Genomic DNA, 42,259 nt, shown 5'->3' with positions numbered 1-42,259 from the left:
CGGCGTCGGCTGGGCCGGCGGGTACGGCCAGCATGCCCGCGACCAGCGCGAGGACGCACAACCGGGACTTCCACAGGTTCATCGGGTGGCTCCTGAGGGGTTAGCGGCTCCTCATCGTGTTCCCACAAGGAGTCACACCCGTCAACAGATAAACAATCTTGGAACGATCCAAGTTTAGGAAACTTTCCTAACTCTCGCGGTGGGGGTTGCCGCGATACATCCGATGTGCAAACGGATGTGGACAGATATTTGCCGGAGATGTATGGGTGAAGCAGGCATGAGATCGGACCTGTGCTCGCCGCCGTTCGACAGGAGGACAAGATCATGCCGCTCAGAAACCGACATCGTGCGGTCGCTCTCGTCGCGACGGGATTACTGCTCATCCCGCCCGTCCCCGCGGCCGTGGCCCTCACCGCCACCCTGTACGAGGCGGAGGACGCGACGATCTCACAAGGGACGGTCGACTCCGACCATGCCGGGTACACCGGGACCGGGTTCGTCAACTACGACAACGCCGTGGGCTCGTCCGTGGAGTTCCAGGTCAATGCCGTGGGGAGTGGGGCGCATGCCCTGGTCTTCCGCTTCGCCAACGGCACGACCACCGACCGGTCGATGACCATCACGGTCAACGGCGTCGCCGTGTCCCAGTCGTTTCCCGGCACCGGCGCCTGGACGACTTGGCGGACCGCGACCGTCCGGGCCTCGCTCGACGCCGGCACGAACACTGTACGGGCCGCCGCCGCCACCGCAGCGGGCGGGCCGAACCTCGACTCGCTGACAGTGGACGACGACGCCCCGACCATTGACTGGTCCCGCGCCGTGGTCGACTCGACCATGGCCAGGTACACGCCGGGCACGCTGGGCGGCTGGAGCTACACCCGCGGCCTGTACCTTTGGGCCCAATACCTGGTGTGGCGGCGCACCGGCGAACCTCGCTACCTGAGCTACATCAAGGACTGGGCCGACCGGTTCGTGGACACCTCCGGCGGCATCTCCCAGAGCTTCAACAATCTGGACAGCATGCAGGCGGGCAACGTCCTGCTGGCCCTGTACCGGGAGACCGGCCAGGCCCGTTACCGGACCGCCGCCGCCAAGATCAGAACCAGGTTGAACACCTACCCGCGCACCTCCGACGGCGGCTGGTGGCACTCGACCTCCGACTCACGTCAGGGACAGCTCTGGGGCGACGGCGTGTACATGGTCGACCCGTTCCTGGCCAGATACGGATCCTGGGTCGAGGCCGACTCCTTCACCGGCGCGGAACCGGCCAGGCAGCTCGAGGTGTACTGGAGTCACCTGCGTCGAACGGACGGGACGGCGGCCGGACTGCTGTACCACGCCTACGACGAGCCCGGCGGCCTGACCGCGCCGTGGGTCAAACCGTCGATCGGCAACACGAACGGCGTCTCCTGGTGCCGGGCGATGGGCTGGTTCGGCATGGCCGTCGTCGACGTGCTGGACCTCGTCCCGGCCACCCATCCGCGCCGGGCGGCGCTCGTCGGCATCCTGCGCGACCTGGTCCCGGCCTACGCTCGCTGGCAGGATCCGGCGACCGGTCGCTGGTGGCAGGTGGTCACCGAGCCGTCGAACGCCGCCAACTGGACCGAGACGTCCTGCTCGGCGATGTACACGTACACGATCTCCAAGTCGGTCGAACGCGGGTACGTGGACGCCTCCTACCAGGTCAACGCCGACCGCGGATACCAGGGTGTGCTGGCCACGCTGTCGGTGGGCGGCGACGGCCGGACCAACATCGCGGACATCAGCGAGGGGACCAACGCGAGCGACTCCCTGAGCTATTACTTCGGCCGGGCCAGGCCGGTCAACGACTTCCACGGGCTGGGCGCGTTCCTCATCATGAACGAACAGGTGCGCCGCTGAGGACGCGTCGATCCGCAACGGATCGGCTCTGAGTAGCTTTCGAGCGCCTGTGCGGTGTCAAACGCCGATGCTGTTGCTGAGCTGGGCATTTGCAAGGCGGTCAGGCTACTCTGTGGTACTCGCTGATCAGTCCGGTGACAGTCCCTCGATGGTGGATTCGGGTGGTCATGTCGATCACTTCGCTGGGGTCGTGCGTCGGCGGGCGGAGCGAACGGCTCTGATGCGGGCGATGCTGGTTGAAATGGCGTTCATAGGCGGCCAGAACTGTACGCAGGTGCCGTTCACCATAGATGATCAGGTGGTCGAGGCATTCGCGTCGAAGTGTGCCGACGACTCGCTCGGCGAACGCGTTCGCCCGTGGCGAGCGCGGCGGAATCTTCAGGACGCGCACGTCCGCGCCGATGAGCACCTCGTCGAATGCTCTGCCGAACTTGCCGTCCCTGTCCCGGATCAGGAACCGGAACCTGTCGGCTCGCTCGCCCAGTCCCATCAGCAGATTGCGTGCCTGCTGCGCCGTCCAGGCGCCGGTTGGATTTGCCGTGGCACCGAGGATGTGCACGCGCCGTGTTTCGATCTCCATGACGAACAACACGTGCAGGCGCTTGAGGAACACCGTATCGACGTGGAGAAAGTCGCATGCCAGGATGCCGGAGGCTTGAGAGATGAGGAACTGGCGCCAGGTCGGTGAAGTCCGGCGCGGCGCGGGCCCCAATCCCGCCGCCGCCAGGATCCGGCGGACCGTCCCCTCTCCCACCCTGTAGCCAAGAGCGAGGAGCTCACCCTGGATGCGCCGATGTCACCAGCGTGGATTCTCCTGAGCCAATCGGACGATCAGATCGCGGATCTCTTCAGCGATCGGGGGCCGGCCCTGTTTGGCGGGGTAGGTCCACTTCTTCGTGACCAGCCTGCGATGCCAGGCCAGCAGCGTGCCGGGCGTTACGCTGCGATGCGGTCGAAGACGAGCGGGTAACAGCCCTCTTTGGAGGCACTGCCCCGTGCGAGCAGCACCAGCCAGCCGAACACCCTGACCACCAGCAGATACAGAAGGCGAAACAGCACGAGAGGCAAGCCTAGAAGACCAGGTCAGACCCGCTGCAGTCAGTTCTGGCACCGGACAGGGGTGACCGCGCATCCGACTGGGGCGTGGACGGTGCAGCAGGCCCGCAACTTGGTCATGGATCTGGGGAGCGCATCGCCAGGCCACGATTCTTGATCCATGACCGGGCCCCGCTCTTCACCGTCGCCCTTCGGGAGGTTTTCACAGCCAATGGGCTGCGGACCATCACCACACTGCCGCAGACGCCGAGGATGAACGCAATTTGCGAGCGGGCCATCGGCACCCTGCGCCGCGAACTCCTGGGCCGGACGCTGATCCTCAGCGAACGCCATCTGGCCCTCGTGCTCCGCGAGTACCTGAACCACTACAAGGGGCACCGGCCGCACCAGTCCCGGCGCCAACGGCCGCCAGACACCGCAACGCAGTCCGCCCGCGACGTAACCGAACTCAATGGCCTGCGATCCATCCGCCGAAGGCTCGTCGTCGCAGGCGTGATGAGCGAATACCACCACGCCGCTTAATCACAGCTCAGCCCACGAAACTTAATATTCGAGCGGCACACCTCGCGATGGTCGCAGTCGCTGCCCTGATCATGCAGCAAAACTCCAGCTCACAGTACGAAACCGTACTTCCGAGCGGATGCCGTGCTGATGGTGCGGTTCTTCCCGGACGAAAGCGTGCCGTCGGGTGCCGTGAGTTCCAAGGCGCCAACGCGCACAAAGTCACATACGGGACAGCAGTTCAGCCTTCCGTCGTGACCTGTTCGATCATGGGAGCTTGTACGGCGGCCAGCACGGCGGCGGCGAAGGGCAGCGAGTGATGCGTGGCTCCCCAGCCAATGCCGAACACCACGGAGGCGGGATCGTTGTTGGGGTTGGAGAGGGCCTGGTGCCCACGGATGCGCAGCCGCAATGACCCGCGAGCGTCCTCCAGTGCATTCCACTCGACGCCCTCGATCTCGGTGATCGGGTAACGCCGGTCACCTGCCGTGTACTTGGCCGGGGAAGCTCCGGACGCGAACCAGGTGAAGGTGACAGCCTGCCCGTCGAAGGCGGCCTCACCGTCCCATGCCTTGAAACGACGCGGCACCGAAGGACCGGCGATCAGGAACCGCTCAGCCGGACCGCGCTGGGACAGGGCCGCGCGCACCTCGTTGGCATACTGGTCGGCCAGCGTCTTCGTGGCGGCGGGCAGCACCAGCCGGTACGGATCGAGCGACTCCTGGAGCTGCCCCGTTGCCGCGGACATGACCGGATCGGCTCCCTCCCGGGGAACCACCCGCAACACCACCCTGCCGCGTGCACCAGGCTCCAGCATGACATCGGCCAGCGCGTCGTACGGCACGAACCGCTCTCCGAGCTCCATGCTCAGTTTCGACGCCTTACCCGGCTCAGGCGTGATGCGCAGCCCACCGTCCTCGAACTCCCACGCGCAACCTCGCCCCTTCAGTACGTCACCCATGCAAACAAGGATAGGTGCCCGAACACTGGTGGCTACGCAGACGGGCGACCACCGCGACGAGCCGGCCGGCCCTGCGCACGTCGCCGGCCACCACGTTCGGCGACGACGACTACGGCGACTTCTGCCGGCGCACTCTGGAGGAGCAGGAAGCGGTCGACCTGTCCAGGTCGCGGCGCTTCGAGCAATGGCATTCGCCGGTGAGGGTCTCCATGGCGGTCGACCGTGACCGCAGCATGGTGACGCACGGCCACCCCCTCCCATGTCGGTCGCCGAGATGATCGGTTCTGCGGCTGCCGAGAACTCCATCCATGCAGTTCAAGCCGCATATGAGTGGTCCGTGAAGGCTGCAGCCGAGGCTGTCTGCCAAATTTCCGACCTGATGTGAGAGACGATGGCCTGTCGTGGTCGGCAGGATGGCCGCGGGCGTGCTCGGTGCGTGCTCGTGCGCCCCGTAGCGTGCCGTCAGAACCCGGAACTGGTCGCCGTGGCGCCGGCGGGTGAGGCGGCCGTGAGAAGCGTGCTCGCTGAAACCGCCGCCATGGAAAGGGTGAGGGTTCGGCGGAATGCCTGCATGTGAGCCCCCTTCGGAGACAGTGAATTTCCTCACTTATGGTAATCGTTCGACTACTCTCGATCCAAGGCTCTGTCCGTAGGCTATGGCCGACGCCTCGCCCGGCGGCTTCACAGCCCTGATCCGCATCGCCGTGGCTCGCTGGGTCGCATGCGCGGACAGGGTGGCTCTCGATCTTGTGGTGGCCCCGAATGCCGGGGCGGCCGCGGGCGGGGAGGGGCGGGCGCCGGTCAGTGCGGGATGGTGTCCCGGTGAGTGGCCAGCCACGCGTCGAACGTCTGCAGTCGCGGATTGAGTTCACGCAGCAGGTCGAAGTCGATGAGCTCGGCGATGTCGGGGGCGGCCGCGATCAGGTACTGGAGCATGTTGCCGACCTCGCCCGCGCCCGGGAACCCCGCGGCCCGGATCATGTCGGGGCTGACCGCCTGGTACGTGACGGGCTCCCCGAGCGCCAGGCTCAGCGCGGCGGCGTACTGCGCGCCGGTGAGCACGGCCCCGGCGACGCTCACCCGCCTGCCGGCCATCCCGTTCCCCTGGCGGAAGATCCCCAGCGCGGTCCTGCCGACGTCCTCCGCGGCCTGCGCGGCCACCCCCGCCTCGCCGAACCCGAGCGGCAGCACCAGCGCGCCCGTCTCGTCACGCCGGGGCGCGAACATGTCCCGGAAGGCCTCGTAGTAGACGTTGGCCTGCAGGAAGGTGGTGGGCACGCCCGACTCCAGGAAGAACCGGTCGGCCTCGGCCTTGCCGTCGGCGTGCGGCACCTTGTACGTGCCCTCGAAGCTCGGCGTCCCGTCGTCCGGACGGAAGTAGCCGCGGGTGTCGGACAACGTGGACCAGACGAAATGCCGGACGCCGGCCTCCCGGCCCGCCCGCGCGGCGTTGCCGGCCTGCTCCCGCTCCTTGATGGTCGCGGGCCGTGCTCGCTCCTCCTCGGGCGTGCGCGACTCCCAGAAGTTGGTCACCACGAAGGCACCGTGGGCGCCGTCGAACGCCCTGCGCAGGCTGCCCGCGTCGTCGAGATCGGCCCCCACGACCTCGGCCCCCAGAGCGGCCAGCTCCTTGGCCCGCGCCGAACCCGGGTCCCGGGTCAGGGCCCGCGCGGCGAACCGCTCACTGCGGTCGTCGAGGATCGCGCGGACCAGCCCTCCTCCTTGCGCTCCGGTCGCGCCCACCACGGCGATGATCTGCTGCTCGCTCACAGAAACGGCCCCCTCATGTGCTCAGGTTGATGTATCAACCAGGCCACCATACAGCGCCAGGTTGATACGTCAAGCAACCGGTAGAGTGAGTGTCATGGGATGGGAGCAGGACCTCGGCGAGGCCGACCGGATGTGGCGCACGTACATCGAAATGGCCAAGCACCTCGGCTCACACCTGCAGCAGCACCTGCAGCGCGAGTGCGACCTGTCCGCGGCCGACTTCGAGGTCCTGGTCCGGCTCACGGAGTCGGAGCGGCGGGAGATGCCCGTCGCCGAGGTGGCCGCCGCGACCCAGTGGGAGAAGAGCCGCCTGTCCCACCAGCTCACCCGGATGGCGCAGCGCGGGCTGGTCGAGCGGGTGGACACCGACGACCGTCGCTATCCCGACGTGCGGCTCACCGACAAGGGCTACGCGGCGATCGACAAGGCCGTCCCCGAGCACACCGAGCTGGTGCACGCCCTGTTCATCGACGTGCTGGGCCCCGAGCGGCTGGCCGGTTTCGCGCAGGCATGCGCCGACGTGCTCCGCGCGCTCGACGAGCACCGGGAGCGGGACTGCTCGTTGTGATCACGCTCCCGCGCCGGGGCATGGCGAGAAACGAAGATGCCGGGCCTTCGCCGGGGCGCGCGTACGGCATTGCGGGGCCGTTTCCGCGGCCCGGCGAAGGGGGTCGTCATGGGTCGTGATCTGGTGTGGTGATCGGCAGGCGCGATGCCGCCGGTGGAACGCCGCCGGCGGTCAGCTTGCGATGGCTTTCCAGTTCCAGGTGAGCCCGTAGGACGCGCTGAGCGCCAGCAGACCCGGGCCGACAGCGCCGAGGTTGAGGAAGCGGCCCTGCGCGTCGTACTGGCCCACCGCCGTCAGTTGCGAGGCGTGCCTGTCGGCCGGCGGGGTGCAGAACATGTAGCCGCCGTCATTGGGACGGAATTCGTTCAGCGTGAGCAGGTTGCCGTCGCCGACCGCGGGGTTGGTGGCCGTCGAATTGACATACAGTCCCTTGTGGACCAGGTAATAGCAGTAATAATCCTCGGTCTTGTCGGCGTATATGGGCATGAATTCTTCTTCGGAATCGTCGCTGTCGGGTTCGAGCGCCACCGGCGTGCCCGGTTCCGGATCGGAGTCCTGTACGGTCATGGCCGATCCCGCGCCGGTGACGATCTCATCGACGTCCAGCGCCTCGTTCTCGGCGTCCTGGAGGAACCAGCGTTGGTCGGGATCGAATTCGTCGGCGAGGTCACGACCCACCAGTTCTTCGCCGTCAGCGCGATCCAGGGCGGTCAACGCCTGGCCGGTGGCCTTGTTCAGCAATATCCAGGTGCCGTCTCCCATGTCGAGCAATCGCCACAGCTGGGAGTCGCCCTCGTCGGAGCCCTGGAGAATCACCGGCGCGTCGCCGAGTCCGGATTCCTGGCCCAGATAGGTACGCGTGAGGCTGTGCAGGACGCGATAGTGTCCCGGGTCGTCACCGGCGGCCAGGAACCGGAAATTGTGCGCGCTCTGCTCGGACCGGGCGAACGTCTTGGTCTTGAGGCGACTGCTGCCGGGCTGCGTCCCCGCACCCGAAGGGTAGGGGGAGCGGGTGCTGGAGGCGCTTCTGAGATTCTGCGTCGTTCGCGGAACGGCCTTCGCCTGCCGCGCCGGTCGGGACGTCGTGCACCGCTGGTCCTCGGTGAGATAGGAGAAGTCGTATTCGACGGGAAGGTGGTCCGACATTTCGAAGTCGGTCATCGGCGTCCCGAACCCGTACCCCCTGTAGAGCGCCGGGGTGACGCCGTTCCGGGTGACGGCGTAGTCGATGGTGCGTCCCGTGACGGGCCGGGTGGGCCCGCTCGAGGGCAGTACGTCGAACTGACGGGAGTCGTCGCCGAGGGCGGTCAACAATCCTGTCTGCCCATAAGCCTCCATATTGAAGTCGCCGAGAACCACCCAGGGCAGCGGTTGCCCGTTCGGGCCGGCGGTCTGCATATGACTCCTGATGTTCCTCAGCATCGTGACGTTGTCCGTGCCGCCTGCTGCGGCCCCGTGCCAGGTGAAGTAGACGACCCCGCAATAGTTGACGCCGAGCGCGGGACGGGACTTGCCCTCGTGAACGCCGTTCCGGGTCGCTCCGGGGACGACGAATATCTCGTCCCCCTGGACACTTCTCCGCGTCCAGACGGCCAGATTGATCTTCTCCGGGTTGCCGGAACCGGTGTCGACGTTCGTGTTCAGCCAGTAGAGGTAACCTCCGCCGCGGCCTCCACTGGTTCGGCTGAGCCAGATCTCCTCGACGGGAGGCGCGTTCGTGCTGCCGTCGCGCATCCTTTTGACGTAGTCGGTCTGCGCGATCGGGTGTTTGCCCCAATAGTGCCGGTCGGCGGGATAGCCGGTCTCCTGCAGGGCCAGGATGTCGTTCTCCCTGGGAGGACTCTCCCGGGTGTGCAAAGCGGGCAGCGCGGTCGCGTACCTGTCGCCCTGTTGTTGCGAGGACGCGCCGGCCATGTTCCAGGTGGCCGCCTTGATCTCGACGAGCTTCGGGTCGCGTGGGGGGAGTTCGCCGCCGGTGTCGCGGAGGAACAGCGAGTGCCGGTGTCCCACGTCGAGGGCGGCCACTCCGTTGCCCTGATAGTTCAGGGTCTCCCGTCCGGTCCAGTCCGTGATCGCCTGCCCGTTCTGGCTCAGGGGCAGGAACGCGCGTGGGTCGGAGCCGTCCGATCCGAACTGGAAGGCGGTGCCGGCCTGGGCGCCGTACGGCCGGTACGGCTCGAACGGCCCGCCGGCGGTGGTCTGCTTGCTCAGCGTGTTGTCATAGAAGACGTTCTGCGGTCCGGAGGAGCCGGCCCACTTGCCCGCCTTGGGCCCGGCCGCCCACCAGATCGGATACCAGGTGCCCGCGTCGATCTCGCCGCCCTCGCCACCGCAGTTGGCGGAGCAACTGGCCGAGCGGTGCTCGTAGGGGACTCGCACCGTGTTCTGCTCGAACAGGTTGTCGTGCTCCCAGCCGCCGTGCAGGTTCAGGTCGGAGTCGAGGTCGTTGCGGAAGGCGACGTTGCCGCCCGCCGACCACTGGAAGGTGAAGTGGCGCAGGTCGCGGCTGAGGTTGTGCGCCCACAACGAGTCCCACACGCGGCTGCCACGCAGGTAGCCGTTGCCGCCCTTGCCCTTGTTCCAGGCGCCCTCGAAGCTGTTGCGCTCGATCTGCAGGTTGCGCGCCACCTCGGTGACGATCGGGTGTGAGCCGGTCATCGTGGCCTTGAGCCCGCGCGCCCAGCTGTTCGCCGCCCACTTGAACACGATGCCGTGCATGGCGTACTCGGGCGCCAGGTTGCCGTAGTTGTGCACGGCCTGCTCGGGAGTGAGCGAGTACGTCTCCTGGCCGCCGATCTTCGGCAGGCCGTTCATGTCCTGGGTGAAGGAGAAGTCCTCGAACCCGACGCCCTCGACCACCTTCAGCGGCGTGACCTTGCTGGCGTACGGGCCGCCGCCGTTCAGCGGTTCGGAGCCGTCCGATTCGGAATTCACCGGGAGGTCCCACCTCAGCGGCCGGTCCAGCGTGATCGTCTTGGCCGTGGCGTCCATGCGGCTGAGCCGGAACATCTCCTGCCGCATGTGGAGCGCCTCGATCATGCTCTGATCGGTGATGCCCTGCTGCGCGTAGAACTTCCTGCTGTTGGCCGCGCCTACCCAGACATAGCCGCCGCGCCTGAACTTGGTCATGTCGGCCTTCGCGTCCAGCCGCACGACCGTGCCTCCCGATCGTGCCGAGAAGCCCGGGTCATCGGCCGCGGCGGCCACCCTGAAGCCGGAGGCCCAGTGCTGGTTGACGCTGCCCTCGTAGAGGTCCTTGCGCATGGGCAGGCTGGAGGCCAGCTCCCAGTCGTCCTTGTACCGGGTCGCCACCTCCCGGGTCTGCACCCGGAACATGCCACGCCCGGGCCAGATCCAGCCACCGTTGCCGATGTCGGGGGCGGTGCCGGCAATCATGCTCTCCTGGTCCCACCGGCCGTTGATCACCTGGTCGTAGCGGGTCTGGAGGCCGGGCCTGAACACCAGCCGGGTGCCGCCGTCGCCGGAGCCCTTGCCCCGTACGATCAGAAAGCTGGCATCTACGTAGATCTGCCGGGTGATGTCGATCCGGCCTGCCGGTAGCTCGATGAGCGAGAGCCGGTTGAAGTTGGCGTTCGGCGAGCAGTCGCTCTTGATGTGGTCGATCGCCTTCTGCAGTCCGGCGGTGTCGTCGGTCCCGTCGTCCGCCGTCACCCCGTAGGAGGAGGCGAGCTCTCCCGGCGAGATACGGCAGGAGGCGTCGTCGGTCAGATCCGTATCGCCCTCAGGCAGTTCCTGGCCGCCTCGGTACCCGGCGCGTGACCAGTCCGGCAGACCGGCCGGCGGGGCTGTGCGGTTGGTGTGACTCAGGTCAGGGCCGAACGCTCCAGGCCCGGCCCACGGCGGGTCCTCCGCCGTGGCAGGTGCGGTCACGGACGTCGGGGAGGCGGACGCCCCCCACGCCGCCGAGGTGATGCCCGGCGACGACAACGAGAGCAGCAGGACGCACACCATGGCCGCCGCTGGTCGGACCATTCTCACGTGATCTCTCCGAGAAGGACGCGGACGCCGGGATCCGGCGTCGGTGACGATGACGTCGTCCGGCTGAGCGTTCGCCGGCTTCACCACTGCGGGGCCGACGGCGTGGGCATCGCCGCGAAGTCGTAGACCTTCTTCCACAGCACGCCGCTCTTACCGCCGGCCGAACCGTTGATGACGTAGTAGAGATCGGTACCGGCCACCACGGCCAGCGGGGTTCTGCCGGGTGAGAGCGCGAAGCTGTTCTCCTCGTAGTAGCCGCTCCACCCGCCGTCGCGCGAGATCATGTAACTGCCGATGGTGTTGTCACGGTCCTCGGTGATGGTGATGACGCCGTAGCCGCTTCGGGAGAGCGCGACGGACGGGCCGTTCCTCGTGTAGCCCGGGGTGCCTGTCGCATAGACCCGGAACGGATTCGTCCAGTTGCCGGTCCCGTACCGCTGCCGCGACATGTACACGTAGTTGTCGGTGCCCGTGAAGGCGAGCACGACCTGGTTCCAGGGAGCGGGGTCGGCGCTGGTGCCCACCTGGGCGGCCAGTCCCGGCGCGTCCTTGCTCCGCGCGCCCGGCACGACGCTGGGCGAGCTGTAGGTGCCGGTGTCGCCGTTGTAGTACATCGTCCAGATGTCGTCGGTGGACTGGCTGTTCCAGGCGAGCATGAAGGAGTTGCCGGGGAGCGCGGCAGCCGCCACGGGCTCGGTGTCGGTGGTGCGCGTGTCGTTGGGGATCCTGGTCCAGCTGGGCAGGGTGGCGGGTAGCTGGTAGCTCGGGCTGAGCTGGACGCGGTGCTGGTAGACGTGGCCCTCGGTGCCGGTGTGGAAGATCCGGAAGTTGCCGCGGCCCCCGTCATCGGTCCATATCACCCGCGGAGGCGTCCATGTCTGCGCGTTGGGCAGCGAGTACGCGGGCCCGTTGTTCAACGAGATCCAGATGGAGTCGTTGTCCGCGCCGCGCCAGGCGTGCAGGATGTTGCCGCGGTCGTCGCGCGCCTCTCCCGGAGTGGACCTGCTGGTGATCTGACCGCCGGCGTAGGTCACCGGCTGCCAGTCGGACCCCTCACCGGGGAAGCCCCAGGAGCTGATCGAGGCGCCGCCGTCGTCGGCCGAGGCCGGCGCCGTCATTCCACCGGCGGAGGCGATCAGCGACACGGCCGCGATGAGCAACCTCTTCTTGACGAACATCTCTTCTCCCGCATCGTCTCTCGAATCGACGACCATCGCGCCGTTGGCCCGGCGGTGACTCATGGACCGTCGTTACAGAGACAAAGTGCGGGCGGCCGCTCGTGACATGACGCTCGTCACATCACCATCCCGCTCCCGGACGAAGGCGGGCCGCGGATCCTCAGGCCGTGAGCGCCGCGCCTTCGAGCAGCGTGGTGCGGATCTGCTTGCGTGACGAGATGCCGAGCTTCGCGAAGACCTTGCGCAGGTGCCATTCGACGGTGTGCGGGCTGATGAAGAGCTGAGCGCCGATCTCGGGGTTCGTCAGCCCGTCGCCGGCCAGGCGCGCTATCTGCGCCTCCTGGGCGGTGAGAGTCGCGCGTGCCTCGACGGTGCGCTTGCGTACCGTCTCACCGGTGGCCTGGAGCTCGCGCCGGGCGCGTTCCGCGAACGCCTCGGCCCCCATGTCGCCGAGCAGCTCGTATGCGATGCCCAACTGCTCGCGTGCGTCGAGGCGGCGGTTCTCCCGGCGCAGCCACTCGCCGTAGAGCAGCCGGGTGCGGGCGAGCGTCGTCCGGACCTCGGTGCGGCCGAGCCGCTCGATCGCCTCGCGGTAGAGAACGTCGGCGTCCGCTCCGTCGCTCACCTGGGCCCGTACGCACGCCGAGGTCCCGAGGGCCCAGTCGGTGCCGCTGGCTCGGGCCATCTCGTCGAGGCGCCAGGCGACCTCGGCCGCCCGAGCGGGCCTCCCGCTCCGGACGGCGGCCTCGACGAGTTCGACCGTGGACCTGATGGCCGTCCCGCCGAGCTCCTGCGGGTGCTCGAAGGCTCGCTCGGCGGCGACGTACGCCTCCTCGTACCGGCCGAGGCCGTTGCAGAGCACCGCGCTCGCCCATTGGGTGGCGGTCACCACCTTGCCTTCCCCCTGAATGGCCGGGTCCCGCATGATCGCTGCGCTCACCTGACGTGTCGCGGCCTCCCGTCCTCTCCACGGCTCGAGTATCAGGGCCGCGTACTGGGCCAGGTAGCGGCTGCCCGTCACCTCGCCGATCGTCACCGCCTCGGCGACCAGCGCGTCGGCCAGGGCGAACTCACCGGCGAGGACCCTGTTCGACACGAGCATGTGGAGGGCTGAGGGCAGCACCGACAGTGCGCCCGCCTCGCGTGCCAGATCGACCAGTCTCGCGGAGAGCACCGACCAACTGTCGAAGTCCCAGACGTTATGGGCCATCCGGGACGCGAACGGCAGCCAGCCAAGGCCCTGTTCCCTGGAGACCCCTTCGGCGCGGAAGGACTCCAGGGCCCGCAGCACCATCGGCACGCCCGCGGCGGAACCGTCGGTGAGCGCCACGCCCACGCCGTTCAGGAGCAGGTCGTTGCGCTCCGGCGGCGGCCCCGGCGGTGCGGCGAGCAGCGCCTCGGCGATGTCCACCACCTGGGCGCCGCTCGGCAGCCGGCCCGCGTTCATGGCCGCGTTCAACGTGTCGCGGTAGGTCTCGCGGGCCAGCCCGGCGTCCAGCGGCGCCAGGCGCTCACCGGCTCTGAGCAGCAGCGGGAAGGCGGAACCGGCGCTCCTGGAGGCGAACGCGATCTGACCGCGCAGCAGGTCCGCCTGGGCGAGTTCGCGTTCGTCCAGAGTGCTGAGTTCGGCTGCGTCCAGCAGTTCGAGCGCGGCGTCGTACCCGCCGGCCTGGTACTTGGCCCGGGCCGCCGCCAAGGCCCTGGCGCCGCGGCGCGCGGGATCGGGGGTCAGCTCGGCTGCCCGCTCGTGGAACGCCGCCGCCGCGGCGACTCCGCCGCGCGCCTGCGCCCGATCCGCCGAGCGCTCCAACTCGGCGGCCACCGTCTCGTCGGGGCCGGCCGTCGCGTTGGCGAGGTGCCACGCCCGGCGATCGGGGTCCGCTCGGGGATCGGTCGCGTCGGCCAGCGCGCGGTGGACGTCCTGCCGGTCCTGCGGGGACGCGACGCGGTAGGCCGCCGAGCGCATGAGGGGATGGCGGAAACGCACCCGCGTACCGATGGCGATCAGCCCCGCCGCCTCGGCCGGCGACGCGGCGGACACGTCGATGCCCAGCAACTCCGCCGCGCGAGTCAGCAGGGTCACATCCCCGACCGGCTCGGCCGCCGCGATGAGCAGCAGCCGCTGTGTCTCGGCCGGCAACGCCCGGACCCGCCGCAGGAAGCCCTGCTCGATCTGACTGGCCAGCGGTCGCGCGTCGGGCCGCCCGAATCCACCCGCCAGCTCCGCCGGCGCCAGCCCCCGGGGCAGTTCGAGCAGGGCCAGCGGGTTTCCCTGCGTCTCGACGACGATCCGGTCCCGGACCTGCTCGTCGAGTCGTCCAGGAGTCACGGAGTCCAGCAGGGCGCGGGCGTCGCTGTCGCTCAACCGTCCCACGTCGAGCTGGGGCAGCCCTTTCAGCTCCGGTCCGAGGTGGTGCTCGCGCACCGCGAACACCAGCCCGATCGGCTCCGCGAGCAGGCGCCGCGCGACGAAGGCGAGGGTCTGCGCGGAGACCTGGTCGAGCCACTGCGCGTCATCGACGAGGCAGACCAGCGGCCCTTTCTCGGCCACGTCGGCGAGCAGGCTGAGCACCGCGAGCCCGACCAGGAAGCGGTCCGGAGGAGTTCCCGCGCTCAGGCCGAACGCCGTCCCGAGCGCGTCGCGTTGCGGGCCCGGCAGGCGACCCAGATGCTCCAGGAACGGCGAGCACAGCTGATGCAGCCCGCCGAAGGCCAGCTCCATCTCGGATTCCACGCCGGTCGCTCTGCTGATCCGGCAGCCGGACGCGCTGTCCCGCGCGTACTCCAGCAGCGCCGTCTTGCCGATGCCGGCCTCGCCGCGCAGAACCAGGACCGAGCTGTGGCCGTCCTGCACCGTCGCCACGAGCTGATCCAGCGTCTCGCACTCTGGTTGCCGCCCGCGAAGTTGCGCCCCGGGACCTCTGCTTGCCATGGCACTGCCCCCGACGATCATCTGTTCGTTGCCCCATGACCGCTGAACATGGGGAGAAACCGGCGCTACATCCTAGATGGAGACGTAACCTACCGTTCTGCCATTAAGCCCAGCAATCTGCTGGTGACACCGGCCGCAGGGTGAGCCGGGTGGTCGCGGAGCATCCCACTGTCCGAAGCGCCTCCGCTGCCCAGACGCCCGCCACGGTGCGGGCCAGGGTACCGACCACGGTGTTCCCAGGGCGCGATGGAGCAGCACGGGCAGCGACCGTGATCGCAGTGGCATCACCGGATGCCAGCTGTCGAACGGAGCCGCCATCGTGACCATGAGCCTCTTGGAGTCGTGCGAAGACCACGCAGAGCAGACCCATGACCGGTCGATCACACATGGGGACGGAGACGATCCGGCGTTCGTCAGCGCCGCGCCCCGGCTTCTCACGATCGGTCTGCGCGTCCTGCAGGACGTGGGCGAAGCCGAGGACGTGGTGCAGGAGACATGGCTGCGTTGGGCCCGTGCCGATCGGTCGGTCGTCGTCAGCCCGCCGGCGTTCCTCGCGCTGACCACCACGAGGCTCGCCATCAATGTCGCCCGGTCCGCCCGCAGGCGCCGAGAGACCTCCGCCGGCTCCTGGCTCCCCGAGACGGGTGACCTCGCCGCCGGGCCCGAGACGGCGGCCGAACGACGAGAGGCGGTCGACACCGCGATCCGGCTGCTGCTGGAGAGGCTGACACCCGCCGAACGAGCCGTCTATCTCCTGCGCACGGCCTTCGACTACCCCTACCGCCAGATCTCCGAGCTCCTCCACCTCGGCGAAGACCATGCGCGGCAACTCCTGCGACGCGCCCGCAACCACCTCGCCACCGAGCGACGCCACCAGGTGAGCACCACCGCGCACCGGCGCCTCGTACGGACGTTCGTCGCCGCCGCCCAGTCCGGCGACCTCGCCGAGCTGGAAGAAGTGCTCGCCGCCGACATCGTCCGCTGAGTTCGATCGCTGTCGCGGCTATCTGTCACAGATCACGACGCCGTCCGGTCTTTCGGGGTGAATCGGACGCCGAAAAAGCGACAGGAGCGTGAGCGTGCCCTCGACCATGACCACCATCCGGATCCGGGTCAGGATGAGCTCACGGCCCGTCGACGAGCCGCATCGCGCGTCGAGCCAGCTCGAGCTCCTCTTCGATCTCACCTTCGTGGTCGCGGTCGCGGCCGTCACGGCGCAGTTCGCGCACGTCATCGCCGAAGGTCATGGCCTGACCGGGCTGGTCCCGTTCCTCCAGGTGTTCTTCGCCATCTGGTGGGCGTGGATGAACTTCACCTGGTTCGCCTCGTCCTACGACACCGACGACGTTCCCTACCGGCTGCTGACCATGGTGCAGATGGCGGGGGTGCTGGTCCTCGCCGTCGGCGTGCCCGCCGCGGCCGGCCACTCCGACTACGGGATCATCACCCTGGGCTACCTCATCATGAGGATCGGGCTCGTCGCCCAATGGCTGAGGGCCGCGTTCGAAGACCCGGCGAGCCGCCGTACGGGGCTCCGCTACGCCGCGGGCATAGGTCTGGCCGAGCTGGGCTGGTTGCTCCGGCTCGCTCTCCTGGACGCCGGCCTCCTGCCGGCGTCACTCCAGCTGCCGTTCTTCGCCTGCCTGGTCGCCCTGGAGCTGGCGGTGCCGTGGTGGGCGGAGCGGGTCAGGGCGACCACCTGGCACCCGCAGCACATCGCCGAGCGCTACGGCCTGTTCACGATCATTCTGCTGGGCGAGAGTGTCCTGGCCGCGAGCAGAGGGGTCGAAGGGGCGCTCGAAGCGGCTCCCCTCGTCGTCATCGCCGGATCCGGTCTCGTCCTGCTGTTCGCCCTGTGGTGGCTGTACTTCCTGGTCGAGGCAGGGGAGGGGCTCAGCGAGCGGCGTCATCGGTCGTACTGGTGGGGGTACGGCCACTTCGGCATCTTCGCCGCGCTGGCGGCCCTCGGCGCCGGGCTGGAGGTGGCGGTGGAGCAGAGCGGGCGCCAGCTGGCGGCATCGCCGATGGCGATCGGCTACGCGGTCGCCGTCCCGGTCGGGGTGTATCTCATCCTGCTCCGGGCGGTGCATGCGCTGGTCGACGCGGACTCCGTCGTTCCCCGCACTGCCGTGGCAGGGTGCGTCGGCGCCGTCGTGTTGTCGCCGCTCGCGGCGCCGTGGATCGGGGTGGCCGCCGTGGTCTCGCTGATCGCGGCGGCCTGCGTCGCGCTGGTCGCCGTCGCCATCTGGGCGGCACGTAGCTGAAGGAGCATCATGTACGCGTCAGAGAACAGAATCGCCACGTCCGTCCTGGTCATCGGGACGGGAGGGGCCGGGCTGCGGGCGGCCGTCGAACTCGCCGAGCGCGGGGTGGATGTCCTCGCGGTCGGCAAACGGCCGAAGGCGGACGCACACACCTCGCTCGCGGCAGGCGGCATCAACGCGGCCCTCGCCACGATGGACCCCGAGGACACCTGGCAGCAGCACGCGGCCGACACTCTCAAGGAGAGTTACCTGCTGGCCAACCCCGAGACGGTGCGCATCGTCACCGAGGGGGCGGCGCGTGGCATCGAGGACCTCGTGCGGTACGGCATGCCGTTCGCACGCGAGCAGGACGGGCGGATCTCCCAGCGCTTCTTCGGCGCCCACACCTTCCGGCGCACCTCGTACGCGGGGGACTACACCGGACTGGAGATCCAGCGCACGCTGATCAACCGGGCGGCCCAGCTCGACGTCCGCGTCCTCGACACGGTGTACATCACGCGGATTCTCGTGCGCGGCAACGCGGTCTTCGGCGCGTACGGGTTCGACCTGACCGACGGCAGCCGCTACGTCATCCATGCCGATGCGGTGATCCTGGCCGCGGGCGGCCACACCAGGATCTGGCGGCGCACCTCCTCCCGGCGCGATGAGAACACCGGCGACTCCTTCCGCCTGGCCGTCCTGGCCGGCTGCCGCATCCGCGACCCCGAGCTGGTGCAGTTCCACCCCTCTGGTCTCATCGCGCCGGAGAACGCGGCGGGCACGCTCGTCTCCGAGGCGGCGCGGGGCGAGGGCGGGGTCCTGCGCAACCGGCTCGGCGAGCGGTTCATGTCCCGGTATGACCCGGAGCGGATGGAGTTGTCCACGCGCGATCGGGTCGCGCTGGCCGCGTACACAGAGATCAAGGAAGGTCGCGGCACCCCGGACGGCGGTGTGTGGCTGGACGTGTCGCATCTGCCGCGCGAGACGATCATGACGCGGCTGCCGCGCGTCTACCAGACGCTCCTGGAGCTGCAGATGCTCGACATCACCAAGGAGCCGATCGAGGTCGCGCCGACCGCGCACTACTCGATGGGCGGGGTCTGGGTACGTCCCGAGGACCACGGCACGGACGTCGACGGCCTGTACGCGATCGGGGAGGCGGCCAGCGGCCTGCACGGCGCCAACCGCCTGGGCGGCAACTCCCTCATCGAGCTGCTCGTCTTCGGCCGCATCGTCGGCCGGGCGGCGGCGGAGTATTCCGCGGGTCTCGGCGCGCAGCGCCGTTCCGCCGAGGCGCTCGCCGCGGCGCGGCAGGAAGTGGACGAGCTCCTGTCCGCCGACGGCCCGGAGAACGTGCGGTCGCTGCAGCGAGCGCTCCGCGACATCATGACGGAGCACGCCGGAGTGGTACGCGACGAGGGCGGCCTGCGAAAAGGCCTCGCCGAACTGGCAGGGGTCGAGGCGCGCATCAGCGGGATGGGCGTGCACCCGGACATCGCCGGCTTCCAGGACCTGGCCCACGCCTTCGACCTGAAGTCCGCGGCGCTCGCCGCGCGCGCGACCATCGAAACCGCGATCGAGCGCCGCGAGACCCGCGGCTGCCACAACCGCTCCGACTACCCGGAACTCGACCCCGCACTGCAGGTCAACCTCGTGTGGTCCGGCCCCGGATCGGTGGAGCGGGAGAGCATCCCGCCGATTCCCGCCGAGATCGCGGCGCTCATGCGCGAGGTCTCAACCGTGGGAAAGCTCGTCGAATAGCCGGATCTTGTCACAAATGCCGAGGCTGCCCTGTCTTAGCTGGCGGTTCGGGGTCCGGCCAATCCTGATCGAGTCGATGCCCGCCAGATCGCCGTATAGATCCCTTGGAGGAGACATGAGCACCCCGAACGGTGAGAACGAGTTCCTGTACGAGCTCCACGTCGAGATCGAGGAGGAGCTGATCATCGCCGAGGCCAGCCACTCGGAGGAGGAGGTGGGGCAGCCGGTCACCGAGTGGCTGTACGACCCGACGGACGTCGATCGCGAGAAGATCGCTCTGCGGGGCCTGCGCGACGCGGTCGAGGTGCTGGAAGGCGGCTCGCGGCCGGGTGACGACGTTGCCTGAGCCGCGGATCGGCACGCTCGGCAGCCTGCGTGAGCACCTGCAGTGGGCGATCCAGCTGGAGCACGCGACGCTGCCGCCGTACTTGACGGCGCTGTACTCGCTTGACCCGGAGCGTAACCCGGCGGCTGTGGAGGTGGTGAGCGGCGTCTTCGTGGAGGAGATGCTGCACTTGGCGCTGGCGGCGAACCTGCTCAACGCCGTCGGCGGCAGGCCGCGTCTGGACATGCCGGGGATGTTGCCGCCGCATCCGCGCAAGCTGCCTCATGGTGATCTGGAGGTGTCGCTGGTGCCGTTCGGCGCGGAGGCGCTGGAGATGTTCCTGCGCCTGGAACAGCCCGCGCCGCCCGGCGCACCGCCGGAGGACGACGGCTACGAGACGATCGGGCAGTTCTACGCCGCGATCGAGCAGGGGTTGCGCTACCTGTGCGAAACGCTCGGCGAGAAGGAGGTGTTCTGCGGCGACCCGGCCAGGCAGGTGAGCGGCGGCCACTTCCGTCACACCGGCGGCAGGCTCGTCGCCGTCACCGACCTGGCCTCCGCGCTGGACGCGCTGAAGGAGATCGTCGAGCAGGGAGAGGGTACCGCCCGCGGCGAGGTCTGGGACGGTGACCAGGACGAGGTCGCCCATTACTACCGTTTCATGGAGCTGAAGCTCGGCCGCCGCTACCGGCGCGGGGACACCCCTGAGTCCGGTCCCACCGGTGAAGAGCTGTCGCTGGATCTCACCGGGGTGTTCCCCATGACGCCCGATCCTGCGGACCGCGCCGCGCAGGAGGAGTTCGACCACACCTACTGCGCCATCCTCCATCTGCTGGAGCTGGCCTTCAACGGCAGCCCCAGGATGCTCGCCGTCGCCACCGGGGAGATGTACGCGCTCAAGGCCCAGGCGCAGGGGCTGATGCGGCGGGGCGGCCTCACCTTCGAGTACGTCCCGCCTGAGCTGCGCCGCTGGAGCGCGGGCGACCATCAGCGGATCGTCGTGCTCCGGGACGGGCCGTACGTCGTGTACGGTCGCGTCCCCCTGCGGCGCAAGCGGAAGATCGTCTCCGCCGAGCAGAAGAACGCGCTCACCTGGAGGACCGGCGAGCCGCTGGAGACCGAGGAAACCTATGCGCTGTGCCGCTGCGGCCGTTCGGGCGCCAAGCCGTTCTGCGACGGGACTCACGCCGTGATCGGTTTCGACGGCACGGAGGCCGCGCCGATGCGGCCCTACCAGGAGTTGCAGCACGTGCACGACGGCGTCGGCATCTCCGCGCAGCGGGTGGGCGAGCTGTGCGTGCACGCCGCCTTCTGCATCGGCCGGACCAGGCCCATCGCCAGGATGCTCGACGACACCGCCGACAGCGACGTGCGCTCCGACGTCATGGGTCGCATCGATCACTGCCCCTCCGGCTCCTACAGCTATGCCCTCGAACGCGGCGGCGAGACGATCGAGGCCGACCTCCCGCGCGCCGTCTCGGTGCTGGAGGAGGAGGACGGCCTCGCCGGCGCGCTGTGGGTGACCGGTGGAATCCCCGTCACCCGATCGGACGGCCTACCGCTGGAGACCAGGAACCGGATGACGCTGTGCCGTTGCGGTCACTCCGGCAACAAACCGCTCTGCGACGGCACCCATCGCGAGATCGGCTTTCACGAGTGAACAACCAGAGAGGCAATCCCATGAACCAACCAGTCGTTCTCCTCGTCCACGGCGCCTTCGCCGAGTCGGCCGGCTGGAACCGCGTCATCCAGCGCCTGCGCGGCAACCAGCTCACCACGGTCGCCGTGGCCAACCCGCTGCGCGGCGTGGAGGGCGACGCCACCTACCTGCGGGACGTGATCGACGGCATCGGCGGCCCTGTCGTCCTTGTCGGCCATTCCTACGGCGGCATGGTGATCAGCCAGGCGGCGGCGGGCAACCCGGCCGTGCGTGCCCTGGTCTACGTCGCCGCCTTCGCCCCCGAGCCCGGTGAGAGCGCGCTGCTGCTGTCGAGCAGGTTCGAGGGCAGCACGCTCGGCCAGGCGCTGCAGGCCTACCCGGTGGCTTCCGGCGGCAACGAGTTCCGTATCGACCCCGCCAAGTTCGACAGCCAGTTCTGTGCCGACCTCGACACCGAGGAGGCCGCGCTGATGGCCGCGACCCAGCGGCCGGTGACCGAGCGCGCCTTGTCCGACGGGCTCGCCGTCGACGAGGCGCCCTGGCGCACCGTCCCGTCCTGGTTCGTCCACGGCGACAAGGACCTCAACATCCCGGCCGCCGCACTGCGCTTCATGGCCGAGCGCGCGGACTCGCGTGGCACCCGCGAGGTCGCCGGCGCCTCCCACGCGCTCGCGGCCTCCCAGCCCGACGCCGTGACAGCGACTATCCTCGACGCGGCGGACCGCGTGCGAGGCTGACGAACCCCTGTTCAGGCCGACGGGTGAATCGATGTGGGGCACATGAACACGGAATCCCTGGAACAGGCGGACGCTCTCGATCGGGCGGCGTCCGCCTTCATCGAGCTGCGCCCGCGGCTGTTCGGCATCGCCTACCGGATGCTGGGCAGCGCGGCCGAGGCCGAGGACATCGTCCAGGAGGTGTGGCTGCGCTGGCAGGACACCGACCGCGAGACCATCGAGAACCCGCCGGCCTTCCTGGCGCTGGTCACCACCCGGCTGGCCATCAACCTGGCGAAGTCGGCGCGCGTGCGGCGGGAGTCCTACATCGGCCCCTGGCTGCCGGAACCCGTGGACACCAGTCTTGACCCCACTGTCGGCGCCGAACGCGGCGAAGCGCTGGAGCTGGCCTTTCTGCTCCTGCTGGAGAGGCTCAATCCCACCGAGCGCGCCGCTTACGTCCTGCGCGAGGCCTTCGACTACCCCTATCCGCAGATAGCGGAGATCCTGCGGCTCACCCCGGTCAATGTCAGGCAGATCGTGAGCCGTGCCCGCAGGCGCGTGACCGCCGTCCGCCACGAGCCCGTCGACAGGCTCCAGCACCGGCGCCTCCTGGAGACGTTCCTCGACGCCGCCCAGACGGGAAATGTCGGCGCCCTGGAGAAGCTCTTCGCCGCCGACGTCGTCAGCTCCTCCGACGGCGACGGCATCAGGGGATCGGCCAAGTTCCCCGTGCTGGGCAACGAGCGGGTGGCCAGGTTCGTGGCCGCGTTCTCGCCGCGGTTCTGGCCGGGCACCGCCGTCACGTGGGTCGAGATGAACGGGCTGCCAGGCGTGCTCGTCACCCGGGACGGCAGCGGCGTCGCCCTGCTCGCCATCGAGGCCTCCCAGGAGGGGATCCACCACCTGCTGTGGATTCTCAACCCGGCCAAGATCGAGGCCTTCGAGCGGTCTCGCAGCCGCTGTGTCACAACGTAACGGGCTGTCCGGTCTTATCTGCCAACGATGAAGGAGGCGGCAGATCATGACCGAGGCGGGCGCCGAGTCGCTGGCGGAGATGCTCGACGAACGGCAGCACCTGCTCGAGATCGCTCTGTGCATGTTCGGCTCGGACACCACGGCCGACCACGTCGTCCAGGAGACCTATCGCCGCTGGTACGCCCTCGACGAGGAGGAGCGCGCCGCCATCGCGGTGCCGCGCGCCTGGCTGACGCGGACAGCGGGAAGCATCTGCCTGGAGCTCGTCGCCGACCCCGACCCCGACCCCGACCACGTGCCCGGCGGCCGGGTGACGCGGGCCCAGCCCGTGCCGTACCCGGCCTCGCACCAGGCCGGGTACGGCCCGGAGATGCTCGCCAGGCACGAGCGGGTGGCCCGCCGGTTCGCCGCGGCCTGCCAGGCGGGTGACACCGAGGCGCTGCGGGAAGTCCTGGCCGCCGACGCGACCGTCGTCAGCGATGGCGGCGGCAAGGTGCGCGTCGCCGTACGGCCGACTTACGGTGCGGACGCGGTCGCGCGGGTCGTCACGGCGTTGCTGATCGACCAGCCAGGAACCGAGCCGGCCATCGGATCGGTGAACGGCAGGACGGGGCTCGTGCTGCGGCGGACGGGCAAGGTCGTGGCGGTGGTCAGCGTGAGCGTGACCGGAGCCGAGGTCACGGCGGTGTGGATCACCCTGAACCCCGACAAACTCCGGCGTTGGCACTGAAGGGCATACCGGTGCACGACCAGATCCTCTCCACTGACACGACGACGACGGGGTGGAATTCAGGCCGCTCTACTCCACGCGCGTCGCCGTGACCGCCGGCAGCTCCTCCCCCGGGCGGGCCAGCGGCCACGCAGGTCACCACGCACCTCCGGCACGCCTGCACCAAGCTCGGGATCCCCAGGCTCCTCCTCGAACACGAGGCCGCCTGTCACAACCGAGGGGGGCTGCCTTGTCTTAGCTGACGACAGGGGCGCACCACAGCGTCCAGAGAGCCAGAAGGGTGCCAGCAATGAAAATCGTGGTGATCGGCGGGACCGGGCTCATCGGGTCGAAGCTGGTGAAGAAGCTGGGCGAGCACGGCCACGAGGCCGTGGCCGCGTCGCCGAACACCGGCGTCGACACGTTGACCGGGGAAGGTCTGGCCGAGGTGCTGAAGGGCGCACAGGTCGTGATCGACGTGTCGAACTCGCCCTCGTTCGAGCGCGAGGCCGTCATGAAGTTCTTCCAGACCTCCACCGGCAACCTGCTGGCGGCCGAGGCGGCCGCGGGGGTGGGCCATCACGTGGCGGTGTCGATCGTGGGGACCGAGCGGATGCCGGAGAACGGCTACTTCGCGGCGAAGATCGCCCAGGAGCAGCTGATCGAGAAGTCGGGGATCCCGTTCTCGCTGGTGCACTCCACCCAGTTCTTCGAGTTCGCCCGCGGCATCGCCGACGAGGGCACGATCGACGGCAAGGTGCACATCGCGCCGGTGCTGTTCCAGCCGATCGCGGGCGACGACGTGGCCCAGGCGGTCGGCAGGACCGCGGTGGGGACGCCGCTGAACGGCCGGATCGAGATCGCCGGACCGACCCAGTACAAGATGGACGAGTTCTTCCGCAAGGCGTTGGCCGCCTGGGGCGACACCCGCGAGGTCGTCGTCGACCCGCAGGCGCGCTACTTCGGCAGCGTGCTCGGCGAGCGGTCGCTGGTGCCCGCTGACGGCGCGCAGCTCGGCACCATCACCTACAAGGACTGGCTCGACCAGTCCGACGCGAAGTAGGGCGGGGCGATGGACAAGCCGCGATCGACCGCGTGGCAGACGGCGTTGACCGTGCTGCAGGAGGCGCAGCCTCCGTTCATCCCCGAGGGCGCGCACGCGATGACCGTGGTCATCGAGTACCCGCCCGGAGACCCTGGCGCGCCGCCGCATCGCCACCCCGGTCCCGCCTTCGGCGTCGTCCTCGAGGGCGAGATGCTGATGGAGCTGGAAGGAGAGCCGGAGCGGGTGATCCGCGCCGGCGAGGCGTTCTGGGAGCCGGGTGGCGACGTCATCCACTACCAGGACGGCAACAATCGCGACGATGTCCCGGTACGGTTCACGGTCACCATGCTGTGCGAGCCGGGCAAGCCGATGTTCACGCTGGTGGAAGAGGCCGAGCTGGCCCAGCGCAAGGACCGCCGCGCGCCACGCCTGTCCTGAACCCCGGCGAAGTATCCGCAGCGTGACGGCACCGGCTGCCGTCGTCGCTGCCTGATCCCAGGATCGAACCAGGCCGCCGGCCCACCGGCCGGCGGTCCGATCCGCCATGCCAACAACCCGAGGTTTGACACGAATGAACCATGAACGACCGGTTCGGATCGGCACGCTCGGCAGCCTGCGTGAGCACCTGCAGTGGGCGATCGAGCTGGAGCACGCGACGCTGCCGCCGTACTTGACGGCGCTGTACTCGCTTGATCCGGAGCGTAACCCGGCGGCTGTGGAGGTGGTGAGCGGCGTCTTCGTGGAGGAGATGCTGCACTTGGCGCTGGCGGCGAACCTGCTGAACGCCGTCGGCGGCAGGCCGCGTCTGGACATGCCGGGGATGTTGCCGCCGCATCCGCGCAAGCTGCCTCATGGTGATCTGGAGGTGTCGCTGGTGCCGTTCGGCGCGCAGGCGCTGGAGATGTTCCTGCGCCTGGAACGGCCCGCGCCGCCCGGCGCACCGCCGGAGGACGACGGCTACGAGACGATCGGGCAGTTCTACGCCGCGATCGAGCAGGGTTTGCGCCATCTGTGCGAAACGCGCGGCGAGAAGGAGGTGTTCTGCGGCGACCCGGCCAGGCAGGTGAGCGGCGCCCACTTCCGCCACACTGCCGGATCGCTGTTCGCCGTCGAGGATCTGGAGTCCGCGCTCGGCGCGCTGAAGGAGATCGTCGAGCAGGGGGAGGGTACCGCCCGCGGTGAGGTCTGGGACGGTGACCAGGACGTCCTCCACCCCGAGCGGAAAGAGGTCGCCCACTACTACCGCTTTCAGGAGCTCAAGCTCGGCCGCCGTTACCAGCGGGGCGACACCCCGAAAACCGGCCCGACCGGGGAGAAGGTCGGCGTCGACCCGGACGGCGTGCTGCCGATGACACCCAACCCGCGGCCCGCCGAGCCGGGCAGTGCCGTACGGGCGGCGCAGGATCTGTTCGACACCACCTACAGCACCCTGCTGAACCTGCTGGAGCAGGCATTCAACGGCGACCCGAAGCGGCTCACGGACGCCACCCGCACCATGTTCACGCTCAGGGCCCAGGCGCAGGCCCTGATGGCGCTGCCCGGCGGCGCCGGTCCCACCTTCGCCTACGTGCCGCCCGAAGCACGCGGCTGATCCAGGAAACCTCTCCGCTGCCGCGTGGGCGGCGGAGAGGACAGAAGTCACCGGGTTCGCGTCACCAGCTCGCCGATCTCGGGGAGGACGGCGTCCGCGACCGTGATCTTCCGCTGGATGAGCCCGTTGGTGTGGAACAGGTCGGCGGCGTGCTGCTGCTCGGCGACGAACTCCGCGCTGACCGGGTGCAGCCCCCACGGGCGGGTGCGCAGCGCGTGCTCCCACGCGTCGAGGTCGCCGTCGAACAGGGCCGCGGCCTCGCGCGGGTGCTCCTCCGTCCAGTTGTCCGCCCGCTGCAGCGCGGTGACGATCCTGGCCAGCTCCTCCGGCCGTTCCTGGGCGAAGTCGCGGCGGGTGAACCAGAGTGAGCGGTGGCTGAACAGGCCCTCGGTCTCCACCAGCGTCCGGGTGCGCGACTCGACCGGCGTCAGGTACGGGTAGGAGCCCACCCAGGCGTCCACGTCGCCGTTCACCAGCAGCTCGGCGGCGTTGCCGTAGGCGTCCACCGGGACGATGTCGCCCCACCCGAGCCCGGCCCGCTCCAGCGCCAGCAGCAGCAGGGTGGTCTGCCAGGAGCCGTGCCCGAGCGCCACCCGCCTGCCCTTCAGCTCCGCCACCGAGCCGATCGGGGAGTCGTCCCGCACCACCAGGCGGCCGTTCTCGACCCGTGGCCCCGAGATCGCCACGTACACGATGTCGTGCCCCTTGGCCTGGGCGGTGACCGGGGGCGTGGAGCCGGTGCCGATGAAGTCGTATCCGCCGTCGAACAGGTGGTCGCCGTGTGCGGACGGCAGGGCCCGGGTGGGATCGACGCGCTCGTCCCGGCCGAGGGCGTTCAGGTCCACCCATTCGACGCCGGGCAGCAGGTCGCGGTGGCGGGCCACCCAGAGCGTGTTGTTCTGCGGGAAGAAGCCGACCTTGGTGGTCATCAGGAGCGTCCTTTCAGTAGCGGCAAAACGTGGCGGCCCACGCGGCGGGCCTCTTCGAGATGGGGGATCCCGGCCAGGATGAGGGCGTCCACCCCGAGGTCCAGCAGCCGGTCGAGGCGGTCGGCGACCTGGTGGTAGTCGCCGACCAGGCCGAAGGCCGGGCCGTCGCGCAGTTGGCTGAACCCGCCCCACACGTGGGGGGCGACCTCCAGGGCGCGGGGGTCGTCACCGGCTCCGGCGAGGAAGGCGCGGCTGCGTCGCACGCCGACGGAGTCGCCCTCGCCGGCGTCGCTCTCGCGCGGCCGGGCCCGCCAGCCGGCCTCGATCTCCGCCCATGCCTCCTCCTCGCTCTCCCGGGCCAGCAGGTCCACCCGCACGGCGAACCGGGGCGGCGTGGCACTGTGCGCGCGCACCGCGTCGAACTTCTCCTCCAGCGCCTCGAACGGCTCCAGCCAGGACAGGTAGTAGTCGGCGTGCCGTCCGGCGGCGTCGATGGCGGCGGGGGAGGAGCCGGAGAAGAAGATCTCGGGGAACGGCTGCCCGGCCAGCTCCTCCGGCAGCCCGGCGTTCTCCACCTGGTAGAAGCGGCCACGGTGGGTGTGCCCGCCCTGCCAGACTCCCTTGAGCACGTCCAGGAACTCCGAGGTGCGGGCGTAGCGGTCGTCGTGGTCCACCTTGTCGCCCCACCACAGCTGCGCCGGGCCGCCGCCGCCGGAGATGACGTTGTAGACGATCCGGCCGCCGGTGGCCCGTTGCAGCGTGGCCGTCATCCGGGCGGCCTGGACGGGGTGCAGGAAGCCGGGCTGGAAGGCCACCATGAAGCGGTACGACGTGGTCTCGCGGGCCAGCGTCGCGGCGGCGGCCCACGGGTCGTCGGTGTGCGGGAAGTTCGGCAGCAGCCCGCCGGTGAAGCCGCTGTCCTCGGCGGCCCTGGCGACCTCGGCCATGTAGTCGGCGTGGCTGTAGCCGTCGTCCCGGCCGTCCCTGGTGCCGGGGGCGGTGCCGCCGGGGGCGAAACCGCCTCGGCTGCGGACGCGGCGGCGCAGCGAGGGCTGGTCGCCCTCCATGTGAATGCGCCAGTAGATGTCAACGGTCAACAGACCGCTCCTTCACGTGCTCGCCGAGGCGGTAGACGTCCTCGGTCTGGAGGAAGAACTCGGTGACGCCGAGCGCGGCGTACTCGTCGGCGGCCTCGATCGTGGGCAGGTGCACGCCGTAGCGCAGGCCGGGCAGCTCGGGGACGAGGGCCGCCAGGTCGTCACCGGCCCCGAAGACGTGCACGTCGGCGTGGCGGCGCGACAGCTCCAGGGCCTCGGGCGAGACGCCCGACAGGTGCACCTCGGGGAAGGGCGGGGACGACAGCGGCGCGCCGAAGCCGCCCTTGACCACCTCGTAGAAGTCCCCGGCGAAGTCGAACGGGCCGCCGCCCCAGACGCCCTTGGCCACGGTGAGGAACTCGTCGGCGCGGGCGAACCGGGCGGCGCCGGTCAGGAAGTCGCCCTGCGCCCTGGCCACGGCCGGGTCCAGATCCACCGCGAGCCGCCAGCCGAGCCGTCCGGCGGAGAAACGCTGCAGGGACGCCGAGAGCTTGGCCGCGTAGACCGGGGTGGCCACGGCCGGGTGGAACTCGGCCACGACCCGCAGGTGGCGGGTGCGGCGCAGGGCGTTGGCGGCGACGGCGAGAGATTCCTGGCCGGCGGGGTCGAAGGGCGAGAGCGCGCCCGCCCACCCGGACAGGTCCGCGGCCACGGCGGCCCGCCCGGCGAGGTCGGTGAGCGCCGGCCGCACGTCGGTGACGAAGCCCGGCAACGGGGTGGGGGCGGGGCTCCGGGTGGGCAGGGCCAGGTGGAAGCGGCCGGTGCGGTGCGCCGTCATGCCGCCGCCCCCAGCGGGACCTCTTCCAGCAGGGCGTCGATGCGCGGGAGCAGCTCCCCGGCCAGCGGCTCGATCTGGCTGTCCAGCACGAACAGGCCGCGCGTGACGTGCCGCGCGCCGAGCACGCTCAGCACCGGGCGCAGGGCGTAGTCCACGGCCAGCAGGTGGCCCGGGGTGCCGCCGGTGGCGATCGGCACCACCGTCTTGCCGGCGAACGCGCCCTGCGGCAGGACGTCCAGGAACGCCTTCAGCAGGCCGGTGTAGGACGCCTTGTAGATCGGGGTGGCGACGACGATCGTGTCGGCCGCGGCCACCTGCGCGGTGGCGTGGGCCAGCTCGGGATGGGCGATGTCACCGCGCAACAGGGCCTCGGCGGGCAGGTCACGAAGGCGCAGTACGGTGGCGGGCCGGTCCAGCCGCCCGGCCAGGTGGTCGAGCAGACGTACGGTACGCGAGGCGGCCGATGGGCTGCCGGAGATGAGCAGGACGGACATGTCAGATCTTTCCTAGGGGTTCAGCGGAAACGGGCGGCGTCCGGGTCGGCCGCGGCGACTGGCCCGTCTCGTCGAGGAAGCCGCGCGGCGGAAGGTGGTACGGCGGCTCGGCGCCGGCCGGCAGGAGCGCGGGCTCCCGCTCGCGGGAGTCGAACTCCGCGCCGACCGCCGCGAGCGTCTCGGGCTGCTCGACCAGCGTGACCGCCGCCGTGGCCAGGTAGCGGGCGGCGGCCAGCAGCCCGGCATGTGCGATCGGGGTGCCGGTCGCCGCGGTGGCCGCCCACGAGTGCAGGGGCACCCCGAGCGGCACCACGGCCGCGACCAGGCTGAGGTGCGGCGCCGTCCAGCTCACCTCGGAGGTGTCGCTGGACGGGCCGCCGAGGTCAGGACCGGCGGGCGGGCGCAGCGGCAGCACCTCGCCGGCCAGGCCGGCGGGCGGCCGGCCGATCGCCGCCTGCAGCCGCCGCGCGAACGCGTGGTCGGCGTCGGTGAACACCGGCGGCCCCAGCTCGCTCATCGTGTGGTGCAGCAGCTCGGCGCCCGCCCGGTTGCCGAGCCCCTGCCGGATGGCGGTGACCAGGCGGTGCTCCAGCCGGGTCCCGCTGCCGGCGGCGGCGGCGTGGGCGCAGGTCACGACCTGGTCGTAGAGGGTCCTGGCGGCGGCGGCCGTGGACTCGCGGACATAGACCCAGACCGTCCGCAGGTCGGGGGTGACGTTGGGGGCGCCGCCGCCGCTGATCGTGTAGCTGACGCGGCCGGAGGGGGAGACGTGGCCGGCGCGCAGGCGCTCGACCATCTCCGTCAGCAGCAGCGCGCCGTCCAGGCCGCTGCGGGTGCCCAGCGGGTTCGAGCCGTGGCCGGGCGAGCCGAGGAAGGAGAACGTGGCCGAGTACAGGGCGCTGGTGACGTCCCAGCCGGTGCCGGTTACGGGGGCGGGGTGCCAGTCGAGGAAGGCGTCCAGCCCGTCGTAGGCGCCGTCGCGCACCGCGTACGCCTTCCCGACCAGGTGCTCCTCGCCGGTGGACGCGAACACCTTGATCGTGGCCCGGTTCCCCAGTGCCGTGGCGGCGGCGATGGCCGCGCCTGCCGACGCCGCCGCCAGGGCGTTGTGGCCGCAGCCGTGGCCGGGGCCGTAGGCGGGGGCGTACTCGTCGCCCTCGAACGCGACCGGCTCGTGCCGGGCCGCGCCGGCCCGCTGGGACAGGCCGGGCAGGGCGTCGTACTCGACGTTGAAGCCCAGCACCGGCCCCCGGTCGCCGTGGGTGGCGACGAACGCGGCAGGCAGGCCGGCCGTGCCCCACGCGATCGTGAAGCCGTGCGCGCGCAGGAGCGCGGCGGTGGCCGGCGCCGAGCGCCATTCGCGCAGCGACGGCTCGGCGTAGGCCCAGATCCGGTCGGCGAGCCCGGTCAGCGCGGCGGCGTTCTCGGCGATCCAGCCCGCCGCCGTCATGGCCCTGCTCATGGCCCTGCTCACGGCCCTGCTCACGGCACTGCTCCCGGGCGCCGTCATGGCGCCGCTCCCGCGGGGGCGTCCACGCCGAGGTCGGCGAGGAGCCGGCGGCGCAGCTCGACGAAGTCGGGGTCGGTGCGGTCGCGCGGCCGGTCGAGCTCGACCCGCACATCGGTGACGAACGTGCCCGCGCGCAGCACCGCGATCCGGTCGGCGAGCAGGATCGCCTCCTCCACGTCATGCGTGACCAGCACCACGGCCGGGCGGTGCCGGGCGCACAGCTCGGCGATCAGGTCCTGCATGTGCAGCCGGGTCAGGGCGTCCAGCGCGGCGAACGGCTCGTCGAGCAGCAGCAGCTCCGGCTCGCGTACCAGGGCCCTGGCCAGCGCGACCCGCTGGGCCTCGCCGCCGGACAGCGTCGCGGGCCAGGCGTCGGCATGGCTGCTCAGCCCCACCTCGGCCAGGGCCGCCAGGCCCTTGGCGCGGGCGGCGCGGCCCTGCCCGATGATCACGTTGGCGAGGGCACGCTTGGACGGGACGAGCCGCGGCTCCTGGAAGACGACGGTGCGCACCGGCGGCACCAGCACGCTGCCGCCGCCGGCCGCGTCCAGCCCGGCCAGGATGCGCAGGAGCGTGGTCTTGCCGGTGCCGCTCGCGCCGAGCAGCGCCAGGAACTCGCCGCGCCGCACGTCCAGGTCCACCCCGTCGAGCACGGCCCGCTCGCCGAAGACCTTGCGCAGCCCCCGGGTGCGTACGGCGAGGCTCATCGGATCGTCACCGCCCTGCGCCAGGGCATCGTGACCCGCTCGGCCAGCCGCAGGGCCAGGTCGGCGGCGAGCCCGATCACCGCGTACAGCAGCACGCACAGAGCGAGGATGTCGGTGCGCAGGTAGTCGGTGGCCCGGGCCATGAGGTAGCCGAGCCCGGCCGTCACGTTGATCTCCTCGGCGGCGATGAGCGCGATCACGCTGAGCGTGGTGGACAACCGCAGCCCGGCGAAGATCGACGGCAGCGCGCCCGGCAGCACGACCTCGCGGGCGACGGCCAGCCGGCCCAGTCCGAACGAGCGGGCCGCCTCGACGACCTTGCGGTCCACGTTGCGCACCCCGCTGGAGACGTTGATGTACATGGGGAACGTGCAGGCCACCCCGATCAGCAGGATCTTGGACGCCTCCTCGATCCCGAACCAGACGATGAACAGCGAGGTCAGCGCCAGGAACGGGATGGCGCGCAGGGCCTGCATCGAGGAGTCGACGAGCTCCTCGCCGAGCCGGGTGAAGCCGGAGACGACGCCCAGCGCCAGCCCCGTGGAGGCGCCCAGCAGCAGGCCGAGCCCGGCCCTGGTGACCGACACGCGCAGCGCCTCGGGGAGCTGGCCGTCGGCCCACAGCTCGCCGAAGGTGTCGACGACGTCCTGAGGGCCGGCGAGCACGTCCTGGGTGAGGGCGCCGGTGGCGGTGGCCGCGTACCAGGCGGCGAGCAGCAGGACGGGGCCGGTGGCGCGCAGCGCGAGCGTGACGGCCGGATGGCGGCCGGACGAGCGCGGCGGCTGTGGCGCGACGAGCCCTTCGACGCCGGCCTCCGCGTGAGTGGCCACGCTCATGACCGCGCGCTCCCGAGCGTGTTCACGTCCACGACGTGCTGGGAGACGTCCAGCGGCGCGGTGAGCACCTTCTGGTCGAGGAAGAACCTCGCCACGTCCTGATATTTCGTGATTTCGGCGGCGGTGACCGCCTGGACGGGCCTGCCCTTCTTCTGGATGCCGACCACGAGCTCCTTCTGCTCGCCCTGCACGGCCTGCGGGCCGGTCTGGGTGAAGACGTTCAGGTACGCCGCCGGATCGGCGATCTCCTTGGCGCTGCCCTCCTTGATGAACGCGAACAGCGCCTTGACCACTTCGGGATGCTCCTGCAGCAGCTTGTTGGCGGCCACGTAGATCACGTAGTTGTCCGACTTGATCGCCTCGCCGTCGGCCAGGACGCGCGCGCCCAGTTGGGTGACGGCGGGGATGAGGAAGGTGGAGAAGGTGGACCAGGCGTCCACCTCGCCCGAGCCGAAGACCGGCGCGGTCTGCGGCGGCGGCAGATAGACCCGCTTGACCTTCTCGACCGGCACGTCGAACGTCTGCAATGCCTTGAGCAGCAGGTACTCGCTGGTGCCGCCGTGCCCGACGGCCACGCTGCGCCCGGCCAGATCGGCCACGGACCTGATCGGCGAGTCCTTCTTCACCACGATGCCCTCCCCGGCCAGGTCGGGCGGGACGGTGGCGAAGATCTTGAAACTGGGCTTGACGGCCAGCGCGGTGACGCCGGAGGTGATCGAGCCGGTGGCGATGTCGAGCGAGCCCGCGTTGATGGCCTGGGCGGCCGGGGCGAACACGGAGAAGTCCCCGGCCCACTTGACCTGGGCGTTGACCTTGGCCAGGGCCGCGTCCAGGCTGCCGTCCTTCTTCGCGACGGCCAGGAAGCCGCTGTTGCCGGGGTCGGAGATGCGCACGACGACCTGCTCCTGGCCGGCGGCGGTGGTGGTGGTGTCCGGGCCGCCGCAGGCCGTGGCCAGGAGGGCGAGCGGAAGGGCGAGCAGCAGCTTACGCATGGGTGACTCCTTGGAGCGGGGTGTGGTCGGCCCAGGCGGCGACGTCCACGGGTGATTCGAGGAAGCCGTGGCCGCGCAGGAAGCGCTCCTGCTCGGCCAGCAGGTCGAGGCGTTCGGCGGACAGGTCGAGGTGGAGCGAGGCGCCGGGGCGGTAGGCCGCGGCCACGCCGGTCGCGCCGGCGCCGGTCTCCGCGCCCAGGATCCTGGCCACCTCGGACGGGTGCGCGGCGGCCCAGTCCGCGGCGCGCAGCAGGACGGCCAGGAAGCGGGTGACCACCTGCGGATGCTCGTCCAGCAGGCGCTGGTGGACGGTGATCGGGCGGGGGGTGCCGTTGTTGATCCGCGCGCGCCGGTCCGGCACGGCGTCCAGGTCGATGCCCACCTCCGCGCCGTGGCGCAGGGCGGCCTCGACGGCGAGCGCGCCCTTGACGTAGACCGCGTCCACCCGGCCGGCGGCCAGCGCGGCCAGCTCCGCCTCCCACTGGCCGCCGTCTGGCTCGGCCTCGACGTCCACCAGTTCGGCGTCACCGAGCCCGAGCCCGGCCAGGGAGAGCGCGCCGTGGAAGCCGCGCAGGGCCATGGCCCGCCAGAAGTCGATGGCGATGCGGTGCCGGGGCGCCGCCAGCCGCAGGCCCTTGAGCTGCTCGGGGCTCTCCAGGGCGGTGCCGCCGCGCACCAGCACGACCTGCCGCTCCTCGATCCAGGTGAGCCCGATGAGCCTGGTCGCCTCGCCGCGCGAGCGCGCCCACAGCGCCGGTACGTTGCCGCCCTCGCGGAACAGGCCGGTCAGAGCGTGGGTGTAGTGGGTCTCGCGGGGCACGCCGGGGTCGTCGTCCTGCAGCGAGCGGACCTCGATCCCGTCGCCGGCGAACTCTCCCGCCAGCCAGCCCTGGTCGGCCGCGATGCCTGTGGCGGTGGGGACGGGACAGCGGGTGAACCAGATGGCGTCGAGTGCGGCTGTGGTCATGGGCCAGAGTTTGCTTGTAAATTGGTAGGGAATGCAAAGATTGTCCCGCGATGCGGGAAGCGTTCCCGGCTGGACCGGCTTCCACCTGGTCCCCGATCTCCCTACTCGGAAGACGGAGTTTCCCGCATGGCAACAGACGACAGCGTCCAGTCGGTGCGCAGGGCGATCGGCCTGCTCGGCTGCTTCGGGGGCGGTGACGCCTCGCTCGGCCTGTCCGACCTGGCGCGCAGGATGGGGCTGTCCACCTCGACCACCCACCGCCTGGCCAGGACGCTGGCCGCCACGGGCTTCCTGGAGCAGGAGGCGCGCACCGGCCGCTACCGGCTGGGGCCGTCCATCACGGAGCTGGGGCAGCTCTCCTTCCACCGGCGCGGCCTGCACCGCATCACCCCCGAACTGGCCGAGCTGGCCCGCATCACCTCCGCCACCGTGGACCTGGCCGTCCGCAACGACCGGCACGCGGTCATCCTGAGCGGCGGCTCGCTCAACCCCGACAGCGGCGCCGGGCTGCGCCGCCCCCTGCACTCCACGGCTCTGGGCAAGGTGCTGCTGGCCTGGGACCCGGAGGGCAGCGCCGACCTGGAGGCGCTCGGCCCGCTGCCGGCGCTGACCGGCCGCACCATCGTGGACCACGCCGAACTGCGCGAGGAGCTGGTCCGCGTGCGCGAGTCGGGGTATGCGCTCAACGACGGGGAGTCGGGCGACGGCATCCGCACCGTCGCGGTGCCGGTGCTCGACCGGCACAACCACGTCCGCTACGCGCTGGCCGTGCGCTCCACGCCGCTGGTCATCAGCGACGCGCGGATCGACTGGTTCGCCGCGCACGCGCGGGCCTGCGCCCGCGCGCTGGAGGTGCTGCTGATCCCACCGGCCGAGCGCCGCCTGCGCCCCTCCGCCTGAGTCACGGCAGGCGGCGCCGGCCGGCGGTGGTGACGCGCAGGCCGAACTCCAGCGGCGGATGCGCGCGGCCGAGCCGGTCGGCGAGCCCCTGGGTGATTTACGGGGAAGGCGTGACGGAGGCGAGGAGCGCCAGCTTCTCGGCGCTGCCGGTGCCGGGGTCCGGGTGCAGGACGATGAGCGTCTGGCCCGCCGCGCCGCTCACGCCCAGCCTCTCCCGGTTCAGCCACAGCTCACCGACCTGGGGATGGTCGAGGCGCTTGGCCGCGCCTTCGCACGTGTTCACGTCGTGACGGGCCCAGAGCCTGCTGAACAGCGGGCTGGCGAGGGAGAGCTCGCCGACGAGTTCGACGAACCGGGGATCGTCGATGTCGGCGCCGACGGACTTGCGGAAGCCGGCGACCATGCCCTGCGCGGCGTTCTCCCAGTCCGGGTAGAGAGCCTGCTCGGCGGGGTCGAGGAACACGTCCCGCAGGCGGTTGCGCCCCGCCGCGAGCCGCGGCGACAGGGTGGTCGCCGGCGCGTTGGCGGCCAGGACGTCGAAGGAGCGGCCCTCCACGTACGCGGGCAGCGCGAGCGCGGCGACGAGCTTGGCGATGCCCGTGGGAACGCTCTCCTTGCGGGGCCGCCGCCGTCGCCGCCGGGGATCGCCCGCCCCGAGGCGCAGCAGATAGGCCGTCGCGTCGTCGTCGAGCCGCAGCACGCGCGCGAGGGACACCAGCACCTGCGCGGACGGGTTGCGGTCGCGGCCCTGCTCCAGGCGCAGGTAGTAGTCGGCGCTGATGCCGGCGAGCATCGCGACCTCCTCCCGGCGCAGGCCCGGCACCCGCCGTACGCCCACGGAAGGGATGCCGGCCTGCTCAGGAGTGACGAGCTCCCGGCGGGCGCGTACGTATTCGCCCAGAAGGTTGGATTCGCCGCCCATGCGCCCCACGGTAACGGCGCACCTCGGCGCGTGCCTGGCCCCCTCACCCCCAGGATCGTGAGGGCTCTGGCTGCGCCGGCGGACGAGCGGAAACCTCACTCGGGAACGAACACCCCTTTGATGAGCAAGGAGCCGCACATGTCAACGTACGTGCTGGTACACGGGGCCTGGCACAGCGGACGATGCTGGGAGCGGGTGGTCCCGCTCCTGACCTCGGCCGGGCATCAGGCGGCCGCGCCGTCGCTGACCGGCCTCGGTGACAAGGCCCATCTGCTCGGCCCCGAGGTGGGACTGGACACCCACGCCGGCGACATCGTCGAGCTGATCACCGCGAACGACCTCATCGACGTGATCCTGGTCGGCCACAGCTACGCCGGGCTGGTCATCTCCTCGGTCGCCAACCGCATCCCGGAACGCATCGCCCACCTGGTCTACCTCGACGCGATGGTCCCGGAGGACGGCGAGAGCGCGGTGGACGTGCAGCCCGTCACCCAGGCCCTCATCGACCGCGCCGCGCAGTCCGGGACCGGCTGGCGGATCCCGCCGATGCCCGAGCTGCCGCCGCCCCTGGGCCTGTTCGGGGTCACCGACCCGGCGGACGTGGCCTGGCTGCGGGCGATGCTGTCGGACCAGCCGGCGCTCTGCCTCCAGCAGCCGGTCCGGCTGGACAACCCCGTCACGCACGCGATCCCGCGGACGCACATCCACTGCGTCGCGGGCGTGCCGGAGGGCATCACGCGGCGGCCCGTCCCGGCGACGCAGCCCAACGGCAGCCCCGCACAGGTGTGGGAGCTGCCGACGGGCCACGACTGCATGATCACCATGCCGGACGAGCTCACCGAACTGCTGCTCAAGCTCGCGTGACCCGGTGGCCCGGGTCGGACCGGGATCGTGTCGCCGCGCCCGGCGGCGACATCGGCTGGAGTGCGGGGGAGGGGCCGGACTCGTCGCCGAGGCGCCGAGCTGTTCCAGTGGTGGTACGACCAGGTGCGGTCGGAAACCCTGTCCGAAAGCGGTCACGGTCGAAGGGTGATCTCCCGTGCGCAATCGTCTCTTATGGAGACAAGGCGGCACATCGCCAAGCACTCGGGCAAGGTTCTGGCAGTCGCGAACGCCTCCACCGACCCGGGCGCACGCGTGGTGCAGTTCGAACCCGGTCATGACGAGAACGAGCTCTGGCTGCTCAAGGCCGTTCCCAAGCGCCGGTACGCGGAGTTCGGTTGCACGGGGTGGTCGGGTCCCAGGAACTGCGGCGTGAGGAAGAGCCGGTTCGGAGGCGATCGCGCTGCCTGCGCGATCACAGGCGTCCAAGGACGCAGAGATCCTGGTGTCGCGGCGTCAGTTGGCTGTTCTCCGGCGCAAGGTCGCCGTGCCCCGGCTGTCGTGGGCGGACCGGGCCATCATTTCCGCGCTCGCGCGACTCCTGTACCGACGCCGCCGAAGTCACCTGTTCGTCGCCCCGCGGACGCTCCTGCGCTGGCACGCCGACCTGGTGAGGCGACGTTGGACCTACCTAAGCACGGGCCGGGACGGCCACCGATCCCGACCTGCCATCCGCACTCTGGTGCTGCGCCTGGCCGCCGAGAATCCGGGCTGGGGATATCTGCATCGCTGGGCAGATCGCAGTGCTGGGCCGCTGTGGCACGTACGGCCGGAAAGGCACGGTGAAGGCGCTCCTGGGGAGGTTGTGCTGGCACCACAGCCCATCACCGTCACGATCACGCCGAGCGCTGTGGCGGCATTCCACAGTCGTCCCCACGGGTGACACCCCTCAAGAAATGGAGCTCCTACGCCCCCTTCCAGCACGTCCTGACTACTCGCATTCTCGGTGTTTCCTCATGATCAGAGCGCAGGACATGGGTTGTGGGGGCCTGGATCGCCAAGTCCATCCGGCCAGCCCACGCCACCGGCGATCTTCGCCCACGTCTCCGGAGTCACCCGGAGAGCACGCAAGGCCGAGTCGGCGCAGACGTCACGCAGAGGATCATCGCTGATCCCGCCGACCTGCCACGACATCACCCCCCACCCGGCCGCCGCGCTCATGGCCACCCCGCCGTCGGCGCTCAACGCCACCGCGCCCACCGGGCCCGGCGGCCCGGGCAACTCGGCCAGCAGCACCGGACGCAGCCGGTCACGCAACCCCCACCAGCCGACCCTGCCGCCGTCCTCGCCCGTCACGGCGCCACTCCCGTCGGACGTCAACGCCACGCCGATCATCAGGCTCCGCACCCCCGGCAACGTCGCCAGCCGCCGCGGCCTGGCCGGATCGCCCACGTCCCACACCTGATTCCCCGTCACCGCCGTACGCCCATCGGCGCTCAGCGCACCCGCCCCCCACGGCACACCCGGCCGGGTCAGCACCCCCGCCTGAACCGGACGCGCCGGATCGGCCAGGTCCCACACCACCGCCTTGTCCTCGCTGACCGTCAACGCCCTGCGCCCATCGGCGCTCAACCCCGCCGACAACACCGCCGACGCGTGCACCGCCGACGGCCGCCGGAGCTGCCCGCCGGCCGCGTCCCAGAAGACGACCCCGCCGCCGTCGAAGCCCGCCACGGCCCTCCCGCCGTCCCGCGACAGCGCCACCGCGCTCACCGGCCGCACGCCATCACCCGCCACGACCGTGCGCGAGCGGGAATGACCGCCCATCGCCCACACGCGCACCGAACCGTCGCGACCACCGATCAGGCCGGTGCGGCCATCAGCGGTGAGCGCCACCGCGGAGGCGTCCAGGCGATCCTGCAACGTGCTCGACGCGGTCACCAGCAGGCCCCGCCCGGGAAGACCCTGAGGCGCCAGCTCCCACCGGACGACGCGCTCGTGCGCGTCCGCCGACAGCGCGATCCGCCCGTCGGCCGACAGCGCGAGGTCCCGCACGTCGCTCGCGCCCGGCAGATTGCCCTGACGCCCGGCGAGCAACGTGCCGGTCAGCGCGGCCCGCGTACCGGCATCGGCGTGCAGCTCGACCGCGGCCGCGCCCACGAGCCGCGCGGCCAGGTCATCGACATCACGCAGCCTCACCCCTTGCAGGGCCAGGTCCCTGGCGGTGGCGATCCTGGCGCTCTCACGCCCGTCGGCCACCACCCAGGCCAGCGCTACCAGCAGCACGCCTGTCAGCAGGATCAGGCCAAGACCTGACCACGGCCCACCGCGTGCAGCACGTTGATTCGTCATTCCTCGCGCCATCTGCAAGTAGTCGGGGCGGGGCTCAGGTCCATCGACCGCAGGATCGGGAAGTTGGTCACGTCGAACGTGAGGGTGACTTACTCGCCCGGGTTGCTCTTGCGCAGCTGGTCCCATTTCTTGTTCTCCCAGCTGACGCCATGGTCGAGCAGGATGTTCTCTATGGTGGACAACCCTTTGCAGATGTCGCCGACCACGCCCTTGTACTGTCCGACCACAGGAATCTTATCGACCCACGGGAATCCACTGACCACGTCAATGGTCCCACAGACACCGTTGACCGAGCCAGGCTGCTTGTCCCGCAGTACCTTCTTCTTATCCATATCTGCGTGGGGGAGTAGCTCTGGTAGCAGTGCTCCTCGTACTTGTGCTTGGGGTTCTTGAGGCAGGTCTCGATCGGCCTGTCGTCATATCCAGCCCGCTTCGGGTGGAGAATGCACTCGTCGGCGTGCAGTTTCGCGCATCCTTGGACCCTTCCGGTTTCCACGATGCATTCGAGGTGAGTGAGCCCTCCTCCGAAGCGGGTCTTCGGATCGCCTCCTCGGACATGGCAGTTGGCCAGACGGGGGCCGACTGCTTGTAGCCAGTCCGCCCCGACGGCGCCCAGCTATTTCGTTCGAGCCGTCCTCGCCCTTGGTGTACAGGTTGCGGCATGTCACGTACACGACATTTCCTTCGATGCAGGCGGAGCGTCATGTCCCGCCGGCCCGGCACTTCTCGTAAACCGGGTCGGCGCCATCGCATCTGTTGCCGTTGTGCCGATACTCCTCACACACCTGTGGACGGCATCCTTCTCGCACTGCTGTGTCGTTTTCTTCGTCCCGAACACACACTTCTCGAAGCCCTTCTTGTTGAGGTTCTTCCTGCATTTGTCGTACTGAGTCTTCTTTGGCTTGGTCGTCTTGTGGCCGTCGGGGTCGGTGAGGGGCAAAGGATTGTCGTTGGCATAGGTGGAGCGGTTGAGCTGGACAGAGGAGCTTCCTCACTCGGCCGTGTGCGTGAGGATCGCGTCGGCCAGCTCCTGGTGGATCTCCAGCGGCAGCGTGTGCCCCATGCCTGCCACGATCGTCAGCCGCGCCCCCGGGATCTGCTCGGCGATGATGGCGCCGTGACCCGGTTTGACCGGCTCGTGGCTGCCCTCGATGACCAGCGTGGGCGCCTTCACCCGGTGGAGCACGCCCACCGGCTCGAAGTCGGGGCCGGCCGCTGCGGCCAGCCGGTGGTTGGCCACCGCCGACAGGTCGCGGGCCCGGTCGTAGATGCGTTCCTGCAGCCGGCGGGCCGCGTCCTCGTCGAACGGCAGCCCGGTGCCGTGCAGCACGCGCTGCTCGGCGATCATGCCGTTGATCAGCGCGCGCCGGTCCTGCGGCGGCGGGGCGGCCATCAGCGCGCGGAAGAATTCCACGAACTCCGGCGCCGGCTCCGGCAGGCTGCCCTCGGGCTGCGGCTGCCCCGTCAGGGCCCGCATGAGCACCTGGCCCTCTCCGCCGCCGAGTGGCGAGGAGGCGATGACGGTCAGCGAGCGCACCCGCTCCGGCGCCTCCACCGCGATGAGCTGGCCGAGCAGCCCGCCCGCCGAGTGGCCCACCAGGTGCGCGCTGTCCAAGCCGTGGGCGTCCAGCACGCGGTAGACGTCGTTCTTGATGTCGTCCCAGGTGTACGGCTCGGCCGCGAAGTCGACGGTGCCCGACATGCCGGTGTCGCGGTGGTCGTAGCGGATCACCCTGCGGCCCCCGGCGGTCAGTCGGCCGACGAACTCGTCCGGCCACAGGATGCCCTGCGACATCGAACCCATGATCAACAGGATTGGCGCGTCGGTCTCGGCGCCGAACTCTTCACTCCAAATGTTCACGTTTTGCATGTCTCCCAGCGTGCCGTCCCTGGTGACCGGCGTATTCCGTAGAACTACCGGTGACGCCGGACCCGTACGGGGAGCCGATGCCCAGCGTGCTGATGTTGAGTTTCAGGAGTTTCCGGATTGAATTCGCCCTGGTCTGGGGGCCGCGGAGCGGGCGTCCGGCAAGGCGTGGGGGTGTGAGGCCATGGGAAGAGCACGCGTAGCGGGCTGGTGGAGGCCGGCCGCTCATCGGGGGAGTGGCCCGTCACGTCAACGAAGCCGACCTGCTCGGTAGCGACGAATACAAGGGCGATCAACCCCCTGTGCAGCGCGCCACTCGCGCCCAGCCCGGCAAGGACGCGTAGCAACTTCCTCCGCAGCCAGCCTCGCCTCGAGGTGCGGCAGTCCGGGTGAGCCTTCGCTGAAGGTCCCGACGAGCCATGGGCCCCTGGAGCTTGGCCTGACTATCGGCGGCTGCTGCCGCACGCCCTCACTGTCCTGCCGCCCGGCTCCGACAGCCTGCTCGAAATCTGCCGGTATCTCGGCGCCGCCGGTGACCATCGCTCCGTCCTCGCTCTGGCTCTGCAGCTGTGCGAGCACCGCACCGCACACCTCGGCCCCGAGCACCCCGGCACCCTGGCCGCCCGGCACGAACTCGCCTACTGGACCAAACAAGCGGAGGGAAGGTAGGGCACATACTTGGAGCTCTGTCAGGTCAATCGAACGACATCTCCGCAGGCCGGCGCGTCGGTAGCCATGCCGATCGCAATCCGGCCCCAGGCTGGGCAAGGTCATCCACGGCCGAAACCCAGCCCTCGGCCTCACTGTCCGACCTGCGGATCCGACTGACTGCGGCCCGTTTCTGCCGTATTCCGGTGGCACCCCATGTTCGGTAGGTATGAATCTGAGGATGCGGCAGGGCGGTCAGGTGCGCTGCTGGAACCCATCGACGTCGGCTGCGACCGGGTCAAAGGCGGGTGCAAGGTACTCGGCGACAGCCCGGAGGCACCACGCCGTCACCTCGGGGGCCCGCTCCGCCTCGATCTCACTGTCGAGGTGGGCGCCTGTGATGCGCTCGGCGTCGGCCGGCGGTGTTCAGGGCGTGGCCTTAGGTGCCGCCGTCGGGGGGAGCTGGCCGCTAGGAGCTGTTTCTTAGATCTGCTGACTGATCGTGCCTGCGTCGTCACGATTGACCTATGGGTCGAGGTGACTTAACCAACGCGGAGTGGGAGC

At 70.2% G+C, this 42,259-nt stretch carries 38 protein-coding genes; 17 read left to right on the top strand and 21 right to left on the bottom strand.

Annotation, left to right across the window (positions count from 1 at the left end):
* Positions 1 to 324: 324 nt before the first annotated feature.
* Complete coding sequence (locus tag ACIA8R_RS51950; protein WP_397045547.1) at positions 325 to 1,881, top strand: glycoside hydrolase family 88 protein; 1,557 nt, start codon at positions 325 to 327, stop codon at positions 1,879 to 1,881.
* A gap of 100 nt (positions 1,882 to 1,981) precedes the next feature.
* On the opposite strand, the gene ACIA8R_RS51945 is transcribed toward ACIA8R_RS51950, so the two are convergent.
* On the bottom strand, positions 1,982 to 2,635 hold the full coding sequence (locus tag ACIA8R_RS51945) for an integrase core domain-containing protein (RefSeq protein WP_397045545.1): 654 nt from the start codon (positions 2,633 to 2,635) through the stop codon (positions 1,982 to 1,984).
* Between the two features lie 182 nt (positions 2,636 to 2,817).
* On the bottom strand, positions 2,818 to 2,940 hold the full coding sequence (locus ACIA8R_RS51940) for a hypothetical protein (RefSeq protein WP_364099085.1): 123 nt from the start codon (positions 2,938 to 2,940) through the stop codon (positions 2,818 to 2,820).
* 150 nt (positions 2,941 to 3,090) lie between these two features.
* On the opposite strand from ACIA8R_RS51940, the gene ACIA8R_RS51935 reads away from it, so the two are divergent.
* Complete coding sequence (locus ACIA8R_RS51935) at positions 3,091 to 3,459, top strand: integrase core domain-containing protein (RefSeq protein ID WP_397045543.1); 369 nt, start codon at positions 3,091 to 3,093, stop codon at positions 3,457 to 3,459.
* A gap of 220 nt (positions 3,460 to 3,679) precedes the next feature.
* Here the strand turns inward: ACIA8R_RS51935 and ACIA8R_RS51930 are convergent, their stop codons facing one another.
* Positions 3,680 to 4,399: a DUF4429 domain-containing protein gene (locus ACIA8R_RS51930; protein WP_397045541.1), complete on the bottom strand. Its 720-nt coding sequence runs from the start codon at positions 4,397 to 4,399 to the stop codon at positions 3,680 to 3,682.
* Between the two features lie 14 nt (positions 4,400 to 4,413).
* On the opposite strand from ACIA8R_RS51930, the gene ACIA8R_RS51925 reads away from it, so the two are divergent.
* On the top strand, positions 4,414 to 4,677 hold the full coding sequence (locus ACIA8R_RS51925) for a hypothetical protein (protein WP_397045539.1): 264 nt from the start codon (positions 4,414 to 4,416) through the stop codon (positions 4,675 to 4,677).
* A gap of 523 nt (positions 4,678 to 5,200) precedes the next feature.
* On the opposite strand, the gene ACIA8R_RS51920 is transcribed toward ACIA8R_RS51925, so the two are convergent.
* Positions 5,201 to 6,169: an NmrA/HSCARG family protein gene (locus ACIA8R_RS51920; RefSeq protein WP_397045537.1), complete on the bottom strand. Its 969-nt coding sequence runs from the start codon at positions 6,167 to 6,169 to the stop codon at positions 5,201 to 5,203.
* Between the two features lie 94 nt (positions 6,170 to 6,263).
* On the opposite strand from ACIA8R_RS51920, the gene ACIA8R_RS51915 reads away from it, so the two are divergent.
* Positions 6,264 to 6,737, top strand: a complete 474-nt coding sequence (locus ACIA8R_RS51915) for a MarR family transcriptional regulator (RefSeq protein WP_364099070.1) — start codon at positions 6,264 to 6,266, stop codon at positions 6,735 to 6,737.
* 171 nt (positions 6,738 to 6,908) lie between these two features.
* On the opposite strand, the gene ACIA8R_RS51910 is transcribed toward ACIA8R_RS51915, so the two are convergent.
* The 3 genes from ACIA8R_RS51910 to ACIA8R_RS51900 form a co-directional block, all read right to left on the bottom strand.
* Entirely contained in the window at positions 6,909 to 10,730 is a 3,822-nt protein-coding gene (locus ACIA8R_RS51910; protein ID WP_397045535.1) for an endonuclease/exonuclease/phosphatase family protein, read from the bottom strand.
* An 86-nt stretch (positions 10,731 to 10,816) separates the two neighbouring features.
* Positions 10,817 to 11,914, bottom strand: coding sequence for a hypothetical protein (locus tag ACIA8R_RS51905; protein WP_364099061.1), 1,098 nt, complete (start codon positions 11,912 to 11,914; stop codon positions 10,817 to 10,819).
* Between the two features lie 160 nt (positions 11,915 to 12,074).
* A complete protein-coding gene (locus tag ACIA8R_RS51900; RefSeq protein WP_397045533.1) occupies positions 12,075 to 14,846 on the bottom strand; it encodes an ATP-binding protein in 2,772 nt (923 codons plus the stop codon).
* 325 nt (positions 14,847 to 15,171) lie between these two features.
* Between ACIA8R_RS51900 and ACIA8R_RS51895 the strand changes: the two genes are divergently transcribed.
* The 11 genes from ACIA8R_RS51895 (at position 15,172) to ACIA8R_RS51845 (ending at position 25,874) form a co-directional block, all read left to right on the top strand.
* Positions 15,172 to 15,831 (top strand): sigma-70 family RNA polymerase sigma factor, encoded by a 660-nt coding sequence (locus tag ACIA8R_RS51895; RefSeq protein WP_397045549.1) that lies wholly within the window; start codon positions 15,172 to 15,174, stop codon positions 15,829 to 15,831.
* A 94-nt stretch (positions 15,832 to 15,925) separates the two neighbouring features.
* Complete coding sequence (locus ACIA8R_RS51890) at positions 15,926 to 17,110, top strand: low temperature requirement protein A (protein ID WP_397045531.1); 1,185 nt, start codon at positions 15,926 to 15,928, stop codon at positions 17,108 to 17,110.
* 9 nt (positions 17,111 to 17,119) lie between these two features.
* A complete protein-coding gene (locus tag ACIA8R_RS51885) occupies positions 17,120 to 18,850 on the top strand; it encodes an L-aspartate oxidase (RefSeq protein ID WP_397045529.1) in 1,731 nt (576 codons plus the stop codon).
* Positions 18,851 to 18,965: 115 nt separating this feature from the next.
* Positions 18,966 to 19,196, top strand: coding sequence for a hypothetical protein (locus tag ACIA8R_RS51880; protein ID WP_397045527.1), 231 nt, complete (start codon positions 18,966 to 18,968; stop codon positions 19,194 to 19,196).
* Positions 19,180 to 20,835, top strand: a complete 1,656-nt coding sequence (locus ACIA8R_RS51875) for a ferritin-like domain-containing protein (RefSeq protein WP_397045526.1) — start codon at positions 19,180 to 19,182, stop codon at positions 20,833 to 20,835. Before ACIA8R_RS51880 ends, ACIA8R_RS51875 begins: the two co-directional genes overlap by 17 nt.
* A gap of 20 nt (positions 20,836 to 20,855) precedes the next feature.
* Positions 20,856 to 21,572: an alpha/beta fold hydrolase gene (locus ACIA8R_RS51870; RefSeq protein ID WP_397045524.1), complete on the top strand. Its 717-nt coding sequence runs from the start codon at positions 20,856 to 20,858 to the stop codon at positions 21,570 to 21,572.
* Between the two features lie 42 nt (positions 21,573 to 21,614).
* Positions 21,615 to 22,529: an RNA polymerase sigma-70 factor gene (locus ACIA8R_RS51865; protein WP_397045522.1), complete on the top strand. Its 915-nt coding sequence runs from the start codon at positions 21,615 to 21,617 to the stop codon at positions 22,527 to 22,529.
* 46 nt (positions 22,530 to 22,575) lie between these two features.
* Complete coding sequence (locus tag ACIA8R_RS51860) at positions 22,576 to 23,259, top strand: hypothetical protein (RefSeq protein WP_397045520.1); 684 nt, start codon at positions 22,576 to 22,578, stop codon at positions 23,257 to 23,259.
* 289 nt (positions 23,260 to 23,548) lie between these two features.
* Positions 23,549 to 24,301: an SDR family oxidoreductase gene (locus tag ACIA8R_RS51855; protein WP_397045518.1), complete on the top strand. Its 753-nt coding sequence runs from the start codon at positions 23,549 to 23,551 to the stop codon at positions 24,299 to 24,301.
* A gap of 9 nt (positions 24,302 to 24,310) precedes the next feature.
* Positions 24,311 to 24,721 (top strand): cupin domain-containing protein, encoded by a 411-nt coding sequence (locus ACIA8R_RS51850; protein ID WP_397045516.1) that lies wholly within the window; start codon positions 24,311 to 24,313, stop codon positions 24,719 to 24,721.
* 133 nt (positions 24,722 to 24,854) lie between these two features.
* The gene (locus ACIA8R_RS51845; RefSeq protein WP_397045514.1) at positions 24,855 to 25,874 is read left to right on the top strand and encodes a ferritin-like protein; all 1,020 of its coding nucleotides are present in this window, start codon (positions 24,855 to 24,857) and stop codon (positions 25,872 to 25,874) included.
* A gap of 47 nt (positions 25,875 to 25,921) precedes the next feature.
* Here the strand turns inward: ACIA8R_RS51845 and ACIA8R_RS51840 are convergent, their stop codons facing one another.
* Genes ACIA8R_RS51840 through ACIA8R_RS51800 form a run of 9 tightly spaced genes read right to left on the bottom strand, consistent with a single transcriptional unit; the run spans position 25,922 to position 34,184 of the window.
* On the bottom strand, positions 25,922 to 26,803 hold the full coding sequence (locus ACIA8R_RS51840) for an ABC transporter substrate-binding protein (protein ID WP_397045512.1): 882 nt from the start codon (positions 26,801 to 26,803) through the stop codon (positions 25,922 to 25,924).
* Positions 26,803 to 27,900 carry an LLM class flavin-dependent oxidoreductase gene (locus ACIA8R_RS51835; RefSeq protein WP_352356221.1) on the bottom strand — a complete coding sequence of 366 codons (1,098 nt, stop codon included), beginning with the start codon at positions 27,898 to 27,900 and terminating at the stop codon, positions 26,803 to 26,805. The genes ACIA8R_RS51840 and ACIA8R_RS51835 overlap by 1 nt, the downstream gene beginning before the upstream one ends.
* Positions 27,890 to 28,678 carry an LLM class flavin-dependent oxidoreductase gene (locus ACIA8R_RS51830; RefSeq protein ID WP_397045510.1) on the bottom strand — a complete coding sequence of 263 codons (789 nt, stop codon included), beginning with the start codon at positions 28,676 to 28,678 and terminating at the stop codon, positions 27,890 to 27,892. Before ACIA8R_RS51830 ends, ACIA8R_RS51835 begins: the two co-directional genes overlap by 11 nt.
* Positions 28,675 to 29,172, bottom strand: coding sequence for an NADPH-dependent FMN reductase (ssuE, locus tag ACIA8R_RS51825; RefSeq protein WP_397045508.1), 498 nt, complete (start codon positions 29,170 to 29,172; stop codon positions 28,675 to 28,677). Before ssuE ends, ACIA8R_RS51830 begins: the two co-directional genes overlap by 4 nt.
* A gap of 1 nt (position 29,173) precedes the next feature.
* Entirely contained in the window at positions 29,174 to 30,658 is a 1,485-nt protein-coding gene (locus tag ACIA8R_RS51820) for a hypothetical protein (RefSeq protein ID WP_397045506.1), read from the bottom strand.
* A gap of 20 nt (positions 30,659 to 30,678) precedes the next feature.
* Positions 30,679 to 31,389 (bottom strand): ABC transporter ATP-binding protein, encoded by a 711-nt coding sequence (locus tag ACIA8R_RS51815; RefSeq protein WP_397045504.1) that lies wholly within the window; start codon positions 31,387 to 31,389, stop codon positions 30,679 to 30,681.
* Positions 31,386 to 32,225: an ABC transporter permease subunit gene (locus ACIA8R_RS51810; RefSeq protein ID WP_357700205.1), complete on the bottom strand. Its 840-nt coding sequence runs from the start codon at positions 32,223 to 32,225 to the stop codon at positions 31,386 to 31,388. The genes ACIA8R_RS51815 and ACIA8R_RS51810 overlap by 4 nt, the downstream gene beginning before the upstream one ends.
* Positions 32,222 to 33,217 (bottom strand): ABC transporter substrate-binding protein, encoded by a 996-nt coding sequence (locus tag ACIA8R_RS51805; RefSeq protein WP_397045502.1) that lies wholly within the window; start codon positions 33,215 to 33,217, stop codon positions 32,222 to 32,224. Before ACIA8R_RS51805 ends, ACIA8R_RS51810 begins: the two co-directional genes overlap by 4 nt.
* Positions 33,210 to 34,184 (bottom strand): ABC transporter substrate-binding protein, encoded by a 975-nt coding sequence (locus ACIA8R_RS51800; protein WP_364099012.1) that lies wholly within the window; start codon positions 34,182 to 34,184, stop codon positions 33,210 to 33,212. Before ACIA8R_RS51800 ends, ACIA8R_RS51805 begins: the two co-directional genes overlap by 8 nt.
* A gap of 126 nt (positions 34,185 to 34,310) precedes the next feature.
* On the opposite strand from ACIA8R_RS51800, the gene ACIA8R_RS51795 reads away from it, so the two are divergent.
* Positions 34,311 to 35,084 carry an IclR family transcriptional regulator gene (locus ACIA8R_RS51795; protein WP_357700211.1) on the top strand — a complete coding sequence of 258 codons (774 nt, stop codon included), beginning with the start codon at positions 34,311 to 34,313 and terminating at the stop codon, positions 35,082 to 35,084.
* A gap of 97 nt (positions 35,085 to 35,181) precedes the next feature.
* Here ACIA8R_RS51795 and ACIA8R_RS51790 read toward each other — a convergent pair whose 3' ends face one another.
* Entirely contained in the window at positions 35,182 to 36,006 is an 825-nt protein-coding gene (locus tag ACIA8R_RS51790; RefSeq protein ID WP_357700213.1) for a helix-turn-helix transcriptional regulator, read from the bottom strand.
* 138 nt (positions 36,007 to 36,144) lie between these two features.
* On the opposite strand from ACIA8R_RS51790, the gene ACIA8R_RS51785 reads away from it, so the two are divergent.
* Positions 36,145 to 36,870 carry an alpha/beta fold hydrolase gene (locus tag ACIA8R_RS51785; RefSeq protein ID WP_397045499.1) on the top strand — a complete coding sequence of 242 codons (726 nt, stop codon included), beginning with the start codon at positions 36,145 to 36,147 and terminating at the stop codon, positions 36,868 to 36,870.
* Between the two features lie 978 nt (positions 36,871 to 37,848).
* Here the strand turns inward: ACIA8R_RS51785 and ACIA8R_RS51780 are convergent.
* From ACIA8R_RS51780 to ACIA8R_RS51765, 4 genes are all read right to left on the bottom strand, one after another.
* On the bottom strand, positions 37,849 to 39,114 hold the full coding sequence (locus ACIA8R_RS51780) for a WD40 repeat domain-containing protein (protein WP_397045497.1): 1,266 nt from the start codon (positions 39,112 to 39,114) through the stop codon (positions 37,849 to 37,851).
* Positions 39,115 to 39,269: 155 nt separating this feature from the next.
* Positions 39,270 to 39,512, bottom strand: coding sequence for a hypothetical protein (locus ACIA8R_RS51775; protein ID WP_397045495.1), 243 nt, complete (start codon positions 39,510 to 39,512; stop codon positions 39,270 to 39,272).
* 332 nt (positions 39,513 to 39,844) lie between these two features.
* A complete protein-coding gene (locus ACIA8R_RS51770; protein WP_397045493.1) occupies positions 39,845 to 40,120 on the bottom strand; it encodes a hypothetical protein in 276 nt (91 codons plus the stop codon).
* Between the two features lie 51 nt (positions 40,121 to 40,171).
* Positions 40,172 to 40,984, bottom strand: coding sequence for an alpha/beta fold hydrolase (locus ACIA8R_RS51765; RefSeq protein WP_397045491.1), 813 nt, complete (start codon positions 40,982 to 40,984; stop codon positions 40,172 to 40,174).
* Positions 40,985 to 42,259: the final 1,275 nt, after the last annotated feature.

It is taken from the genome of Nonomuraea sp. NPDC051191, from assembly GCF_044455665.1.
Taxonomy (GTDB): Bacteria; Actinomycetota; Actinomycetes; order Streptosporangiales; family Streptosporangiaceae; genus Nonomuraea.
This window is presented reverse-complemented; position numbering and strand designations above follow the sequence as displayed.

Excerpts from the sequence above, each read along its gene's own strand:
- ACIA8R_RS51895 (WP_397045549.1), top strand. The coding sequence starts at position 15,172 with ATGAGCCTCTTGGAGTCGTGCGAAGACCACGCAGAGCAGACCCATGAC.
- ACIA8R_RS51900 (WP_397045533.1), bottom strand. The coding sequence starts at position 14,846 with ATGGCAAGCAGAGGTCCCGGGGCGCAACTTCGCGGGCGGCAACCAGAG.
- ACIA8R_RS51910 (WP_397045535.1), bottom strand. The coding sequence starts at position 10,730 with ATGGTCCGACCAGCGGCGGCCATGGTGTGCGTCCTGCTGCTCTCGTTG.
- ACIA8R_RS51865 (WP_397045522.1), top strand. The coding sequence starts at position 21,615 with ATGAACACGGAATCCCTGGAACAGGCGGACGCTCTCGATCGGGCGGCG.
- ssuE (WP_397045508.1), bottom strand. The coding sequence starts at position 29,172 with ATGTCCGTCCTGCTCATCTCCGGCAGCCCATCGGCCGCCTCGCGTACC.
- ACIA8R_RS51765 (WP_397045491.1), bottom strand. The coding sequence starts at position 40,984 with ATGGGTTCGATGTCGCAGGGCATCCTGTGGCCGGACGAGTTCGTCGGC.
- ACIA8R_RS51855 (WP_397045518.1), top strand. The coding sequence starts at position 23,549 with ATGAAAATCGTGGTGATCGGCGGGACCGGGCTCATCGGGTCGAAGCTG.
- ACIA8R_RS51930 (WP_397045541.1), bottom strand. The coding sequence starts at position 4,399 with ATGGGTGACGTACTGAAGGGGCGAGGTTGCGCGTGGGAGTTCGAGGAC.
- ACIA8R_RS51880 (WP_397045527.1), top strand. The coding sequence starts at position 18,966 with ATGAGCACCCCGAACGGTGAGAACGAGTTCCTGTACGAGCTCCACGTC.
- ACIA8R_RS51905 (WP_364099061.1), bottom strand. The coding sequence starts at position 11,914 with ATGTTCGTCAAGAAGAGGTTGCTCATCGCGGCCGTGTCGCTGATCGCC.
- ACIA8R_RS51790 (WP_357700213.1), bottom strand. The coding sequence starts at position 36,006 with ATGGGCGGCGAATCCAACCTTCTGGGCGAATACGTACGCGCCCGCCGG.
- ACIA8R_RS51795 (WP_357700211.1), top strand. The coding sequence starts at position 34,311 with ATGGCAACAGACGACAGCGTCCAGTCGGTGCGCAGGGCGATCGGCCTG.
- ACIA8R_RS51810 (WP_357700205.1), bottom strand. The coding sequence starts at position 32,225 with ATGAGCGTGGCCACTCACGCGGAGGCCGGCGTCGAAGGGCTCGTCGCG.
- ACIA8R_RS51805 (WP_397045502.1), bottom strand. The coding sequence starts at position 33,217 with ATGCGTAAGCTGCTGCTCGCCCTTCCGCTCGCCCTCCTGGCCACGGCC.
- ACIA8R_RS51915 (WP_364099070.1), top strand. The coding sequence starts at position 6,264 with ATGGGATGGGAGCAGGACCTCGGCGAGGCCGACCGGATGTGGCGCACG.
- ACIA8R_RS51830 (WP_397045510.1), bottom strand. The coding sequence starts at position 28,678 with ATGACGGCGCACCGCACCGGCCGCTTCCACCTGGCCCTGCCCACCCGG.
- ACIA8R_RS51860 (WP_397045520.1), top strand. The coding sequence starts at position 22,576 with ATGACCGAGGCGGGCGCCGAGTCGCTGGCGGAGATGCTCGACGAACGG.
- ACIA8R_RS51840 (WP_397045512.1), bottom strand. The coding sequence starts at position 26,803 with ATGACCACCAAGGTCGGCTTCTTCCCGCAGAACAACACGCTCTGGGTG.
- ACIA8R_RS51785 (WP_397045499.1), top strand. The coding sequence starts at position 36,145 with ATGTCAACGTACGTGCTGGTACACGGGGCCTGGCACAGCGGACGATGC.
- ACIA8R_RS51845 (WP_397045514.1), top strand. The coding sequence starts at position 24,855 with ATGAACCATGAACGACCGGTTCGGATCGGCACGCTCGGCAGCCTGCGT.
- ACIA8R_RS51775 (WP_397045495.1), bottom strand. The coding sequence starts at position 39,512 with ATGGATAAGAAGAAGGTACTGCGGGACAAGCAGCCTGGCTCGGTCAAC.
- ACIA8R_RS51950 (WP_397045547.1), top strand. The coding sequence starts at position 325 with ATGCCGCTCAGAAACCGACATCGTGCGGTCGCTCTCGTCGCGACGGGA.
- ACIA8R_RS51815 (WP_397045504.1), bottom strand. The coding sequence starts at position 31,389 with ATGAGCCTCGCCGTACGCACCCGGGGGCTGCGCAAGGTCTTCGGCGAG.
- ACIA8R_RS51800 (WP_364099012.1), bottom strand. The coding sequence starts at position 34,184 with ATGACCACAGCCGCACTCGACGCCATCTGGTTCACCCGCTGTCCCGTC.
- ACIA8R_RS51885 (WP_397045529.1), top strand. The coding sequence starts at position 17,120 with ATGTACGCGTCAGAGAACAGAATCGCCACGTCCGTCCTGGTCATCGGG.
- ACIA8R_RS51870 (WP_397045524.1), top strand. The coding sequence starts at position 20,856 with ATGAACCAACCAGTCGTTCTCCTCGTCCACGGCGCCTTCGCCGAGTCG.
- ACIA8R_RS51850 (WP_397045516.1), top strand. The coding sequence starts at position 24,311 with ATGGACAAGCCGCGATCGACCGCGTGGCAGACGGCGTTGACCGTGCTG.